This window comes from Pantoea sp. DY-17 (genome assembly GCF_019795975.1).
Classification (GTDB): Bacteria; Pseudomonadota; Gammaproteobacteria; order Enterobacterales; family Enterobacteriaceae; genus Pantoea; species Pantoea leporis.
In genome coordinates this window covers 170122-227792 of the sequence record NZ_JAIMIG010000002.1, presented here as the reverse complement: position 1 = coordinate 227792, position 57671 = coordinate 170122, and the positions used below count along the sequence as shown (strand labels likewise).

Annotated in this window: 53 protein-coding genes (2 of these 53 only partly in view); 20 read left to right on the top strand and 33 right to left on the bottom strand. The window is 55.8% G+C overall.

The features are described 5' to 3' along the window. Positions 1-714: the end of a methyl-accepting chemotaxis protein gene (locus tag K5Y33_RS11530; protein ID WP_222234000.1), read on the top strand. The gene continues 1227 nt to the left of window position 1, outside the view; 714 of the gene's 1941 nt are visible here — the last part of the coding sequence; its start codon lies beyond the left edge, outside the window; the stop codon is at positions 712-714. Positions 715-725: 11 nt separating this feature from the next. Here the strand turns inward: K5Y33_RS11530 and K5Y33_RS11525 are convergent, their stop codons facing one another. Next, positions 726-1943 carry an MFS transporter gene (locus K5Y33_RS11525; protein ID WP_101761412.1) on the bottom strand — a complete coding sequence of 406 codons (1218 nt, stop codon included), beginning with the start codon at positions 1941-1943 and terminating at the stop codon, positions 726-728. A 79-nt stretch (positions 1944-2022) separates the two neighbouring features. Then, a complete protein-coding gene (locus tag K5Y33_RS11520; protein ID WP_255610298.1) occupies positions 2023-3021 on the bottom strand; it encodes a GlxA family transcriptional regulator in 999 nt (332 codons plus the stop codon). Between the two features lie 108 nt (positions 3022-3129). On the opposite strand from K5Y33_RS11520, the gene K5Y33_RS11515 reads away from it, so the two are divergent. After that, entirely contained in the window at positions 3130-3966 is an 837-nt protein-coding gene (locus K5Y33_RS11515; RefSeq protein ID WP_222233999.1) for an alpha/beta fold hydrolase, read from the top strand. An 80-nt stretch (positions 3967-4046) separates the two neighbouring features. Here the strand turns inward: K5Y33_RS11515 and K5Y33_RS11510 are convergent, their stop codons facing one another. Continuing rightward, on the bottom strand, positions 4047-5012 hold the full coding sequence (locus K5Y33_RS11510) for a GlxA family transcriptional regulator (protein ID WP_222233998.1): 966 nt from the start codon (positions 5010-5012) through the stop codon (positions 4047-4049). A gap of 113 nt (positions 5013-5125) precedes the next feature. Here K5Y33_RS11510 and K5Y33_RS11505 point away from each other — a divergent pair, with 113 nt between their 5' ends. Beyond that, positions 5126-5767, top strand: coding sequence for an HD domain-containing protein (locus tag K5Y33_RS11505; protein ID WP_101761416.1), 642 nt, complete (start codon positions 5126-5128; stop codon positions 5765-5767). Here K5Y33_RS11505 and K5Y33_RS11500 read toward each other — a convergent pair. Beyond that, complete coding sequence (locus K5Y33_RS11500) at positions 5739-6962, bottom strand: MFS transporter (protein ID WP_222233997.1); 1224 nt, start codon at positions 6960-6962, stop codon at positions 5739-5741. The genes K5Y33_RS11505 and K5Y33_RS11500 overlap by 29 nt on opposite strands. 137 nt (positions 6963-7099) lie before the next feature. Between K5Y33_RS11500 and K5Y33_RS11495 the strand changes: the two genes are divergently transcribed. Continuing rightward, complete coding sequence (locus K5Y33_RS11495; protein WP_222233996.1) at positions 7100-7723, top strand: TetR/AcrR family transcriptional regulator; 624 nt, start codon at positions 7100-7102, stop codon at positions 7721-7723. A gap of 5 nt (positions 7724-7728) precedes the next feature. Here the strand turns inward: K5Y33_RS11495 and K5Y33_RS11490 are convergent, their stop codons facing one another. After that, the gene (locus K5Y33_RS11490) at positions 7729-8844 is read right to left on the bottom strand and encodes a metallophosphoesterase (protein ID WP_222234331.1); all 1116 of its coding nucleotides are present in this window, start codon (positions 8842-8844) and stop codon (positions 7729-7731) included. Between the two features lie 88 nt (positions 8845-8932). Next, positions 8933-9289, bottom strand: coding sequence for a MerR family transcriptional regulator (locus K5Y33_RS11485; RefSeq protein WP_110866970.1), 357 nt, complete (start codon positions 9287-9289; stop codon positions 8933-8935). Positions 9290-9374: 85 nt separating this feature from the next. Between K5Y33_RS11485 and K5Y33_RS11480 the strand changes: the two genes are divergently transcribed. Continuing rightward, positions 9375-10259 carry an alpha/beta fold hydrolase gene (locus tag K5Y33_RS11480; RefSeq protein ID WP_222233995.1) on the top strand — a complete coding sequence of 295 codons (885 nt, stop codon included), beginning with the start codon at positions 9375-9377 and terminating at the stop codon, positions 10257-10259. Between the two features lie 56 nt (positions 10260-10315). Beyond that, positions 10316-10669: an MmcQ/YjbR family DNA-binding protein gene (locus K5Y33_RS11475; RefSeq protein ID WP_222233994.1), complete on the top strand. Its 354-nt coding sequence runs from the start codon at positions 10316-10318 to the stop codon at positions 10667-10669. Here the strand turns inward: K5Y33_RS11475 and cybB are convergent. Together cybB and K5Y33_RS11465 are read right to left on the bottom strand one after the other, a co-directional pair. Continuing rightward, complete coding sequence (gene cybB, locus K5Y33_RS11470) at positions 10653-11207, bottom strand: cytochrome b561 (protein WP_192234985.1); 555 nt, start codon at positions 11205-11207, stop codon at positions 10653-10655. The two genes, K5Y33_RS11475 and cybB, sit on opposite strands and share 17 nt — an antisense overlap. A 91-nt stretch (positions 11208-11298) precedes the next feature. After that, positions 11299-11793, bottom strand: a complete 495-nt coding sequence (locus K5Y33_RS11465; RefSeq protein WP_101761421.1) for a MarR family winged helix-turn-helix transcriptional regulator — start codon at positions 11791-11793, stop codon at positions 11299-11301. Between the two features lie 204 nt (positions 11794-11997). Here K5Y33_RS11465 and K5Y33_RS11460 point away from each other — a divergent pair, with 204 nt between their 5' ends. Both K5Y33_RS11460 and K5Y33_RS11455 read left to right on the top strand, forming a co-directional pair. After that, positions 11998-13146, top strand: a complete 1149-nt coding sequence (locus tag K5Y33_RS11460) for an MFS transporter (protein ID WP_370634121.1) — start codon at positions 11998-12000, stop codon at positions 13144-13146. A gap of 87 nt (positions 13147-13233) precedes the next feature. Next, positions 13234-13656: an NUDIX hydrolase gene (locus tag K5Y33_RS11455; protein ID WP_217548103.1), complete on the top strand. Its 423-nt coding sequence runs from the start codon at positions 13234-13236 to the stop codon at positions 13654-13656. On the opposite strand, the gene K5Y33_RS11450 is transcribed toward K5Y33_RS11455, so the two are convergent. The 3 genes from K5Y33_RS11450 to K5Y33_RS11440 all read right to left on the bottom strand — a co-directional run bounded on the left by K5Y33_RS11450 (position 13643) and on the right by K5Y33_RS11440 (position 15321). Next, positions 13643-14014, bottom strand: a complete 372-nt coding sequence (locus K5Y33_RS11450) for a RidA family protein (protein WP_110866963.1) — start codon at positions 14012-14014, stop codon at positions 13643-13645. The genes K5Y33_RS11455 and K5Y33_RS11450 overlap by 14 nt on opposite strands. A gap of 10 nt (positions 14015-14024) precedes the next feature. Next, entirely contained in the window at positions 14025-14489 is a 465-nt protein-coding gene (locus K5Y33_RS11445) for a GNAT family N-acetyltransferase (protein WP_222233993.1), read from the bottom strand. A gap of 85 nt (positions 14490-14574) precedes the next feature. Then, positions 14575-15321, bottom strand: coding sequence for an SDR family oxidoreductase (locus K5Y33_RS11440; RefSeq protein ID WP_222233992.1), 747 nt, complete (start codon positions 15319-15321; stop codon positions 14575-14577). Positions 15322-15420: 99 nt separating this feature from the next. Between K5Y33_RS11440 and K5Y33_RS11435 the strand changes: the two genes are divergently transcribed. After that, complete coding sequence (locus tag K5Y33_RS11435) at positions 15421-16323, top strand: AraC family transcriptional regulator (RefSeq protein WP_222233991.1); 903 nt, start codon at positions 15421-15423, stop codon at positions 16321-16323. Here the strand turns inward: K5Y33_RS11435 and K5Y33_RS11430 are convergent. Continuing rightward, positions 16320-16649 (bottom strand): DUF2000 domain-containing protein, encoded by a 330-nt coding sequence (locus K5Y33_RS11430; protein ID WP_101761428.1) that lies wholly within the window; start codon positions 16647-16649, stop codon positions 16320-16322. The two genes, K5Y33_RS11435 and K5Y33_RS11430, sit on opposite strands and share 4 nt — an antisense overlap. A 484-nt stretch (positions 16650-17133) precedes the next feature. Between K5Y33_RS11430 and K5Y33_RS11425 the strand changes: the two genes are divergently transcribed. Further along, positions 17134-23109, top strand: a complete 5976-nt coding sequence (locus tag K5Y33_RS11425) for an autotransporter outer membrane beta-barrel domain-containing protein (protein WP_222233990.1) — start codon at positions 17134-17136, stop codon at positions 23107-23109. A gap of 107 nt (positions 23110-23216) precedes the next feature. Here the strand turns inward: K5Y33_RS11425 and K5Y33_RS11420 are convergent, their stop codons facing one another. Genes K5Y33_RS11420 through K5Y33_RS11405 form a run of 4 tightly spaced genes read right to left on the bottom strand, consistent with a single transcriptional unit; the run spans position 23217 to position 26598 of the window. Further along, entirely contained in the window at positions 23217-24053 is an 837-nt protein-coding gene (locus tag K5Y33_RS11420) for a metal ABC transporter permease (protein WP_222233989.1), read from the bottom strand. Next, positions 24046-24909, bottom strand: coding sequence for an iron/manganese ABC transporter permease subunit SitC (gene sitC / locus K5Y33_RS11415; RefSeq protein WP_101761431.1), 864 nt, complete (start codon positions 24907-24909; stop codon positions 24046-24048). The genes K5Y33_RS11420 and sitC overlap by 8 nt, the downstream gene beginning before the upstream one ends. Next, positions 24893-25699 carry a manganese/iron ABC transporter ATP-binding protein gene (locus K5Y33_RS11410; protein ID WP_222233988.1) on the bottom strand — a complete coding sequence of 269 codons (807 nt, stop codon included), beginning with the start codon at positions 25697-25699 and terminating at the stop codon, positions 24893-24895. Before K5Y33_RS11410 ends, sitC begins: the two co-directional genes overlap by 17 nt. Further along, on the bottom strand, positions 25696-26598 hold the full coding sequence (locus tag K5Y33_RS11405; RefSeq protein ID WP_101761433.1) for a metal ABC transporter substrate-binding protein: 903 nt from the start codon (positions 26596-26598) through the stop codon (positions 25696-25698). Before K5Y33_RS11405 ends, K5Y33_RS11410 begins: the two co-directional genes overlap by 4 nt. 197 nt (positions 26599-26795) lie before the next feature. On the opposite strand from K5Y33_RS11405, the gene K5Y33_RS11400 reads away from it, so the two are divergent. Continuing rightward, complete coding sequence (locus tag K5Y33_RS11400; RefSeq protein ID WP_222233987.1) at positions 26796-28124, top strand: FAD-binding oxidoreductase; 1329 nt, start codon at positions 26796-26798, stop codon at positions 28122-28124. Positions 28125-28162: 38 nt separating this feature from the next. Here K5Y33_RS11400 and K5Y33_RS11395 read toward each other — a convergent pair whose 3' ends face one another. Next, complete coding sequence (locus tag K5Y33_RS11395) at positions 28163-29449, bottom strand: PAS domain-containing methyl-accepting chemotaxis protein (protein ID WP_222183188.1); 1287 nt, start codon at positions 29447-29449, stop codon at positions 28163-28165. Positions 29450-29898: 449 nt separating this feature from the next. On the opposite strand from K5Y33_RS11395, the gene K5Y33_RS11390 reads away from it, so the two are divergent. Both K5Y33_RS11390 and K5Y33_RS11385 read left to right on the top strand, forming a co-directional pair. Further along, on the top strand, positions 29899-31878 hold the full coding sequence (locus K5Y33_RS11390) for an autotransporter outer membrane beta-barrel domain-containing protein (RefSeq protein ID WP_222234329.1): 1980 nt from the start codon (positions 29899-29901) through the stop codon (positions 31876-31878). 320 nt (positions 31879-32198) lie between these two features. Next, entirely contained in the window at positions 32199-34055 is a 1857-nt protein-coding gene (locus K5Y33_RS11385; RefSeq protein ID WP_222233986.1) for a hypothetical protein, read from the top strand. 55 nt (positions 34056-34110) lie between these two features. On the opposite strand, the gene K5Y33_RS11380 is transcribed toward K5Y33_RS11385, so the two are convergent. Genes K5Y33_RS11380 through K5Y33_RS11345 form a run of 8 tightly spaced genes read right to left on the bottom strand, consistent with a single transcriptional unit; the run spans position 34111 to position 41643 of the window. After that, positions 34111-35499, bottom strand: a complete 1389-nt coding sequence (locus K5Y33_RS11380) for an FAD-binding oxidoreductase (protein ID WP_222233985.1) — start codon at positions 35497-35499, stop codon at positions 34111-34113. Between the two features lie 54 nt (positions 35500-35553). After that, positions 35554-36354 (bottom strand): ABC transporter permease, encoded by an 801-nt coding sequence (locus tag K5Y33_RS11375; protein WP_101761439.1) that lies wholly within the window; start codon positions 36352-36354, stop codon positions 35554-35556. Next, positions 36351-37184, bottom strand: a complete 834-nt coding sequence (locus K5Y33_RS11370; RefSeq protein ID WP_192412919.1) for an ABC transporter ATP-binding protein — start codon at positions 37182-37184, stop codon at positions 36351-36353. The genes K5Y33_RS11375 and K5Y33_RS11370 overlap by 4 nt, the downstream gene beginning before the upstream one ends. Then, entirely contained in the window at positions 37181-38152 is a 972-nt protein-coding gene (locus K5Y33_RS11365; RefSeq protein WP_192234952.1) for an ABC transporter substrate-binding protein, read from the bottom strand. Before K5Y33_RS11365 ends, K5Y33_RS11370 begins: the two co-directional genes overlap by 4 nt. Positions 38153-38161: 9 nt before the next feature. Then, positions 38162-39040: a creatininase family protein gene (locus K5Y33_RS11360; RefSeq protein ID WP_222233984.1), complete on the bottom strand. Its 879-nt coding sequence runs from the start codon at positions 39038-39040 to the stop codon at positions 38162-38164. 14 nt (positions 39041-39054) lie between these two features. Next, complete coding sequence (locus K5Y33_RS11355; RefSeq protein WP_192235591.1) at positions 39055-39510, bottom strand: RidA family protein; 456 nt, start codon at positions 39508-39510, stop codon at positions 39055-39057. Further along, positions 39500-40699 (bottom strand): amidohydrolase family protein, encoded by a 1200-nt coding sequence (locus K5Y33_RS11350; RefSeq protein ID WP_222233983.1) that lies wholly within the window; start codon positions 40697-40699, stop codon positions 39500-39502. The genes K5Y33_RS11355 and K5Y33_RS11350 overlap by 11 nt, the downstream gene beginning before the upstream one ends. Further along, entirely contained in the window at positions 40696-41643 is a 948-nt protein-coding gene (locus tag K5Y33_RS11345; protein WP_222233982.1) for a PDR/VanB family oxidoreductase, read from the bottom strand. The genes K5Y33_RS11350 and K5Y33_RS11345 overlap by 4 nt, the downstream gene beginning before the upstream one ends. 143 nt (positions 41644-41786) lie before the next feature. Here K5Y33_RS11345 and K5Y33_RS11340 point away from each other — a divergent pair, with 143 nt between their 5' ends. After that, positions 41787-42707 (top strand): LysR family transcriptional regulator, encoded by a 921-nt coding sequence (locus K5Y33_RS11340; protein ID WP_222233981.1) that lies wholly within the window; start codon positions 41787-41789, stop codon positions 42705-42707. A gap of 161 nt (positions 42708-42868) precedes the next feature. On the opposite strand, the gene K5Y33_RS11335 is transcribed toward K5Y33_RS11340, so the two are convergent. After that, positions 42869-44206, bottom strand: a complete 1338-nt coding sequence (locus K5Y33_RS11335) for a glycoside hydrolase family 10 protein (RefSeq protein WP_370634134.1) — start codon at positions 44204-44206, stop codon at positions 42869-42871. Positions 44207-44382: 176 nt separating this feature from the next. Between K5Y33_RS11335 and K5Y33_RS11330 the strand changes: the two genes are divergently transcribed. After that, a complete protein-coding gene (locus tag K5Y33_RS11330) occupies positions 44383-44709 on the top strand; it encodes a hypothetical protein (protein WP_101761446.1) in 327 nt (108 codons plus the stop codon). Between the two features lie 32 nt (positions 44710-44741). Here K5Y33_RS11330 and gabP read toward each other — a convergent pair whose 3' ends face one another. Then, on the bottom strand, positions 44742-46136 hold the full coding sequence (gabP, locus tag K5Y33_RS11325; RefSeq protein ID WP_222233980.1) for a GABA permease: 1395 nt from the start codon (positions 46134-46136) through the stop codon (positions 44742-44744). Positions 46137-46230: 94 nt separating this feature from the next. Then, positions 46231-47493, bottom strand: a complete 1263-nt coding sequence (gene gabT / locus K5Y33_RS11320) for a 4-aminobutyrate--2-oxoglutarate transaminase (protein WP_222233979.1) — start codon at positions 47491-47493, stop codon at positions 46231-46233. Positions 47494-47602: 109 nt separating this feature from the next. Here gabT and K5Y33_RS11315 point away from each other — a divergent pair, with 109 nt between their 5' ends. Next, positions 47603-49087 carry a PLP-dependent aminotransferase family protein gene (locus K5Y33_RS11315; protein WP_222233978.1) on the top strand — a complete coding sequence of 495 codons (1485 nt, stop codon included), beginning with the start codon at positions 47603-47605 and terminating at the stop codon, positions 49085-49087. A 33-nt stretch (positions 49088-49120) separates the two neighbouring features. Here K5Y33_RS11315 and K5Y33_RS11310 read toward each other — a convergent pair whose 3' ends face one another. After that, positions 49121-49984 carry an aldo/keto reductase family oxidoreductase gene (locus K5Y33_RS11310; RefSeq protein WP_222233977.1) on the bottom strand — a complete coding sequence of 288 codons (864 nt, stop codon included), beginning with the start codon at positions 49982-49984 and terminating at the stop codon, positions 49121-49123. A 97-nt stretch (positions 49985-50081) separates the two neighbouring features. On the opposite strand from K5Y33_RS11310, the gene K5Y33_RS11305 reads away from it, so the two are divergent. Beyond that, the gene (locus K5Y33_RS11305; protein ID WP_222233976.1) at positions 50082-51008 is read left to right on the top strand and encodes a LysR family transcriptional regulator; all 927 of its coding nucleotides are present in this window, start codon (positions 50082-50084) and stop codon (positions 51006-51008) included. A 37-nt stretch (positions 51009-51045) separates the two neighbouring features. Here the strand turns inward: K5Y33_RS11305 and K5Y33_RS11300 are convergent, their stop codons facing one another. The 4 genes from K5Y33_RS11300 to K5Y33_RS11285 all read right to left on the bottom strand — a co-directional run bounded on the left by K5Y33_RS11300 (position 51046) and on the right by K5Y33_RS11285 (position 55175). Further along, the gene (locus K5Y33_RS11300; RefSeq protein ID WP_222233975.1) at positions 51046-52512 is read right to left on the bottom strand and encodes an aspartate aminotransferase family protein; all 1467 of its coding nucleotides are present in this window, start codon (positions 52510-52512) and stop codon (positions 51046-51048) included. A 12-nt stretch (positions 52513-52524) separates the two neighbouring features. Then, positions 52525-53910, bottom strand: a complete 1386-nt coding sequence (locus K5Y33_RS11295; protein ID WP_110866938.1) for a diaminobutyrate--2-oxoglutarate transaminase — start codon at positions 53908-53910, stop codon at positions 52525-52527. 206 nt (positions 53911-54116) lie between these two features. Then, positions 54117-54884, bottom strand: a complete 768-nt coding sequence (locus tag K5Y33_RS11290; protein WP_101761452.1) for an A24 family peptidase — start codon at positions 54882-54884, stop codon at positions 54117-54119. 138 nt (positions 54885-55022) lie between these two features. After that, a complete protein-coding gene (locus K5Y33_RS11285; protein WP_255610297.1) occupies positions 55023-55175 on the bottom strand; it encodes a hypothetical protein in 153 nt (50 codons plus the stop codon). 300 nt (positions 55176-55475) lie between these two features. On the opposite strand from K5Y33_RS11285, the gene arnB reads away from it, so the two are divergent. The 3 genes in view from arnB to arnA are tightly spaced (at most 1 nt apart) and all read left to right on the top strand, a layout consistent with a single transcriptional unit that may run on beyond the window. After that, a complete protein-coding gene (arnB, locus tag K5Y33_RS11280) occupies positions 55476-56612 on the top strand; it encodes a UDP-4-amino-4-deoxy-L-arabinose aminotransferase (protein ID WP_222233974.1) in 1137 nt (378 codons plus the stop codon). Between the two features lies 1 nt (position 56613). Further along, positions 56614-57600 carry an undecaprenyl-phosphate 4-deoxy-4-formamido-L-arabinose transferase gene (gene arnC / locus K5Y33_RS11275; protein WP_217548156.1) on the top strand — a complete coding sequence of 329 codons (987 nt, stop codon included), beginning with the start codon at positions 56614-56616 and terminating at the stop codon, positions 57598-57600. Continuing rightward, on the top strand, positions 57597-57671 hold the 5' end (the start) of the coding sequence (gene arnA / locus K5Y33_RS11270) for a bifunctional UDP-4-amino-4-deoxy-L-arabinose formyltransferase/UDP-glucuronic acid oxidase ArnA (RefSeq protein ID WP_222233973.1). Its footprint extends 1905 nt past the window's final position; only the first 75 of its 1980 coding nucleotides appear in the window; its start codon is at positions 57597-57599; the stop codon falls past the right edge of the window. Before arnC ends, arnA begins: the two co-directional genes overlap by 4 nt.

Below are 57671 nucleotides of genomic sequence, written 5' to 3'. Positions count from 1 at the left end.
GGTGAAATCGCCAGCGGCAACCTCAATCTTGCATCGCGTACCGAGCAGCAAGCTGCCGCGCTAGAGCAAACCGCCGCCAGCATGGAGCAGATCACTGCCACGGTGAAACACAACGCCACCAACGCGCATCAGGCGACAACGCTCACCGACAACGCCACGCACATTGCCAGCCGTGGTGAAACGCTGGTGGGCGAAGTGGTGCAAACCATGGCGCAAATTGACGACAGCGCGAAGAAAATTGGCGACATCACCGCCATCATCAATAGCATCGCCTTCCAGACCAATATTCTGGCGCTGAACGCCGCAGTAGAAGCGGCGCGTGCCGGAGAACAAGGACGCGGCTTTGCCGTGGTGGCGTCGGAAGTCCGTAATCTGGCCCAACGCAGCGCCAATGCGGTGAAAGATATCGGCGCGCTGATTGAAGAATCCACGCAGCGCGTCGGCAGCGGCGTGCAGCTGGTGCAGGATGCGGGCAAGACCATGCAGGAGATGACGCAGGCGGTGAATTCGGTGCGCACCATTATCGGTGAAATTGTGATTGCTTCCGATGAGCAGGCGCGCGGCATTAGCCAGGTGACCATCGCGGTGAACGAGATGGACAGCACCACGCAGCAGAACGCCGCGCTGGTGCAGGAGATGTCTGCCGCCGCCAGTTCGCTGGAAGATCAGGCCTCGCAGCTGGCGAACACCGTTGGGCGTTTCCAGCTGAGTTAATCGAGCCTCAGCTAAGAACGCGCTGAGCGTGGCACGCCGTTTTTCTCTGAATAACGGCTGCCTATCCACCAGGTGATCAGCGCCGCCAGGGCAATTGCGCCTAGCACGGCAAACGCACTGCGATAGGAATAGGCTGCGGCAATGTTTCCCGCCAACGCGGGACTCATTGCCGCGCCGACGCCCTGCATGAGCATGATAAAACCCTGACCCGCATTGGTATGTCCGCTGCCCTCAAGCACCTTCACGATATAACCCGGCACCGCCACGCCCAGCAGACCCGCCGCTACGCCATCCAGAATCTGTACCGGAATCATGAAATAAGCGCCGTCAAAAGCGGAGGCAATCAACGCACGTAACGGCAGCACCAGCAGCGCCGCCGTGATCAGCACGGGATAGCCAAAACGCGGTGCGTGACGTGCAGCATACAGCGCCATGGGAATCATCACACATTGTGAAATAACCACCGTGGCGGCAGCATAAAGTCCGGGGCTGATGGCTGCATTGTGCGCTGCCGCCACCCGCAGGCTCAGCATAGGTAACAGCGCGGCATTGCCAAGATGGAAGAGTAACAGCGTGACTCCCGTGATAATGACGGCAGGATTACGGGCAATCTGATAAAGACGTGGGACGTTGCTGGCCGATTCGCTGCCAGAAAGCCCGCGCGCGGCAAGGTTATCGATGTCGTTATGACGAATAGCCAGCACGGCTGCACCTGCGCACAGCGCCATCGTCGTCATGAGTACAAACACCGCACCCGTGCCCCACAACCACACTGAAGCACCCGCAATAATGGCGGCTGTCATATTTCCGCCGTGGTTGAAGGCTTCATTTCTCCCCATTTGATGGCTAAATCCTTGCGGACCGGCCAGGCCAAGGGTAATACCCGTCAACATCGGCGCGATGAGCGCGGCGGAAAGGCCAGTCACAATCTGCGATAAAACCACGATCCATCCCTGATGGAAATACCACAGCAGCAAGGTGGATAGGGTGATCAGGAGTGAACCGATGAGCAGCAACGATCGTTTATGGCGAGTAGCGTCTGTGGCTAAACCCGCCGGCAGGGTGGCAACCAGCCCTGCAAGGCCACCGGCGGTCATCACCCAGCCAATATCTCCTGCATTCCAGTGGCGTTCTGTCAGAAATATGCCGAGAAAAGGCCCAAGACCATCTCGTACGTCAGCCATAAAAAAGTTAACCAGACACAGAGCCTGAAGCGAACGCAGTGGCATAGGAATCCTTAGCAAGTAATCGGAACGGGACGAACGTAATCATGGCAGGAAAACGGCAATTTTCCTGCTGTGATGGGCGTTAATTATGTTGCCGGGTACCAAACCGCTGCCGATACTGGCCGGGCGTGACGCCGGTGAGTTTGCGGAAAATTTTGCGGAAAGCGGAAGGGTCGCTGTAACCGATCTCCCAGGCGATCTGATCGACCGAACGATTACTCAGCTCCAGCGCGTCGCGCGCTTTCATAATGCGTACCTGCTGCAAATAATCCGTTGGCCGCAGGCCGGTCGCTTTCTGGAAATGGCGCAGAAAAGTACGTGGCGTCATGCTTGCCAGCGCCGACATGCTCTCAATGCTGTGCTGCTCGGCGACATGGGCATGAAGATGATGCTGCGCGCGCAGAATCTGGCTATCACCGTGATCGAAATTGGGGATAAATGCCGAATAGGTGCTTTGCTCGCGTCGCGGCGGGTCGATCAGTAAAAAGCGTGAGGTCGCCAGCATGGTGCCGGTGCCGAGCACTTTTTCGATCAGCGTTAAACCCAAATCGGTCCACGCCAAAATCCCACCGGCGGTAATAATGTCGCCATCGTCAATCACCATATTTTCCACCGCGACGTCTACCGCAGGAAAACGCTCCGACAGCGTCTGCGCAAAGGCCCAGTGCGTGGTGGCGCGACGGTGATCGATCAGTCCGGTTTCGGCCAGCACAAAGGCACCGGCGCACACCGAACAGAGCGTTACGCCTGCGTCATAAAGCTCACTCATCCAGTCGGCGGGCACCTTCATGGGCACCATTTTCGCTGGCACCACCAGACTTGGCGGCGCAATCACGTGGCTCAAGCGATGTGCTGTATCGGGATGGCTATCCCAGACGCAAACCATGTGATCGCTGTGCGCATCGATCTGCCAATGTGAAACACGAATCGTCCGCTTGCGCTCTTCACCCGATATATTCTCGGCCCATTCCGCAGCAATCCTGAACATATCGGTTAAGCCATATATCGCCGCGAGTTGGCAATCGGGATAGATCACCAAGCCAATCTCCACGACAACGCTGTTTTCATCAGTTTTTATCATTTGTCAGTTACGGCCCTTAATGTGTCATATTTGACAATATTAGCCGCTGCCGCTTTCCATAACAATAAGCCCATCGAACGCAGACAATCACATACAGAGGACTTACTCATGAGCAACGGCATCATCACCACTCAAGACGGTACCAAAATCTTTTACAAAGACTGGGGCCCAAAAAACGCCCAACCGGTAGTGTTTCATCACGGCTGGCCGTTAAGCGCCGATGACTGGGACAATCAAATGTTGTTCTTCCTGGCACAAGGTTATCGCGTTATCGCCCACGACCGTCGCGGCCACGGACGTTCCGACCAAACCGCTAGCGGCAATGATATGACCACATACGCCGCTGACGTGGCAGAACTGGCCAAAGCGCTTGACCTGCGCAATGCCATCCATATCGGTCACTCTACCGGTGGCGGCGAAGTGGCGCGTTATGTGGCGCATGCCGAAAAAGGTCGCGTGGCGAAAGCAGTGTTGATGGGCGCCGTGCCACCAATCATGTTGCAAACCGCCGCCAATCCTGAAGGTTTGCCAAAAGAAGTGTTTGACGGTTTCCGCTCGGCGCTAACCGCTAACCGCGCGCAGTTCTTTATCGATGTGCCAGCGGGGCCGTTCTACGGCTTTAACCGTCCGGGTGCGAAAGTGAGCCAGGGTTTGATCGATAACTGGTGGCGTCAGGGCATGGCGGGCGGCGCTAAGGCGCAGTACGACTGTATCGCTGCGTTCTCGGAAACCGATTTTACCGAAGATTTAAAAGCGATCACGGTGCCGGTATTGGTGCTGCACGGGGAAGACGATCAGGTGGTGCCGATTAATGATTCGGCGCATAAGGCGATTAAGCTGCTAAAACAGGGCACGCTGAAAACCTACCCAGGCTTGTCGCACGGTATGTTCGCGACGCATCCTGAGCAGATTAATCCTGATTTGTTGGCGTTTGCGAAAGCGTAAATTACTGAGCGTGCATATCGTAGCGGCGCAATTTATTGCGCGATAAATCGCGCCGCTACGAAATATTCAATATTTTTATTTTATTCGTTATTTTCCGTCATTTTGCGGTAAGCGGCGGGTGTGATGCCGGTGACGCGGCTGAACGCCCGCCGCATCACGTCAGCGCCGGAAAATCCGCACTGTAATGCCAGCGTTTTAGCGGGCAGCGATTTATGTTCCAGCAGCTGTTTTGCTTTCGCCACGCGCTCGCGCTCCAGCCATTGTCCCGGCGTCATCCCCAATTCATTGCGGAACAATCGCGTCAGATGCCTTTCACTGATCGCCATATGTTCGGCCATCATCGCCACGGTTTTAACTTCCGCCAGATGCGAAATCACCCAACGCTGTAACTCCTGCAACGCCGAGCGGCCGCGCAACGATGCGCTGTTGCTGCGCATAAAATGCGCCTGATTGACCGGACGACGGAAAAACATCACCAGATGCGCGGCGACCTCAATCGCGACTTCACGCCCAAGATCCTCTTCCACCAGGCGCAGCGCAAGATCCAGCCCGGACGTAACGCCCGCAGCAGTGCGAACACGCCCATCTGCAACGCACAACGCATCGACATCTACGGTGATCTCCGGATAGCGCGAAGCCAGTAAAGCGGCGCTTTCCCAGTGTGTGGTGACGCGTTTTCCGGCCAGCAATCCGGTGCGCGCCAGCAGCAACGCGCCGCTGCACACCGAGCCAAAACGCTGGCTGCGCTGGCATAAACCGCTCAGCGCATGCAGCAGGTTGTCATCGGCAGCGAAATTTTCTATGCCCGGCGCGCCGGCGATCAGAAAGGTATGCGGCGCATAGTTCAGTGTTTCAGCCAGCTGCAAATCTGCGCTCAGCCGCACGCCGGATGATGCGTGAATTTCTCCGCCCTCAACTGCGATAATGCGGGGCGTGTAGATCTGCCGCTGCAGCAAACGGTTGGCTTCGGCAAACACATCCAGCGGGCCGCAAACGTCGAGTAACTGCACGCCCGGCACCGCCAGAATCGCTATTTCATGACGCATTCAATTCCTCATGTCGCAAAACATCACAATGTCTTTAATCGTCTTTATTGGGCACTTTAAGACTTTTAGCCTGCGCTCTATGGTTGAAAAAGACAACCAACAGGAGAGAAAAAATGAGCGTGAACATTACCGGCATCCGCATCCCGGACAGCAAAATGGCCCGTGAAGCGACAGAGTTTGTGCGCGATACCGAATCAGAGTTGCTCTTTAACCACTCCAGCCGCGTCTTTTACTGGGGCGCGCTAGCGGGGCAGCAGCGTGGAGTTAACGTCGATCGCGAGCTGCTGTATATCGGCTGCATGTTCCATGACATCGGCCTGACGCACGAACACTGCAGCTGCGATAAGCGTTTTGAAGTAGATAGCGCCAATGCCGCGCGGGCATTTTTGCAGGGCTACGGCATCGCCAGCAGCGATATCGACAAAGTGTGGACCGCGATTGCACTGCACACCACGCCGGGAATCCCGGAGTTTATGGCACCAGAAATAGCGCTGGTTACCGCTGGCGTGGAGATGGACGTGCTGGGCATCGGTTATGAAAAGTTCGCGGAAGAGGAGATTGTCGCCGTGACGGCGAACTATCCGCGCCCGGCGGCGTTCAAGGAGGCGATCATTCAGGCCTTTTACGATGGCATCCGGCATAAACCGGATACCACCTTTGGCAATGTAAAAGCTGATGTGATTAAGGATAAAGAGCCGGATTTCTCACCGCTCAATTTCTGTCGCGTTATCCGTCAGTCTCGCTGGCCGGGCTGAGTGAGGTTTTCGCCCGGCTGTTCGCAGCCGGGAAACCCTGCTTAGCACGCAGCGCAATTCCCAACGCGACCAACAGCAATAGCAGAATCGCCCACGGAAAAGATTGGGAGCCGACATGTTCCAGCAACATTCCGCCGGTCAAACCGCCGAGGGCGATAGCGCTGTTCCAGGTGACGACATTCATGGAGAGCGCGACATCGGCATATTCGCCGGCGGCATCTGCCAGAGCCGTTTGCAGCAGCGTCGCGGCACCGCCGAAGGTGAGTCCCCAAACGGCTATGCCCGCATAGATCACGGCGGGTGTTGGCGTACTCAGACCAAAAATCACCGACACCGCAGCAAAGATGGAGAGTGACAGCAGCACCGCTTTGCGCAGATGCGTATCAATGATCTTACCGGTGATGAATATTCCCCCCAATGCCGCCATACCAAAGATCAGCAGCACCACATCCACGCGATCTGCCAGACCGGCTGAAGCAATGAACGGTGCAATGTAGGTGTAGAGAATGTTATGCGCCAGCATCCAGGTCAGCACCACACCCAGCACGGCACCTACGCCGGGGAGGCGTAATACTGCGCCGAGCGGCATTTTTTGCGTGGCAGATTGGCCGGGATAGTTCGGCACGGCCAGCAAAATCCAGCCGATAAGAATGAGAGAGAGACCCGACATGGCGGCAAATGTCAGACGCCATCCCAGCAACGAACCCATCCATGTGCCTGCCGGAACACCGAGTGAAAGAGCGATTGGCGTGCCCACCATAGCGAGCGCCAATGCACGTCCCTGCAGCGATGGAACAACCATTCTTCGCGCATAGCCCGCAATCAGACTCCACGCCAAACCGGCTGACGCACCAGCAAAAAATCGTGCTATTAAGATGATGACAACGTCAGAAGAGACGGCGGTAAGAGTGTTAAACAGCAGAAATCCGCACACGGTGCTCAGCAGCACAACCCGGCGCGACCAGCTTCGGGTAAGCAATGTGAGCGGAATCGCGGCCAGTAGCGAACCGGCTGCATAGGCAGTAACCCATTGACCGGCCAGCGAGGGGGAAATATTAAGGCCCTGACTGATTTGTGGCAGCAATCCGGCGGGTATGGTTTCAGTCAGGATGCAGATAAAACCTGCCATTGCGAGCGCCAAAAGCGCCAGGATTGGCAGCCGTTGGGCTTCTTCGTGCTTAAACGTTGAATTCATTATTTAGCCTGCTCTTGATTTGCAACAGCGCCGCGAAGCGCCATGGATATATGTATCGATCGGTATTTATATTGCGGAGGTGAGCTGTGCGTTGTCAATGAATTCTGTATCGATTAGTATAAATGGCGGAGGATGTGATGATGAGAACAGGCAGACCAAGACAATTTGATCGGGATGAAGCGGTGATCAAAGCGATGCACCTTTTCTGGGAAAACGGCTATGAATCAACCTCACTGGCGCAGCTCAAAGCCTCAATAGGCAAAGGCATCACCGCGCCAAGCTTCTACGCCGCGTTTGGATCGAAAGAGGCACTCTTTGCTGAAGCCGTGAACTGTTATTTGCAAACCCATGCTCAGGTCACGGAAGCTTTGTGGGATACCCGCGTGCCCGCTCGGCAGGCGCTGGAAACCGCGCTGCTCAACTCCGCCAGAATGCAGTACGATCCTGCGCATCCGCGTGGATGCATGGTTGCGCTAAGCGTGATGTCTTCCTGTTCTGAGGAAAATCGCCACGTGCTTAAACCGCTTGAAGCATCGCGCATGCGCACCCGTGAAGGGATCAGGCATTGCGTTGAAAGAGGGATCGGTAGCGGTGAGTTGCGGGATGAGGAGGAGACGCTTTCGCTGGCGGTCAGCTTCAACAGTTTTATGCTGGGGATCTCAACCCTGGCGCGCGATGAAGTTCCTCTCCACGAGGTTGAGCGCGGAATCGCGCAGATGATGAGATTGTGGGATGCCTCGCGGGCAATCCCACAATCTTAAGGGCGTCACGGTTTGCGCTGCAGCGTAATGCGGGTCAACTCTGAGGGGCGGCCCAAACGCACCGCCATGCCAGGCCACAGCGCGGTACCATTGTTGACGTAGAGCTGCATGCCGTCGACCTGATACAAACCCGACACGAAGCCCGCGTTGGGTTTGGCAAACAGGCGATCAAAGCCAATAATTAGCCCGCCGTGCGTGTGGCCGGACAGCTGCAAATCGATGTTTTTCAGTGCGTTTTGCCGGGCGTTGCGCGGCTGGTGGTCGAGCAAGATCACCGGAGCGTCTTCCGGCGCACCGGCCAGCGCCAGTTCCAAATCGGGGCCAACTGCGCCACGTCGTGCTGCTGACGTATCCGGCATGCCGGCGATCACCAGCTCGGCGTTATCGCGCTTAATCACCATATGGCGATTGAGTAACGGCTCCAAACCTAGCGACGCCAGATGTGCGGTCCAGCGCTCCTGCTCAAAGAAATATTCGTGATTGCCGGTGGTGGCGAAAACGCCATCGCGCGCGTGTAATCCGCGCAGCGGTTCGACGTCCGCACGACGGTTCTGCAGCGTACCGTCAATCACATCGCCGGTGACCAGAATCAGGTCGACGTCCAGCGTCATGGCTTTTTGCACTAGCGCGCGCGTCCATTTCTCATTAAAAAGTTTGGTGATGTGCATGTCCGTTAACTGCAACAGTTGATAGCCTTCGAATTCGCGCGGAAGGTTGTCGATTTCGATGGTCACATCTTTGATGGGCGGAACGCGGATAGCCTGATAAACGCCAACCGTGGCCAAAATCAAGGCAAACGCCGCCGCCACATAACGCACCGCGGGTACGATTTCGAACGGATGGCGGAACAACAGTGAAACCAGCGCCACCCCATCAATCACAAACTGCGTCAGCGCGAGGAATAAAACGGCGCTGAAACCCCAGTTGAACAGGATGACGATGGCGCGCGGCATTTCCGGCGAAAACATGCTGCCAGAGGTAAAACGGCTCACCAGCAGATATTGCGAAGCCAGCAACACCAGCAGAGAAAGGATGATTTTTAACAGCAAGGGCATGGCTAACGGGAACAAAAATCGGGCGATCACATACCAGCTGGGTATGCTGAAAATCAGATGGAACATCATTCACTTTCCTGGTCTAAGAGCGCTGATTTAGCGCAAAAATTTATCCGCAAAGAACATTACTGACCGCCCTGTTGATAAAACCGCATCATCGGGTGATGCCTTCAGCCAGCGTGGCCATCAGCAATGCCCGACGAGATTCGAGTTCACTAATTTGGCGTTCAATATCCGCCAGTCGCTTATATTGCACAGCCTGAGTTTCCGGGCAGAATGCTGCCCCTTCGATCATGCGCATGCAATCCGGAAAAGAGCAGATTTCGGCAATGCTGAAACCGGTATTGATGAGCCGTTGAATCTGGCGCACCTGGGTTATCGCCTGTGGTGGGAAAAAACGGTATCCATTGCAGGCACGTGTTGAAGTTAGCAGATGATGGCGATCGTAATGACGAATGGCGCGCACGCTCACGCCTGTCTCTCTTGCCAGCTCTCCAATTGATAACTGCATAAGTGACTCCCCATAAAGCGGCTTGACTCTGACATCAGTGTCAGGGTTCAGGATAGCCGGGAATCATTCATTTAAGGAGATTTTTATGCTGTTACTTTTTAAACGCACACTGTTTATCGTCGTTCTCATGCTCTTTTCTGCCACGCTGTTCGCCGCTGAGAAGCAGTACACCATTACCGCGCCAGATGGCGTGAAGCTGGCAATACAGGAATCAGGTAATCCTGATGGTATACCTATTGTGTTTATTCATGGTTTGCTTGGTAGCCACTTAAACTGGGAAAAACAGATCAGTGATGCGCAGTTACAGCAACGCTATCGGCTGATTACATTCGATATGCGTGGTCACGGTTTATCCGACAAGCCTGAACAAGAATCAGCTTACCGCGATGGGAAACGCTGGGCCGACGATCTCCGCGCAGTAATTAATCAAAGCCATGCCAATAAGCCGTTATTAGTCGGATGGTCATTGGGCGGGGCGGTGATCACCAACTATCTGGCGGCCTATGGTGACGGTAATATCAGTGGCGCTATCTACGTCGACGGCGTGGTAGAGCTCAATCCCACGTTGATTCCGGCGCATGACGTATATGGCGCAATGGCGGCAAGTGATTTGAAAACACATCTGGATGGCGAGCGGGCTTTTCTGCAGCTGTGTTTTTACCAGCAACCTGACCGCACCACCTTTGAACGCCTGCTGGCCAACGCCGCGCTGGCTGCGTGGCCCATGCAACGAGCGGTGCCCACCATGACCATTGCATTAGAAAAAGGAGTAAAAAATGTGCGTGTGCCACTGCTATTCATCTACGGTGAGCATGATGCATTGGTGAATCCTGCTGCATCTCTCGCCAGAGTAAAGCGTATCAATTCGCGCATTCAGACACAGATGTTTGCCGATTCTGGCCATGCGCCATTTATCGAAGAACCTGCGCGTTTTAATCGAACACTGGCAACTTTTGCTTCAGCTTTATAAAGTCTCAGGGCCGCCATCTTCGGCGGCCCTTATCCCGCGTTCACCACGGAGGATGCATGCAACGCCAGCAGCTGTTCGACTACATCAATCAGCACTATCAGGTAGAACCCGATTATCCGTGGAAAAAGCACAGTGAGTATGCAGTGCTGCGTCATCCGCGGCACCGCAAATGGTTTGCGCTGGTGTTCCCGCTGGAGAGTCACAAACTCGGTTTACCGGATGGGCCGGTATTTGACGTGATGAACATTAAAGCACGACCTGAACTGATTGGGTCGCTGCGCCTGTTGCCCGGCGTTTATCCGGCTTACCACATGAACAAAGAGCATTGGCTGAGCATCACGCTGAAGAACGGCTTGCCGGATAGCGAGATTCTGGCGTTGCTGGATGACAGCTTCAGTCTGACGTTTTAGAACGCGAGCGGCGCGCAGGCATCATGCGCACTAACGTATTGTCTTTGAACAGATAATGGTGCGCCAGCGCGGCCACGGCATGAATGCCGATCAGCCAGTATCCGTAAGGCGCGAGGGTTTCATGCCAGTCCGCAATCATGTCGGCGAAATCCGGATCCGGATCGCCACTCACCGGCATCGGAATGCCAAAAATCCACCAGGTGCGGCCCATATAGAAGCGCGACAAAATGCCCAGCGTGGGCAAGACAATGAAAAACACGTAGATCGCCAGATGCATCAGATGCGCCAGACCGGTTTGCCAGTGCGGCGGCTTGGGCAAAATCGCCGGGCTGCGATGGCGGAAACGCAGCAGGATGCGTGACAGCATAATCACCAGCACACAACTTCCTGCGCTGAAGTGACCAATAATCATGGCAAAGCCTTGCCACGAACCGCGCGTCGCCAGTCCACGAAATTCCATGGTGCAATACGCAGTGACGACCAACAGGAAGGTCAACCAGTGAAGAAAAATCTGCGATGGGGCGTATTTATTGCTCATTTTTAATCCGTAAAAAGGCCTGGCGGGACGGTTACTTTAATGGAAAATGCGCTGAATGAATTCATTATTTGACACATCAGCAACAGCGTTTTTACCTTTCCGCTTCTGTTGCCACCAACAATTGACTCAGCAAGGTTTTCAGCTGCGCTTGCTGCGCTGCATCCAGCGTTTCCAGCAGGCTATTTTGCGTTTGCGTGTGTACCAGCAGGGCTTGCTCGATCTTCGCTAATCCTTCTTCAGTCAGCGCCACCAGCATGCTGCGCTTATCGTCGGGATCGGCAACGCGCACAATCGACCCCACTTCTTCCAGCCGATTGAGGCGATTGGTCATCGCGCCCGATGTCACCAGCAATGATTTATACAGCTGGGTCGGCGATAAGCGATAGGGCGCACCCGCGCGCCGCAGCGTCGCCAGCACATCAAATTCGCCATCGCGAAATCCAAACGGTGCCAGCGCTTCAGCGCGCGTTTTCGCCAGATGTTTCATGATACGCAGCATGCGACCAAATACCGCCATCGACGATGCATCCAGCTCCGGCATCGCGCTGGCCCACTGTTCAACTACAAAATCGACGTGATCGGTCAAATTGATTTCTCCAGATGCTGTTGTTGCCTGTTTGCACAATCCGTAGCGGCGCGATTCATCGCGCAATAAATTGCGCCGCTACGGATTGTGCGGTGATTAATATTCGCCATCTCATCCCCATGTGTTGCTTTGTGCGCATGGGCTGTTGCTGCTGCGAAAAGTATCTTAACGTTAAGATACTTTTAATGAGCATGGAGATGCAAAGTGAATCGTACTTTACCTGCGGTTGGGATGTTTGCCTTACTGGTTTTTGTTATCGCACTGAATTTGCGGCCGATTATGGCGGCGATGGGACCGCTCTTTCCACTCCTGCAGCGCGACGCGCAGCTCAGCGCCACGCAGCTTAGCCTGCTGACCACGTTGCCGGTCATCATGATGGGATTGGCGGCGCTGGCCGGGCCGCTGCTGTTGCGCCGGCTTGGCGAAGTGCGCGGTATCGCTGCCGGATTGCTGTTGCTGGCGCTGGCGAGCGTCGCGCGTGGGTTCGACCAATCTGCCACAGCGTTGATTACCAGCGCGCTGGTGGCGGGTTGCGGAATCGGATTGATTCAGGCCTTAATGCCAGCGCAGATCAAACGTCACTTTGGTGCGAAAGCAGGCACGCTGATGGCGCTGTTCACCACCGGGATTATGGCGGGCGCAGCGATTGCTGCCGCCAGCGCCGCACCATTGGCGAAATCGCAAGGTTTAGCGTTAACGCTGGCAATTCCTGTTGTTCCCGCAGTCATCGCGCTGTTGCTGTGGTTGACGTTTTCACGCGGCGTAACGCCAATGCAAAGCAGCCAGGCTCCACGCACTGCTCGCTCACCGCGTGCCTGGCTGTTGATGATTTTCTTTGGAATTGGCACCGGCGCGTACACGTTGGTGCTGGCGTGGCTGCCGCCATTTTACATGCAGCACGGCTGGCAACCTGAACAAAGCGGCTATGTGCTGGGTGCGCTCACGCTGACGGAAGTTGCCGCGGGTTTTGTGCTGTCGGCGTTGATTCATCGCTTCCGCGATCGTCGCTGTCCGTTGCTGGTGGTGTTAACTTTGATTCTGCTGGGCTTGATCAGTCTGCTGTGGCTTGGCGGGGCGCAGGCGTGGTTGCCTACATTGCTGCTCGGATTAGGCATTGGCGCGCTGTTCCCGCTCTCGCTGATCGTCACGCTCGATCACGCGCACACGCCGGAAGAAGCGGGCGCATTGCTATCCTTCGTGCAGGGCGGCGGTTATTTGCTGGCGGCGTTGATGCCGCTGATCGCTGGCATCGTGCGTGACCGCGCCGCCTCGCTCGATAGTGCGTGGATAATCATGAGCGTGGGCATTGTGTTGCTGATGGTGATGGCGCTGCGGTTTAAAACGCAGCGATAAACGCACGGCACAGAATGTGATAAAACGTGGGGCAATTTTTAACGCAGGGTCGTCATTTATGACGGCCTGGCAAACCAAGGAGCAACCATGTCGCCACAAGTGGGAATCGGCGTTTTAGTTTTCCGCGATGGAAAACTGTTATTAGGGCAACGCAAAGGCAGCCACGGCGCGGGCGACTGGTCTGCGCCGGGCGGGCATCTGGAGTTTGGCGAATCGCCGGAAGCCTGCGCGCGTCGCGAAGTGCTGGAAGAAACCGGCTTACAGCTTGGTAAACTGCAAAACGGCGCGTTCGTTAGCGATGTGTTTCCCGAGGTCAACAAGCACTACATTACGCTACTGATGGTGGCGCAGGACGCAATCGGTGAACCACAACTGATGGAGCCTGAAAAGTGCCACGGCTGGCAATGGTTCGCACCAGAAAATCTGCCGCAACCGCTGTTTGCGCCGCTGCGCACATGGATGGCACGCGATGGATTGGCGGCGCTGCAGGCGTTGGCTACAGGGCGATAATCGCCTCGATCTCAATCTTTAAATCCGGCGAGAAAAGTTGACTAATTTGTACCAGCGAACTCGCCGGCAGATGTTCGCCATAATGTTTAAACAGCACGCCGCGTAAGACGTTGATCTCATCAAATGAGGTGATAAAAATCGTCACCTTGATTAGCTTTTCCAGCGAACTCTTTTCTTCAGCCGCGATGGTATGCAACTGCTGGAATATAGTTTCTGCTTGTGTAGCGATATCAGCTTGCTGCGCTGGCGTACCGAAAGCGGTCAAGCCAGAGACATATAAAGTTTCATTGTGCCTTACCGCGTGCACATAAGGCGCTTTGACTTCACCCAATTGCGGATAGTTTTTACGCATCAGCATCTGCTTCTCCTTAAACAATGTTTAGAACCATCACCGTAACATCTTCATCAGCAATCTCGCGCTGCTCCACATCCTGCCAGCCGAAGCGGCGATACAGCGATTGTTGATCCGGCGTATACAGCCACAACGCGGTGATCTCACGCTGACGCGCTTCAGTAATTAAGCGCGTTACCAAGTTACTCGCCAACCCTTTTCCACGGTGTGTTGCGGCAGTAATAACTTCGCCGAGCCAAAACTCGCGCTCGGCGATATCGTGCAGTTCGTAATGGATGATGCTGGCAGTCGCCATCAATTCGCCATCGCTTGTGGTGGCCACCAGCGTCAGCGTTTTGGCCTCGGCGGCATTGCGCGCCTGTAAACGCTGCTGAATCATCGCTGCATCGCGCCAGTTGGGGAAATCCGACCATTCGCGGTACAGCATTTGGGTCACTGCATCCAAAAACTGTGGTTGTTGTGCCAGCAGACTGATGTGCATTCCGATTCCTCAAAGGTGGCGGGCGAGAGTGACAACATAGCGATGTTGGCGTTGCCAGGCAAACTAAGCTGCCTGGCAAAGTATATCAGCCCACTTCGTTCGCCAGCGCCACCGCATCTTCACCGGCGGGAATGCGCATCGGAGCATGCGGATCGGTCGCTGCACGCCACACCGCTTCGGCCACATCCAGCGCTTTGGTGGTCGGTTGCGGCTGCTGCATTGCGCTGAACACGCCATCTAACAGCGGCTGATACGGCTCAAGCTGCGTGTTCTCCATGCGCGGCGTGGCGTTTTTGCCGAAATCGGTGGTGGGCGCCAAACCCGGCAGCACCAGACGCACGTTGATGTTGAACGGCTGCAACTCCAAAGCCAGCGATTCGGTAAAGGCGTTCACCGCCGCTTTACTTGCGGTGTAAACCGCCAGCAGCGGCAGAGATTTCAGCGTCACCGTCGAGGTCACGTTGATCACCGTTCCGCCTTGTTTCGCGCGAAACTGCGGCAGCACAGCCTGCGTCAGTGCTATGGTGCCGAGCGTGTTAGTCTCAAACACGTCGCGCACTGTCGATATTGGCGTGCCTTCCAGTGATGCCAGCACGCCAATACCGGCGTTATTCACCAGCACATCAATGTCGCCCGCTGCGGCGATGGCATTTTTGATGCTGGCGGCATCGCTGACGTCCAATGGCAGCAGACGCAGATTGTCCGAGGCCGGGAATAAGTCGGCGCGCGGAGTGCGCATGGTGGCGATCACTTTCCAGCCACGTTCCAGAAAATAGAGCGCGGTGGCGTGACCAAAGCCGGAAGAACAGCCGGTGATTAAAATCGTTTTCATCTTTCACTCCTGCATTGCAATGGGGTAGACGATCACTATAGAGTCAACCGACTGGACTCACTACAATGCAACGTCCAGCTTTCATTCGCAGGAGTCCAAATGATCGATCCCTTAGCGGAGATGGTGTCACTGCTGCAGCCGCAAGCGGCGTTTTCTAAACGTGCGCGCGCTAATGGGCGCTGGCGTGTGCAGCGCAGTGAAACCGGTCAGCCGTTCTATTGTCTGGTGCTGGAAGGTCGCAGCCAGCTGAAGATGAAAGGGCATCCGCCCATCACGCTGGAGCAGGGCGATTTTGTGCTGATCCCGGCGGCATGGGAATTTTGCATGACCAGCGCCGAACCGCCCGCCGATGACGCGTCGGAAACCGTGCCACAGATGCTCGCACCCGGCGAGTTCTTGATTGGCGATCAGCAGCAGCCCGCCGACGTGCAAACCCTGATTGGCTATTGCCAGTTCGGCGCGCCCGATGCCGGATTGATTGTCTCGCTGCTGCCGCAGTTTATTCAGGTGCGCGGCGAATCGCGCCTGACCACGCTGGTGCAGTTGGTGATGGATGAGTGCCGCGCACAGCGTCCGGCGCGTCATGTGGTACTGGAACGCTTGCTGGAGCTGCTATTAATCGAAGCGCTGCGTTCGATGCCAATCTGCAATGCGTGTCCGGGCGTGATGAGCGGGTTAGCCGACGAACGGTTGGCGGCGGCAATCCGCGCCATCCATGCCAACCCTGCGCACAGCTGGACGGTGGCCGAATTGGCGAAAGCCGCCGCGCTGTCACGCTCCTCTTTCTTTGTGCGTTTCCGCGAAGCGGTTGGCGTGGCGCCGATGGTTTACCTGCTGACGTGGCGTATGGCGCTGGCGAAAAATCTGCTGCGTGGCAAAAGCATGGCGGTGGCGGAAGTGGCGGAGCGCGTCGGCTATCGCTCCGCCAGCGCCTTCAGCGTGGCATTCAGTCGCTACGTCGGCCAGCCGCCGGCGTGGTTCGCCGCCGAAGAGGATGTTTAGCGATAAAGCTTAAAATTGCCGGTTAAACGGGTAATTTTTTTCTTAGGACCGATCAAACCGATCGCCACCAACTCAATCTGATCGCTGTGCGCGTCAGCAATACGTTCGCCATACTCTTCGTACGTTTTGCAGGATTGCGCCAGCGGCGCGTAGATGACGCCGGGATAATCAACGCCATCCTGGCTTTGCTGATTCGGCCCCACCAAATTTCCTGGTAATTTGCCAAAACTAATGCCGATAATGCTGGCAGCGTTCATTGCCAATCCGGCGGGCAGTTGCTGATCAATCAAGATGGTGCAGCGATGGGTGTTTGCGTCGAAATCCATGTTGAGTATTTCACCTTGAGTGGGAATGCAAAAGTAAGCGATCGCTGGAGTATAAATTCCGCACATTTTGTAGCGGCGCGATTTATCGCGCAGTTGGAGATGCAGAGTATGTTTGTACTGCAGGAATTAAAGGGATTAGCGGCCTGGCCTTTGGCTGAATAAAAGATTCGAATAAATCACAATGAATTCATGAGAGTTTTATTAAATCCCATATAGTTTACTTGATGTTTCAATATCATCATCTTTACGACTATTAGATCCGGGTAATTATAAAATCACCCTGGCTTAATTCCTAAATCCTTTCTCCCACCTCACAAATCCTTAACTCAAACTGGACGCTTGCCAGCTAAAGCGTAGATACTCATTTCACCCGATTTCAAACATTAAAAAGCTGAAACAAAATAATTCGATTACTTAAACAAACCTAAAGCGCAACGGTAATAATCCGTGCGCGTATTGTCTTTTCTCTGTTGAGGAAAACATTGTGTTTAAATTAAATCCGGTGTTACTAAGCCTTGTGGCTGCGCAAGGCGTGATGTTCCCTGTGTTGCCGACAACGGCGGCGATATTAAAGCCTTATACGCCTGAAATTAATGACAATAAGGTTGGTGCTTACTGTTTATGTAATGGCAGCACGCAAACGCTGAGCGGATTGCCGCAGTTCGTGCCGGGTGAAAACGGTACGGGCAGCGTAACGATTGGTGAGTTGCGCAATATTGGGCGAATTATCAATGACAACGTGATTGGCGCGGCGCGGCTGCAAATCGGTGCGCAGAATTACGCTATTGGCATCCCCAATTACGAAGAAAATACCTACACCACCTATCAGGTATTTAATACTGCAGAACTGGTTGATTTACCTGCAGTAGGTCTGGATACGGTCGTGCCAGATTATTTTGATGTAAACGACAAACAATATATCAACGCGCGTGTCGCTTCCGTCAGTAATGGCACGCTGAATATCGATATTGGCAAGCATAACGCGGCGACGACTTCCTCCAGTAATAGCTGGTCGATGGCGGCGAAGCAAAGCCAGTTATTTACCGCCAGCAAAAAAGGCAATTTGAACTGGAATTCCAATAACCGTATCGCCTTCACCGCCGGCACCACGCCGTACGGTGGCGATCGCCTGGCTTACGATGTCGGCAACGTGGTGGAATACGCGGGTGTGTTTACCGTCAACACGCTGGATGGCGGCACTAACACGTTCAACGTCACTAATCTCAATGAACTGCGCAATTACAACGACTGGCTGATCGATCAGCTTTCCAACGCCAACCTCAGCACCGAAAGTTACAACACAGAATTCAATAAGGCCTACGCGCTGCGCGAAGGGCGCGTGGTGTATCGCATGAGCACCAACAACTTCGATGATGAAGTGGCGCTACCGATATTCGATCAGGTGGTGCTTAGCGCCGATGGTCCGAAGGCAACAGTGAAAATCAATCGCGGCAAAACGCTGGAAGTGGTGAACAGCAACAGCGCGGTGATGCGTGCCAGCAACGGGGCTAAGGCGATAGTCGATGGCAAACTCGCCAGCACCGGTTCTGGCCTCGAGTTGCTTAGCGGCGCGCGCGGCTTTAATAACGGCGTCATCAACGCCGGTTTTCTTAATAACGCCAATGGTAAAGGCGTCGATAGCAGCACGGTTGGCGCGGGCGGCAGCGCGGTCGACGTCAGTTATGAAAGTCGCTTTATCAATCGTGGCGTGATCAACCTGCAACCCGGCGGAGGTTTCAGCACCGGCATCAACGCCTACAACAGCAAAGTGGTTAACCACGGCAACATCAACGTTGGCGTCAGCGATGTCAGCAGCGGCGGCACGGCAGCGGGCGTATTGCTGAGCAGCGATGGCAAAGGCGGTTTCGTTAACGCCAAAGACGGCACCATCTACATCGGGCGCACACCGCAAAATCGCAAAAATGATCCAACCGAAGATGTCGCCGTCAATCTGAGTGGCGGCGCCAGCGGCATCTATCAATTTCTTGATTCAAAAGCCGTGAATAATGGCCACATCGTGATTGGATCCAAAGTGCAAAACGCGGCAGGGATGAAGGTGGAACTCGCGCCTCACGCGGTTACGCTGAACAATGGCGTCATCGACGTTAACGGCAAGGCGCAAATTCAACCCGCCGAAAACGTGGGCATGTTGGTGCTGGATTCCGGCAGCCTCGGTAAGGTTGGCAATACCGGCACCATCAATGTCAACGGCTACAACAGCACTGGCCTAAAAGTCATCGCGCGCGATGGCAATGACTCCGTGGCATTTTCCAGCGGCGCAATCAACGTGCCTGGCGATGGCGATCGGTTTGTTAATTCCTTTAACACGGCGGTATGGGTGAAGGGCGATCCGGGCGGCACGGCTTACGCGAAACTGACCGGACCGATACGGCTCGGCGGAAACTCGAATATTGGTATTCGTGCGGAAGGGCTTGCGGTGGTTGATGTCAGCGCTAATGCGGTGCCGCTATCCGTGCCTGATCCCAACGTGTATACCGCACGGCATATCAGTTTTTATACCCTTGGCCCCAACGCCAGAATCAACTTGCCCGCCAACGGCAGCTACAGCACAACCGTGCCGTACGGCAATATTTTCCGTGTTGCAGATGGGGCAGATTTTAACGGCACCGGCCGCACGCTTTCCATGACCAACTCGTTCGCCACGGGCGTGTACGGCAGCGGTGAGTTCACCGACGTCAACACCAATGGCGCGACCTTCAACGTTGCCGGCAATTACGCGCGTGCTATTGAGATCAGTGATGGCGCGCACGCCACCATTGATGCGGCGACCCGCATCAGGCTGCTCAGCAATGGCGCGACCGGCGCGGTGGCGGATGGCAATCAATTCACCCTGACAGGCGACCCGATCAATCCGCAAACCCAGTTCAATCCCGATACGCTTCTGATCAACCATGCGGCGCTCAGCGGCGTTGCTGATAATCAGCAGGCGCTGGTTGTCACCAATCACGCCCAGTTGATTAATACCGGCGACATCACCTTAGGCGGTCAGAGCACCAACGGTATTTATGCGCAGAATGGTGCCTTTGCCTTCAACCGTGGCGATGTCACCGTGACGCGCAGCAGCACCGGTCTGTATGCGTATGGCAATCCCGAGTACACCGATGGCGTAACGCCGACGGAAGTTATCAATATCGGCTTGCTTAATGTGTACAACGTGGATGCCGAGAGTTTCTCACCCAGCCGAGGATTGATCTCTTATCACGAGCTGGCGCGCTTCTATCAAAACGGCACCATCAATTTGTTTGGCTCAAACGCGCTGGCGGGCGCGGTGTTTGCCGGTGGACTGCTTGATTTAGGTGATGGCAATCGCGTGGTGTATCACGACAGGAACCAATACGGATTTCGCGCGGCGGATCCCGGCACGCGTTTGATCAGCCACGGCGGCAGCGTTGATGTCAGCACTGAAAACTCCAGGCTGTACGAAATCGTTAACGGCGCGTGGCTGTATGCCGAAACGCCAGGCAATGTGACGCTCAGCGGGGAAAACACCACCGGCATTGACGTGAGCGGATACGGCGCGATGGTTTCCCGCACCGACAATTACACCGTGACCGGCAAAAATGCCACCGTGATGCGCGTCAGCGGCAGCGCCGAGGGCGTGATCACCAGCGGCATTGCCCTGAATGGCGAAAACGGCACCGCGGCGGTGGTCGGCGGCGATGAGTCGGAAATCTACGCCGCCTCGCGAATCACCGGTAACGGCAGCAATAGCACCGCTTTTGATGTGAGCGGTGGCGCACGGTTGTTTAATCAGTATCAAGGCGTCGTCGATCTCACCGGACCAAACAGCACAGGCGCGCGCGTGCATGACGGCGGTAACTTCATTAACCGTGGCAGCATGCGTATCGCGTCGGGCATCGGTGTGGACGTCAGCAGCGGCTACGGTCAATACGTACCGGTGGACAGTTCCCTGCGCGTTGATGAGGGCACCGCAGCGTTACGCGTTGGCAACGGCGGCTGGCTGAAAATCTACGGCGACGGGCAGGGCGCGAGCAATATTTATGCGATGGGCAAAGCCGATGGCTTGTTGCTGGATAACGGCGCGCAGGGCTTTGAAGCCAACGACATCATCCTCGGCGCTTACGGCAGCGGCAGCGTAATCAACAACCGCGCGGAAACCACCAATATCTCGCTGGATAACGTGATGCTGGATGTGAGCGGCGGCAACGGCGTGCGTTCGGCGACCTCATTTGATCCTAATGGTCGCGCGTTGATCAACGTCAGCGGTGGTGCTACCGGTTATCGCTTCGAAAATGCAGATGGCTCAACCACCAGCAACGATCTGGTGATCGGCAAGGATTACGCCATTCTGGTTTCCGGCCAGGGTACCGGCGTTCGCGCTAACACCAGCGGCAAAGTGATTTCGCAGGGCTCGATTGGCATTCGCGATTTCAACGGCGGTTCGGCGATTGTCACCAGCACCGCCAGCCAGGTGATCAATCAGGGTTCGATTGCCTCACTCAGCCGCGTCTCTCCGCTGATCGATTTGCGCGGTGGCGATACGGTATTTATCAACCAGGGCAACATCTCCGCGCCGTTCCCGGATCAGGTCGTCGTAGCCGGAGGCGCAGGCAATGATGTGATCGCGCTGCTCGATGGTGCGGTGGTCGGCGATGTGAATACCGGCAGCGGCAGCGATGAACTGGTGGTGGCCGGCGGCACGCTGAACGGCAGCCTGACGATGGGCAATGGTGCGGCGAATCAGGCGACGGTGCAGAGAGTCAGCCTGGCCGATACCCGTCACATCACTACCGAAAACGGCGCTGGCAGCACGCTCAATCTCAGCGAACTGACGGCGCGCGGCGGCTCGTTTGCCAGCGATGATGTCAGCAAAGGCACCAACCTCGGCGCGGGCTGGAGCACGCTCAACTTCTTCGCCACCCAATGGACGCTAACCGACAACATCAAACTGGCGCACAGCACCATCAATATCGACGCCGGCAGTACGCTATTTGCCGGCGATAACGTCAATCCGCTGCTGCAAGGCGCGACCGATGATTCGTTGGTGGTGAATAACGCCGGTACGCTGGATCTCACCAACGGCGGCAACGCGGCGGCGAATGTTTTAACCATTGATGGCGAACTGGCATCGGCGCGCGGCAGTCTGAAACTCAACTCTACCGCCACGCAGAGCGACAACCTGCGCGTAAACGGCAATGTGTCGGGCACCACTTTTATCGACGACACGCTGATCGGCGGCCCGCAGCTGGATAGCAATCGCGACGGCGTGATTGCCGCCAACGAAGGCGTGTCGCTGGCGCAGGTAACCGGCAGCGCCAGCGCAACCAGTTTTGCGCTCAAGAGCGGCTATGTGGCGTCCGGGCCGTGGCAATACGGTTTAGCCAGCTTCGCGCCGGGCAGTTCAACATCCGGTGCGTGGGATTATCGACTCGCTAACACCTTTGTCTGTGAAGACGGTTCGCTGTGCCAGCCACAAGCGGGCAGCAATCAGCGTGCCGCGCGGCTGGCCGTGACGCCGCAGGTGCCGTCTTACATCTCCGCGCCGGTTGGTTTGGCCTATTACTCGCTGGCGGTGACCGACGATCTGCATAAACGTCTTGGCGAACTGCGTCAGCAGCAAACCGCGTCCGATGCCGTGGGCGGCGAGATGTTTATCCGCTATCTTGGCTCCAATCTGAAATATCAAAGCAATCGCGGTTTAGCCGATTACGGCTACGACTTCGATCTGGATTACAGTGCGGTACAGCTGGGTGGCAACGTGCTGCGCGCAGACGGCCCGCAAGACAGCTTGCGCGGCGGCGTGGCCTACACGCGCGGTAATACGCGCATTCGCCCTCACGCCGCCGACGGTTACAGCTCTACCAGTTTCGACAGCGATAGCATTTCGCTGTACGGCACCTGGCTGCGCGACAGCGGATTCTACCTCGATGGTTCGCTGAGTTGGGGTTGGTATCGCGGTGAAACCGACATCGCCCGGCAGAAAGAGGTGGCAACACTGAAAGGCAAAGGCTGGACGGCGTCGGTGGAATCGGGCTATCCGTTCACCTTCGCCAACGGCGTGCGCCTTGAACCGCAGGCGCAAATCACCTGGCTGCAGATGAAGATGGACAGCTTCACCGATCAGGATCGCACGCGCGTGTCGTACAACGATTACGATCAAACCATCGGACGACTCGGCGCGCGCCTCGATCGCACCTGGCTGGACGCCAGCCAGAATGCCTACACGCCGTACCTTCGCGCCAACTACTACAAAGGCTGGGGCGGCACCGCGAAAACTAAAATCGGTGCGGCGGATACTGAAGACAGTCAAATCTTCGAAAGCGGCAAGTTTGGTCAGATGTGGGACGTTGGTTTAGGCGGCAGCGCCACGCTGAATAACGATGTTGCGCTGTATGCCGAAGCCGATTACCGCAAAGAGATCGACGGCAACGGCGCCAAAGGCTGGCGCTATAACGCGGGCGTGAGGTGGTCGTTTTAAAATTCAGCCTGTCCATCGCGCATGCTGGAGTGCGTCAATATAAGTGGTTTTCAACCCCTCAAAGATGAGGGGTTAGAGGTGATTTAATTTCCTGGCGACCAAAATCATTAGCCAGGCACTTGCTGCGTGCGCCGATCCCTCACGGTGACATACAAAAACGCCAGCACAAACAGCGCCGCGTAGATCACCACAATGGTTGGGCCCGGCGCGCTGTCGAGGAAGAACGAGGCGTACACGCCGCTGAAACCTGTCACCACCGCAATGCCAATCGCCAGCAACATCACCTGCACGAAACGACGTGCCAGCAGTAAAGCGATAGCGCCAGGCGCGATCAGCATGGAAATTGACAAAATCACGCCCACCGATTTCAGCGCAGCGACGATAGTTAACGAGATTAAACACAACAAGCCGTAATGCATCAGTTTGCCGTTGATGCCGCAGGCGCGCGCCTGATTGGGATCGAACGCGTGCAGCAGTAAATCTCGCCATTTGATGCCAATCAACAGGCTAACAATCAGCGCGATAGCCGATGTCTGGATAATATCCGCCAGGCTGATGCCCAACATATCGCCGAACAAGATGTGGTCGAGATGCACTTCGGGCTGCAATTTCAGATACAGCACCAAACCGGCGCCAAACATGCCGGAGAAGACGATGCCCATTACCGTATCGGGTTTGATGCGGCTGTTCTCACTGATGTAGCCGGTAGCGATGGCGCACACCATGCCCGCGACAAACGCGCCGATGGCGTACGGCAAACCAATCAGCCAGGCGATCACCACGCCAGGAAATACCGCGTGGCTCATCGCATCACCGAGCAACGACCAACCTTTCAGCACCAGAAACGCCGACAGCATCGCGCACGGCAGCGACAGTACCAAGGTGGTGATTAGCGCCATGTTCATAAATTCGAACTGGAACGGACTCAACAATAATTCAGCCATTTACGCCGTCCTCCATGGTCTGACGCGCACGGCGGCGCGAAGCCAGCACGCCATGTTTTGGCGCGAAAACAAAGGCCACTAAAAATACCAGCGTTTGCGCCACCACAATCACGCCGCCGGTCGCGCCATCGAGGAAGTAGCTGCTCCATGCGCCGAGGAAACTGGTGACGCTGCCGATGGTCACGGCGATCAGCAACAGGCGCGGAAAACGATCGGTCAACAGATAGGCGGTGGCGCCGGGCGTCACCACCAGACAAATCACCATAAAAGCGCCGACGGTTTGCAGCGCGGCGACGGTGGACGCCGAGAGCAGGGCAAAGAACAGGATCTTCAGCCGCAGCGTATTCAAACCGAGCGAGCGCGCGTGGCTCTCGTCGAAGAAGGTCACCATCAGATCTTTCCACTTCAGCAGCAGAATGGTCAGGGTGATAAAGCCAATCGCGCCGAGCTGCCAGATATCAGCAGGCGCGACCGACAAAATATTGCCCAGCACAATGGTTTGAATATTCACCGACGTGGGATTGAGTGAAACCAGAAACAGGCCGATGCCGAAAAACGACGAGAAGATCAGGCCGATAATGGCATCTTCTTTTAAGCGCGTGCGCTGATTGAGAAACAGCATGCTGCCCGCCGCCAGCCCGCCGGAGAGAAACGCGCCGAGGGAAAAGGGCAGTCCGAGCATGTACGCGCCCGCCACGCCGGGCACAATTGAGTGCGACAGCGCATCACCGATCAGTGACCAGCCTTTCAGCATCAGGAAGCAGGAGAGAAAGGCGCAAATCGCGCCGACCAGCGCTGCGATCCACATCGCATTCAGCATGTATTGATAGCCAAACGGTTCAATAATCCACGACATGGTTCGCTCCCCGGTCAGGATTTTTGTCTTTCATCAGCTGCATTAACACCGCGTTACGCTCATGCAGCGCGCCATCAAAGGTCTGCGCCAGATTATCGGCGGTGAAGGTGTCATGCAGCAGGCCGCTCGCCAGCACGGTATTTTTTACCAGCACGCAGCGATCGCAGAAATCAGGGATGGCGTTGAGATCGTGAGTGGAAACCAGCATGGTGCGGCCTTCGTCGCGCAGCTCTTTTAGCAGGGCAATAATCGCGGCTTCGGTTTTAACGTCCACGCCGGTAAACGGCTCATCCAGCAGGATAATCTGACCACTTTGTGCCAGCGCGCGTGCCAGAAAAACGCGTTTTTTCTGCCCCCCCGACAGCTCGCCAATCTGCCGGTGGCGATAAGCGCTCATGCCCACGCGCTCCAGCGCTTGATCAACGCTAAGTTTATCGGCGACACGCGGAATACGCAGCATGCCCATATAGCCGTAACGGCCCATCATCACCACATCTTCCACCAGCACCGGGAAGCTCCAGTCCACTTCCTCGGACTGCGGGACATAGGAAACGATGTTGTGTTTCAGCGCCTTGTTGGCCGGTAAACCCGCTAGCGTTACCGCGCCCGAGGTGAGCGGCACAAATCCCATGATCGCTTTGAACAGTGTGGATTTGCCGGAGCCGTTGACGCCAATCAACGCGGTGATGCTGCCAGCGGGCACGCTAAAAGAGGCTTTACGCAGCGCCGTGTGGCCGTTGCGGTAGGTAACACCCACATTCTCGACGATTAATCCTGCGGCTGGGTTCATTTCTGACTTCCTTCTGTGATGCCTTTCACCACGGTTTCGGTGGTGACGCGCAGCAGATCCAGATAGGTCGGCACCGGGCCATCGCTGTTGCTCAGCGAATCGACGTACAACACGCCACCGTAATGAATGCCGGCTTCACGCGCCACTTGCTGAGCGGGTTTGGCAGAGATGGTGCTTTCACTAAAGATGGCAGGAATTTGATGATCGCGCACCGCATCGATCACCTTACGCACCTGCTGCGGGGTGCCTTGCTGATCGGCGTTAATCGGCCATAAATAGAGCTCTTTCAGACCGAAATCGCGCGCCAGATAAGAGAAGGCACCTTCACTGGTCACCAGCCAGCGTTTATCGGCGGGAAGCTTGTCGACAGCGGCACGCATCGGCGCGATGGTTTGCTGAATCTGTGCTTTGTAACGCTCGGCGTTGGCCTGATAAATTGCGGCATTGGCGGGATCGTATTTCTGCAGCGCGTTGCGGATGTTATCGACGTAGATCAGCGCGTTATCCGGCGACATCCACGCATGCGGATTCGGTTTACCGTTGTACGGACCTTCAGTAATGCCCATCGGCTCAATGCCTTGCGTTACGGTGACCTGCGGCACATCGTTAAGACGCTGGTAAAACCGGCTGAACCACAGTTCCAGATTAAAGCCGTTTACCAAAATCAGATTGGCACCCTGCGCGCGACGAATATCGCCTGGCGTGGGTTGGTATTCGTGGATTTCTGCGCCGGTTTTGGTAATCGACGTCACATCCGCCGCATCGCCCGCGACGTTTTTCGCCATATCGGCGATCACCGTAAAGGTGGTGACCACTTTGAGTTTTTCAGCCGCTGACGCGGTAAATGCGCTGAGTGACAACAGGACGGCAATCGCAGGCAAAAGGCGTTGAGTGAACATGATCATCTCCAGAGTAATATAGCCAATGCTATAATATATAGCTGATGCTATCTATATGAGTCATTTTTGTTCACAACGCCAGTGTAAAGACAAAAATTTACGAAAGGGGCAAGTGTCATAAAGACGGAATTAAACGGCATTTCCCCTAAAACATTAAATATGGTTACATCAACAAAAAGCGGACAGGATTTAAGACGATGCGCATCAAAATCAATGCAGTAGCAGACAGTGAACGCTTTCCCGAATCCGTTGATGTGATTGTGATTGGCGGCGGCATCATTGGCACGTCAGTGAGTTACGAACTGGCAAAGCAGGGCGTTTCCGTGGCGCTGTTTGAGAAGGGCGTGATCGGCGGCGAGCAATCCGGCCGCAACTGGGGCTGGGTTCGCCAGCAAAACCGCGACCTGTACGAATTGCCGATGGCGATGCGCAGTTTGCAGCGCTGGGACGAGTTGAGCAGTGAAATTGGCCTCGATCTCGGCTTCTCGCGGCAGGGCATTACTTACGGCACGCAGAGTGAAAGCGATCTGGCGCGCTGGGAAGCGTGGGGCAAGCAGGCGCAGCAACTGGGTTTCGTCAGCCATTTGATGACCGCAAAAGAGACGCGCGAGCGCATCGGCAACAATGCGCCGTGGATTGGCGGCGTGTGGTCGCCCAGCGATGGTCGCGCAGAGCCGTCGCTGGCAGCGCCGGCGATGGCGACTGGCGCGAAAAATCTCGGCGCATCAATCCAGCAAAACTGCGCGGTGCGCGGCCTCGATGTATCTGGCGGACGCGTCACCGGCGTCTGGACCGAGCGCGGCCTGGTGAAAGCTAACCGTGTAATCTGCTGCGGCGGCGCGTGGAGTTCGCGCTTCTGCAAGCAATATGGCATCGAACTGCCGAGCGCCAATATTCTGGGCACCGCGTTCAAAACCACGGCGGCGCCTGAAGTGATCAAAGGCTGTCTCAGCACCGGCGGGTTGTGTATTCGCCGTCGTCAGGATGGCAGCTACACCGTGGCGCTCGCCGGACGCGGGCAGATTGATCTCGCGCCGCAAAATATCCGTTACGCCACCAGGTTCTATGCGATGTATCGCAGCAAGATCGCTAAGAAGCTCAAGGTGCGCATCAACGGCTCATTCTTCAACGGCCCGGAAGCCGCCGATTCGTGGTCCAATCAAAGCGAGTCGCCGTTCGAAAAGATCCGCACCCTCGATCCGGCAGCGGATAACGGCATTGTGCAGGAAGCGATGCAGGCGCTGGTGCAGCTCTATCCGGAGTTGAACGGCATAAAGGTGGATTACGCGTGGGGCGGGTGGATTGATACCACGCCGGATTTGGTGCCGGTGATTGATGAGATGACGAGCATACCGGGCTTGTTTATCGCCTCCGGCTTCAGCGGCCACGGTTTTGGTATTGGGCCAGGCGCAGGATTGCTGTGCGCGCAGATGGTCAATAACAAACCGCTGTTCACTGATGTGAAGCCGTACAGCCTGGCGCGGTTCGCCAAAGGTCAGGCGATCCGTGAACCGCAGATGATGTGATGGTGGGCCGGTGCGCGTTGTTGCACACCGGCCGAACATTACACATCCAACCGATGAATCACGTTCACAAACTCATGTACGCCGCTGTTAATTTCTCGCAGGCTGCGTGACAACACGCTGATTTTATCCTGCTCGGTCACCACAAACTGCTTGACCTCATTAAGCTGCTGCTCCATCTGCGCAATCAGGCTGGCGTTGTGTTCCACCACTTGCGTGATCTGCTTAGTCGCGCTGGAGGTGGACGCCGCCAAACGTCGTACTTCGCCCGCCACCACGCTGAATCCGCGTCCTGCTTCACCGGCGCGCGCAGACTCAATTGCCGCATTCAGCGCCAGAATATTGGTTTGCGAGGCAATCAGGTTGATGGTCTCGACCACTTCGCTAATGCTTTTCGCCGAGGCGTTGAGCTCGCCCCCGATCGCCGTTGCTGCATTAACCTGCAGCGCCACCAACCCTGAATTGCGGATGGTTTCGTCCAGCACCTCGTTGGCGTTGTCGGTAATTTGTGACGTTTCTTCTGAGGTCGTCAGCGCGATGTCGGCCACGCGCTTGGCGGCTTCCACGCGCGCGGTGATATCTGAGGCGATTTTGATCACCTTGTACACCTTGCCATCGGCGTCATAAACCGGGTTGTAGCTGGCCTCAAGCCAGATGCGTTCGCCGCCGGCGGTTTTGCGTTCGAAGCGGCCGACAAAGTGCTGGCCTTTGGCCATTTTGCGCCAGAAGTCGGGATTTTCACTATAGAAGTTATCGAAGCAGAACATGCGATGATGCTGCCCTACAACCGCAGCCAGCTCATATCCCATGTGCTTAAGGAAGTTATTGTTGGCCGTGAGGATTTGTCCGTCCGGCGTGAACTCAATCACCGCCATGGAGAGATCCAGCGCGGTGATCACCGCTTCTTTATGCTCCAGCTCCTGATGACGTTCAGTGATATCCGATGCCACCTTGATCACTTTGTAAACCTGGCCTTTGTCATCGCTCACCGGGAAATAGGTGGCGCTGAGATAGAAGCGCTGGCCTTGCTTATTGAAGCGCTCAAAAATGCCGGTCACCGATTCGCCAGACGCCAGCGTTTGCCAGAAGGCGAGATAGCGCGAGGATTGGCTGTGTTGCGGGCTGCAGAAGAGACGGTGATGCTTCCCCTGAATCTCATTTAACTGGTAGCCGGTGGTGGCAAGGAAGAGGTGATTGGCGGTGAGAATCTCGCCGTTAGGCGTAAATTCAATCCATGCCACATGCTGTTTGATCGCATTGATATCTTTAGCCACATCGCCACTTTTATAAAACGGCAAAGAAAGACTCGACTTTTTCACACCAAACATGGGAAGCCTCAGGTGATTATTGTGCTGTTGAACGTAATGCGTGCAGTGCAAAATTGGTCACGCTCAACATGCGTCACCTGAGCTGCCCGCAGATTCCCCTTCGCCGTACACTTAAGTGTCTCTGTGCGCCGCAGCGCCGCACGGGGTATGTAATTAACCTACCTGATGTTTTCAAAATGTACCGCTCAGAGCGTACTCGCACTCCGCAACACTAGTTATCGGCGGCCTTATTTAAAGGTTTAATTTAAATGCATGTAAAAGGGCTGTTAATAAACTTGAGTTTATTTGCCGCTGCAAACTGGCATAACGCCCCCTTCCTGACTAAATAGTTAAACGTCCTTGATATTTTCTTAACGCATTCCTGATGCGATGTTGCGGGTTCGCTTGATGCGCGGACCTTACCTTTTGCCGGTCAGACGCTGCATCTCTGGCCCATCACGGAGTTGATGATGAACAACCACAAATCTGCGCTTTCTGCCGTCGCCATCGCCACACTCACTGCGTTGTTGACGCCCGCACCTGCGCTGGCATGGGACAGTCTGACCGTGTTTGGAGATAGCTTGAGTGATAGCGGCAATGTGGGCCGCTTTACCTTCGACGGTGCACAACATCCTTTATATGATGAGATTCTTGCCGCGCATTTGGGGGAGGATTTACAGCGCTCAACGTTAGGCGGCAGCAATTATGCGCAGGGTGGCGCAGTTTCGGTACCCAAGCTCGATCCTGATTTAAACACCCAGGATCAGCTGGCGGGTTATCTCGCTTCAACCGGCGGTCGCGCGGATAGCAACGGTTTGTATATTCATTGGGTCGGTGCCAATGACATCGCCGTTGCCGTCACCAATCCCTTAACCGCCAGTGAAACCATCAGCAACAGCGCCAATCAATCGGTTGCTCAAATCAAAACCTTGCTGGATGCCGGCGCGGGCGCGGTGATTGTGCCCACCGTGCCGCAGCTCGGCTCAACGCCCTATATGATTCAAACCGTGCTGCGCGTGCTGGGAAGTGAAGCCACACCGGCAATGGTGGCAGCGTTTCAGTCACTGGATGGCGTGACCACACCAGATAAAGCCGCGCGACAGCAAGCGGTGCAGGATGCCTTCACGCAAGCGGCAGGCGAAGTTTCGTCAGTTCCAGCGGTGCGTGACGCACTAGCGCAACAGCTTTATAACGCATGGCAGGAGCTGAGCGAGCAGGTCACGGCGCTCTCCGAAGGTTATAACCAGCAGGAAGAAGCGGGGCTGGCGACCTTGAATGGCAATATTGTGCGCGTGGATATCGCCGGGCTGTTCGATGAAGTGATCGCCAATCCAACCCAATATGGCTTAACCAACACCATCGGCATCGCTTGTCCGATTGGCACCTCAGCGGATGAGTGTCAATCCAGCACGCCGGGCTTCTCCACGGCGCAGGATTATCTGTTTGCCGATCGTCTGCACCCGAGCCCAGCGGTGCACGCGATGATTGCCGATTACATCCAGTCGATTCTGGATGCGCCAGCGCAGGTGGCGGCGTTATCACAATCGCCACTGATGATGGCGCGGGATACGCAAAACACGCTGGATGGACATTTGCAGCAGCAGCGTCAACAGCCCGCCAGCGCCGGAAAGTTCACGGTATTTGGCGGCTATGCCGGGCAACATGTCGATTATCAGGGCGACAGCTGGAGCGACGGAAATGCCAACACCACCAACTTAACGCTGGGTATCGGCTATCAGATCACCGACAACTGGCAAACGGGTGTGCTGTTCTCCAACACCAATCAGCGCCAGGAACCTTCGTCGAACTACGACTACAAACTACGCGGCAATCTGGTGGCGCTTTACAGCCAGCTGACGGTGTTCGATCAGGGCTGGATTAACGCCGATCTGCATTATGCCGATCTCGATTTCGACAGCATCGAGCGTGATATCCACATCGGCCCGTCCAAACGTACCGAGCAGGGTAGCACTAGCGGTAAATTGCTCGGCATGCGCGTGCAGACTGGCTGGACGCTGCCGATTACTGAAAATCTCAGCACCGGGCCGGTTGCCAGTTACGCGCTGGATTACGGTCGCGTCGGCGGCTATAGCGAGAACAGCGACAGCAGTACCGCAATGCGCTACTCCGATCAAACCACCCATTCACAGATTGGCTCAGTGGGTTGGCGCATCGACAGCAAACAGTGGGTGGTTAATCCCTGGGCACAGGTGAGCTACAACCATCAGTTTGGCGATACCGATTCCACGGTGCGTGCCGGGTTGAAATCAACGCGTACTTCGTTTGAACGCAGCGTCGAGGCGCGCGATAAAAACTGGCTGGATCTGTCGCTGGGTGCCAACGTGCCGCTCGGCGAAACGGTGAATGCGTTTGCCGGGGTTTCAACCGTCGGTGGAAATAGCGATTACCATCAGGTGACCTGGAATGTCGGTGTGAACGCCACGTTCTAAGCATGCAGGCCAGTAACTGTTAGTTGCTGGCCTGTTAATTTATAACGATCACAAATGCTTTCTCTGCTTAGCAATCAACCTTGTAATTCCGCGTAACCTCTCCTGTTTCGTGCCATGTAAATAAAGAAGTTGTCTGCGATTAATCTGTAAATCGCCTCGCTGCCGCTACGCTTTTTTCCATTAATCATATTGTTGTCAGGCCATGCCAAAATCACATAAGTCAAATGCCCCAGTTAGCGTGGTACGCATCAACACATTAATTTTCAGTTACTTATACTCGATGGTGCAGTTACTTTCTCTTAATAATTAAGGGGTACACCATGGCGAATGCGTCCAGCAATACGAATACCACACCACAAAACACTGTCACGGCGGCGGCACCGGTTATTCAGGTCATAGATATCGAACAGCTTAAAGCCACCGAACCCACCACCGGCGGTGAACTTGCTACGGTGCTGGAATATAAGCGCGGAACGAAAGCTGGCGGCGGCGTATTTGTTTATGACGCAACAGATACCACATCGCCAGACGATGGTGGGTTGGTGATTGTGACTGCGGGAAAGAAACGCTGGAAAAGGGTGATACTGGATTATAACTCGGTCACCGTGCTGGATTTTGGCGCGGTGCCTGACGGGAAAACCGACTGCATCGCAGCGGTAAAACGTATGTTTAACTGGTCGCAGCGCGTGCTGCCATCAGCAGGGATACGTTTTACTGCGGGCGAATTTAGTATGTCGACGTTTGATATCTCAGATAAAGAAATTAACCGTTTTAAGGTGACCGGTGCGGCGGTCAATTTCGGTTATTTTCCAACAACGACGTTGTTTTTCGACTGGGATACCAAACCTCGTGGTCAACATTTCTTTAAAGTGCAGGCACGCTATGCCGAAATTTCTGGGCTGGTTGTGAAAGGCAAGAGTTCGGACAGCGGTGGTGATGGCGGCACGGCGTTCAATAATGTCGGTTTCTATGCCAACACCATTATCGGCGGCCAGTTCTTGCGCGTCAGCAGTATGGAATTCCGCTATTTGGGCGGACGTGCGCTTGATCTTATCGATACGCTGGATTGTAAAATCGACCAGTTCTATTCCCGTGGTTGTCAGGACAGCATTGTTTATGCTCGTTGGTCCGATCGCCAACAAGGCGCGTGGGATCACTCTACGGCAATTGAGCTGTCGAATTTTAACTTACAAGGCAGCACGAAGAAGCCAGTATTGGATCTTCCGCGCTGTACCCAATCCTTTATTCGCAACGGCTGGATTGAACACTCCGAATTTGCCGGTGATCTTTCCAATGGCCAGTGGGTGATTGAGGGATTAGCGATTGAATCCACCGATAACCCATTAAAACTGGGTTATTGCCGCGCCACTATAATTCAAAAAAGTATTCACAACCAAAGTGCCGGATTCGATTACAGTACCGAAGGTATTGAGCCGTGGACGCTAATCGGTGAAGGCGATCGTGGCGTACTGGAGATGTCGGATTGGGGAATCGTTGCGCAAGGTTCATTGAGCTATGACTATATCTCCTCGCAGTATCACATGGATAATCAGGGGAAGGAGGCTGAACAGTGGTTTTATGTCGGGGAATTCGCCTTCTCTAATGCCAACTCGCAAATACATGTGCGCATTATTGGCACCGCACAATTCCTCTCACAAAGTGAAACCCAAACTGACTTTAGTAGCCGTACGCCGGAAGGCGTGGCAAATATCTATCTGCAGGCAAGAAATGGTGCAGATTCTATTGGCAGCTGGTACGGCGAGGGTTCCAGTCCGGTGACCAAAGTGCATATTTCGGGTAATGGTGCCCGAACCAAACTCTATGTGAAAATTGCGGGATTTACCGCCTATTCCATTGCGCTAGTCGATACCAATGGCAAAGACCGATACCAGGCTGGAAATTGCTTTATTTTCCGTAAAAGCTTCACGGCCTGTAGCGCCGAAGAGAGCACCAGACTGAATGCGGAGAAAGTTGTTGCCTTTGAACAGCACTGGATTGGTAATAAACAAGTTGGCTTTGGGTACAACGACAATAAAGAGTTGTTATTGCATGGTCCGGTGTTCGAAAAGAGCGTGCAAAATACCGATGGATCATGGAGAACGCGTCGTTTCTTAAAAGTTCGAGTCAATGGAACGGAGCGCAGTATTGAATTGCATAGTGCTACCGATCCCTATTAATTTTATCGAGCCAGCAATCGAGGTTGCTGGCTCGACAATAATAAAATCTACGTGGTTAATTGACGCCAGGGATATGCACATCCGGCAACGTATCGCGTACTTCCCAGCCGCGCAATTTGCCGGGATTTAATAAATTGTGGGGATCACAGGCGCGTTTCATCGCCACCACATCAGCACGCACCATGCCCTGTTTGCCATCTTCAATATGAATCACATGTGGATTATTAATTTTCACGCCATTCGTGCGGTAAGTAGCCATAATCGCGTTGAGGCGATCTCCGTCCTGATAACGCACCAACGGTAAACCGCTACAGGTAATGCTGCCGTTCATATCGCGTAAGAATTCAATGTGCGACATCACCTCATCGGATAATTGCGCTTCCAGCGTTAACGCTTGCTGCAAATAGTTATCCGTCGCGTAAGCAGTTTGCAGGTAAGTTAGCGTCTTATCGATTTTCAGCGCCTGCAGCGTGGTGTGATTCCAGCAATATTCAATCAGCGAATGCCCGCTATTTTCCCCTGCGGCAAAATGCAGCGCATTGCGGCCCGCATGCTGGCTCAGCAGCGCAGGTAACAGCCCGTCGCTTTCGCTGCCCACCACGGAAATCACCCCATGTTTGCCCGCCACATCGGCATCGGCCAGATCGCTGAAGTAATCAAGCACCGGCGCGGCGAACACGGCGATTTGGCGCTTCACCATGCCCGGCGAACGGGCCAGCGCATCGGCAAAGGCCATAGCCGTAGGGAAGTCGTTGAAAGTGTCGAGACGTTCGATCCAGTCGTGGCGCGGTGCCAGCGCCAGTTCAATCTCCAGCACGATGCCATTGCTGCCGTACGCGTGATGCAGCAGCAGCGCATCCGGCGCTTGCAGGGTGATAATGCGCGGCGTCTCTTCCATGGTCATCAGGCGCACCGACAACACGTTGCCTGGCGCGGCCAGCGGACCGTAATTAATCGAACCTACGCCGCCAAATCCGCCGCCAAACAGGCCGCCGAGCGTCGCCAGTTTCCAGGTGGAGGGCATGCAGCGCAGCTCCCAGCCAAGTGGACGCGTATGCGCTTCGAGGTCGCCAAGGCGAATACCCGCCTGCGCACGCACCGTGCCGTTGCCGACAGCCGTGACGGCGTTGAGGCGCGTCATATCAACCATCACGCCACCGTGCAGCGGAATCAGCTGACCGTAATTACCGGTGCCGCCGCCGCGCAAATTGAGTGGCACGCGCTGTTTGGCGCAGGCTGCCACGATCAGTGCCAGCTCATGCTCATCACGCGGACGTACCGCCAGTTCGGCAAACTTCGCTTCCAACTGCGGTTTCAAGACCGGGCTGAACCAGTGGAAATCGCGCGACAGACGTTTTACCTTCGGCGCTTCTTTGATCCAGTCAAGTTCAGGCAACGCCGCGACCAGCGCCGCCAGTGCAGACTGGCGATCGGAATCAGACATGTGTATTTCCTGTGTGAAAAGGGGTATTGCGCCACTACGGCGCATGCGTGTTTCTTAACTGGGGCTCAATTCACTCTCATGCCATGCCGCCAGCACGCGGCGCGTTAGCCACGACATCAGCGCGAACAGCAGGAAGCCTGCCAGTGAAATCAGCAACAGCGCGGCAAACATCAGCGGGATATTGAGCTGATAACCGGCCTGCAAAATCTGGTACGCCAGCCCGGTATCGGTGCCGCCGGTGCCAGCGACAAACTCTGCCACCACCGCGCCAATCAGCGACAAGCCGCTGGAGATGCGCAGCGCGCCGAAGAAGTACGGCAGCGCCGAAGGAATACGCAGGCGCAGCAGAATCTGCATGCGTGATGCATGATTAAGGCGGAAATAGCTCAGCAATCCTGGCGACACGCTGCGCAGACCTTGCGTGGTATTGGAGATTATTGGAAACACCGCCATCAAGGTGGCGCACACCACCAACGACAGCGTGGTGTCTTTCACCCAGATGATGATCAGCGGCGCGATCGCGACAATCGGCGTCACCTGCAAGAACACGATATAGGGAAAAAGGGCGGTCTCAATAAAACGATTTTGCACCAGCAGAAACGCCACAATCGAACCAATCACAATCGCCACCGCAAAGGAGATAACGGTGATTTTCAGGGTGTAGAGCAATGACATAAACAGCGTCGGGAAGTTCTGCACCAGACTTTGCGCCACCACTAGCGGCGACGGCACCAGAAACACCGGCACCTTGAAGGTGGTGACCAGAAACTGCCACAGCAGCAGCATGGCGACCGCGACGATGGCGGGGAACAGCCACTGCTGAAATTGACGATGGGACGCTAAGGGTTTCATCATTGACTCTCCTTGCTCGCCGCCAGCAGGCCGCGTTGCAACTGTTGCGCATAATGCGTGAAATCCTGGCTGACGCGGAACTCATCGTCGCGCGGCAACGTGGTTTCAATGCGGATGTCATCTACCACGCGTCCGGGGCGCGCCGCCATCATAATCACCCGCTGCGACAGAAACACCGCTTCCTGAATTGAGTGGGTGACAAACACCACCGTCAGCTTCTGCTCTTGCCACAAATCCAGCAGATCGCTGTCCAGCTTGTTGCGGGTGATCTCGTCCAGCGCGCCAAACGGCTCATCCATCAGCAGCACCTTCGGGCGCGTGACCAGGCCGCGCGCTATCGACACGCGCATCTGCATGCCGCCGGAAAGCTCGCGCGGCAATACGTGACCAAACTGGCCGAGGCCTACCAGTTCGAGGATTTCGCGCACGCGGGTGTCCGCTTCGGCACGCGGCACGCCCGCCAAATCGAGCGGCAGACGCACGTTTTTGTGCACGTTGCTCCACGGCATCAGCGTCGCTTCCTGAAACACAAACGACAGCGGCAGATCGCGCTGATTTTCCCGCCGATCGCGGCGAAACAGCATTAACTTGCCATCGGTGGGTTCAATCAGCCCGGCGATCATCTTTAGCAAGGTGCTTTTGCCGCAGCCGGACGGGCCGAGCAGCGAGACAAATTCGCCCTGACGAATAGTGAGATCGACCGGCAGCAGTGCGCGCGTACCGTTGGGATAAATTTTCTCCGCTGACAGCACCTCAATCGCCGGTGGCGCCGCAGAACGCGGCACCGCTTGCGCATCGGGATGCAGCAGCGTCAAATGGCTGGCGCTATTCATGGCAGAACCTTGACGTCTTGGATGAATTTCAGCGTGTAGCTGCCGTCAAACGGTACTTTGGCCGCATCGATCAGCTTCGTATCGACCAGTAGCTGCCAGGTTTGCTTGAGACGCGCTTCGGTCATGATGCCGATGCCGCCGGTTTGCGCATCGCCGCCGGTCAGCATCTGGTATTTCTTCATCTGCGCAATGCCGAAAGCGATCTGTTCATCGCTCATCTGCGGGTTCTCTTTCTTGATCAGCACGTTACCGGCGCTTGGATCTTGCAGATAGTTTTTCCAGCCCTGCATCGACGCTTTCACAAACGCCGCCACCGCAGCCGGCCGTTTCTCGATGGTCGATTTCATGCACACGATGCTGTTGCCGTACGGCGGATAACCCCAATCGCTGATCGGGTAAACATTGGCCTGCGCATTGGCTTTTTGCACTGCAAACGGTTCGGAGGTGATATAGCCTTGCTGCACCAGATTTTTATCGGCAAGGAACGGCTGAATGCTGAAGGTGTAAGGACGCACGCGGGCATTTTTCAGCTTCAGCGCGCTCTGCGCCCACGGCCAATATGAGGTATAGGCTTCCGCCGCCAGCAGGAAGGTTTTGCCCTGCAAATCGGCCTGGTTTTTCACATCCGGATGGGTGAGAAAGGCAATTGCCGAGTGCTGGAAGGTGGTGGCAACCGGCATCGCCTGCACGCCTTGCTGCCAGATTTCCAGCGCCTGCATGTTATCGCTGATGATGCAGTCGGCCTGACCGGCCGCCATCAGCTGCATGGTATGCACCTGCGGACCGCCCATCTTGATGGTGACATCAAGGCCGGCATCGCGATACAGATTCTGCGCCTGCGCCTGATAGAAGCCGCCGTGTTCGGCCTGCGCATACCAGTTGGTCATAAAGGTGAATTTCTCTGCCGCCATGCTCGGGGCCGAGAGTGCCAGCGCAAGCGCGGCAACAGTGCTCAATGTCTTTTTCATCATTATTCCCTAGCGAGGTGTTAAAAAGGCGGCTGCGTCATGGTGATCTAATACTTTGCCTTGCCACTGGCCGGTGCCCCACGCCGGTTCGGCGCGGGTTACCCATGTCATCTGGTGCACTTCGGTAATCACCTGCGCCCAGCTTTCTGCCAGTGAATCGAGAATGGCTGCACCTTGCTCGGGCGTGGAGGGCAAAGGATCGCCAATCACGCCGCTCGGGCCGAAATCGTAGGAGGCCCACGCCGCCATCGGTTTGTTGGTCGAAAGCGTCGGGCAGGGGAATGCCGGCGGATAATTAGCCACCGCTTTCTCCATCTGCACGGTATCGGGCGCCAGCGCCAGCATCAGCGCGGTTTCGGCATGTCCCGCGTGCATCGCCATCTGCCGTTCTTTGTCGTCCATAAAGCTTTCCGCGCAGTTCGGCACTTTAAAGGTGTCTTGCATGATGATGATCATGTCGCCGTGGCGCAGACGCAGTTCGCGCGCCGCCATCTGCAACGGCTGCGGCTGGCCGCCGTGACCGTTAACCATCAGGAACTTGCGGAAACCGGCGCGATAGAGTGATTCGCCAATCTCCAGAATGGTATGCAGCAGGGTTTCGCCGGTCAGCGTTAGCGTGCCGGGAAAATGCAGATGCTCATCCGATTTGCCGTAGGTGATCGGCGGAATGGCGTAGGCCGGGATTTCCGCCGGTAAGCGCGCCAGCGCATGGCCGACCACGCCGGAGGCGATCACGCTATCCACCGCGCACGGCAAATGCGGGCCGTGCTGCTCAATCGCGCCGGTCGGCAAGACGATGACGGTGTTGGCTTTATTTTCCAGCGTGGCGATGTTGGTCCAGCTCAGGTACGGCAAAAAGCGGTTTGCCGGAATATAACCATGCAACATTTCAACTCCTCGTGTTATTGCGGCAACCACGCCGTGGCTTCAACTTCAATTAAGACGTCCGGACTCGGCAGCATTTCGCTTACCTGCACCACAGTAGAAACCGGCGGTGCATCCGGGAAAAATTGCTTACGCACCCGGCTGTAGTGGGGAAAATGGTCGAGGTTGCGGAAGTACTGCACCAGTTTGAAGACATCGCTCATCTGGCCACCGGCGCTTTCGATGGTGGCGCGGATGCTCTCCAGCACGTACCAACTCTGCGCCAGAATCGGCCCCTCTTTAATGTCGGTGGAGAATTCGCCAGTGCGGCCAAGCAGCTGTTGCGCCGCTGCGGGAATGTCGTCGTAGCCGCGCACAATGGTGGCGGTTTGCGGATTCACCGGAATAATGCCGGAGAGAAAGATGAAGTCACCCGCGCGTCGCCACGCGGCATATTTCGCCAGCGGTTTTCCCGCTCCTGCATCAAGCGCCATCTGTTGTTTCTCCATAACGCACACCCCTTTTCAGCCGATAGCGCTGACGTTGACGCAACGGCCAGCTCGCCACATCGGCATGCGGAAAAATCACCAAATCATTGGCCAGCAGCGCGCGGCGTTGGCAGATCAGCGCGGAGGCCTGATCAAAGGCCGCGCCCATTTGCAGGCTCAGCAAACCGCTGAACAGCGTATCGAGCGGGTCGTAACTGCCAAACGGACAGAACGCGTCCTGCACGTTATCTGCGCCGAGCAGCAGCGGAATGCCCAGCGCCTGCGCCTCTTTCACCAGCGTTAAACCGCGCAGACGCGGCGTGCGGCCGGGCACCGCGTCCTGTAACAGCAGGTTGGTGAGCGGCAGCGCAATCAACGTCACATTGTGTTGCGCCAGTAAGGCAAGAATCTGTTGCGCATCGTCCTGCTGCGCCAGCGCACAGCTGTGGCTGCAGGTGATCGCGCCGCTAAATGGATGCTGCTGCAAATAGTGCGCCAGCCAGCGCAATCCCTGCGCCTCAACGTTAAGTTCTTCATCAATATGCAGATCGATATCCAGCTGCCACAATTCGGCGGCTTCCATCAGATGCTGAAACGCCTGCGCATCCCAGTTGCTGCTGTGAATGAAGCCGCCCAACAGCGCGCCGGGACCGCTGGTCGCCACCTGCGCGGCAATATGCTGCGCATCGCTGGCGTCGGCAAAGAAGGTGAGTGGCGCGAGGGCCACGCGCTCAATGCTGCACAGCGGATGGTGCAGATCGCCAATCACTTGCCACGCTAATGGTGCATCAACTGAGAACCAGTCGATGTGGGTGCGCAGCAAACCGACGCCAGCTTCTACCGCCCAGCGCAGCGCCTGCGTAGCGCGCTGCTGCAGATCTGCTGTGTTCCAGTGCACGCGGTCCTGATGCATGGCAGCAATCGCGGCCAGCAAACCGGGCTGTTGCGCCGGGCTGCGTTGAACAGTGAAGGTTTTATCCAGATGCGCGTGCGGTTCGATAAACGCGGGCAGCACCAGCGCGCCGTGAAGCGGCAGATAATCAGCGGGTGCTGCTGCATGGTCGGCTTCGAATTGCAGGCCCGCAGCGTGGAAATGTAAGGTCGCCAGCTGCGGTTGATTGTTGGCTTCAGGCCAGTTTTCTGGCAGCAGCCAGCGGGGTAAACGTGCGCCGGTCGCACCCGGATAGCCGCTCATAGATCCAGTACCAATAAAGGTGAACGCGCACGTGAACAGCACAGCACGATGCAATCGTTGGCCGCACGCTCTTGCTGGCTCAGCACATCATCACGGTGATCCGGCTCGCCCGCCAACACGCCGGTGATGCAGGCGCCGCACATGCCTTGTTCGCAGGAGAGTTCAATCTCAATCCCTGCTTCTTCAAGTACTTCAGCGATGGTTTGTTGCTCGCCCACGGCAAAGCGTGCGCCGGAGGAGGCGAGCTGCACTTCGAAGGCAGCGCCAGCCATCAGCGGAGATGTGGATTGGAAGCGCTCGCTGTGTAGCTGTGCTTCGTCCCAGCCATGTTGCAACGCCAGCTGCTGCAGATGATGCATAAAACCCGCCGGGCCGCAGAACACCAGCGCAGCGTTGTCTGGCTGGGTGAGATCTTCGGGAACGCGCTGGCGCAGGCTGTCGCCTTCGCTGCTGTAGTGGATGACCACGCACGCGCCGAGATTGCGCAGACGTTGGCTGAAAGCCAGTTGGTCGGCGTGTTTCAGGTAAAGGTGCAGGGTGAAATTCGCCTGACGCGCCGCCAGTGCTTCGGCCATCACCAACAGCGGCGTCAGGCCGATGCCGGCGGCAAACAGTAGCGTGCGCGACGCGTGCGGCAGCGGAAAGTGGTTACGTGGCGCGGATATCTCTAGCTTATCGCCGGTGGTTAACTGCTGATGCAGCCAACGCGATCCGCCGATTGAATAATCATCCAAACGAACACAGATTTCATAATACTCGGCTGGCGCAGAGCAGAGCGAATACTGGCGTTTACCGCAGCCGGGAATAATGACATCGATGTGCGCGCCGGGCGTGAAAGCAGGCAGCGGCTGCCCGCTGCGATTCGCCAGCGTCAGTAACACATTGCCTGCACCGTTGAACTGCTTTGCGATGACGGTGACGGCGAGAGGATTGGATTTCATCATCTATCTGCCTGAGCAGGGATGTCGTCGGCTGGAAGGCCGCGCAAACCCTTGTTTTAATCATGGCAGCGATTATTATTTTGCCCATGTGTAAGCGTCCATCTGTTTAATTCGCATGATGCGTTGCAAAAAAGAGAGTACCTCTTATGTTCGCCTTCTCCCGATTTCTGCTCTATTTCACTGAGGTGGCCCGCCAGGGTTCGCTGCGCAAGGCTTCTGAGGTGCTGCACGTCTCGGCATCCTCAATCGATCGGCAGATCCTGCGCGTTGAGGAACAGCTGGATATGCCGCTATTTGAGCGCCATCCATCAGGATTACGTATGACCGCAGCGGGTGAGATCCTGCTGAATGCGGCGAAAAACTGGCAGCGGGATTTTGGCCGCGTCTGCACGCAGCTGGATGATTTGCGCGGATTACGTCACGGCCATGTGCATATCGCCACCATTGATGCGATTAATCGCGGCTTTTTTTCATCGATTTTGCAGCGCATTCGCAGTGACTATCCCGGCATCTCCTTCACGCTGACCACCATGAGCAACATCCACATCGCCAATGCGCTGACCTCGGGCGATGCGGATTTCGGCATCATGCTTAATCCGCAAAGTTCGCGCGAGTTGCTGGTGAAGTCGTTTGCCGATTTACGTTTGGGAATTGTGGTGAGCAGTCAACATCCGCTGGCCAATCTGGAGTCGATCCGTTTCAGCCACTGCGAATCCTGGCCATTTATCGTGCCCGCCGCGCCGCTGATGCTGGCCGATCCGCTGGAGGCGCTGATCAACAGCTCGGGCATCAAGATCAACGAAGTGGCGCGCACCAATAACATTCATATGCTGCGTTCACTGGTGCGTGATGATGTGGGGATAAGCCTGATGTGCTGGCTGGATATCGTTGATGAGTATCGGCGCGGTGAACTGAAGTTTATTCCGCTGATCGATACGGTGCTGAAGCCATTTACCTTGTCGCTGTGTGTTGCACCGCAGCGCCAGCTTTCGATTGCCGCTTCGATGGTGCTGCGCGAGCTGGAGTCGTTTTTTGCACTGATGCAGAGTGAGGAGTTGCTGGCGTAATGCTCGTTAGTTAAGGCTTGAAAACCCCTCATTATCGAATGCTCACATTGTAGCGGCGCAATTCATTGCGCGATAAATCGCGCCGCTACAGAAGGTGCGGTTATATGATACGGCGCTTAACTGATCGGCATTACGCCATTAATGGCGACCTTACGATAATGTTAATCGCCCCAACGGCTGCGCAAATAATTCACCGCATCCTGGGTTTGTGGCTGATTAAGGTAATTTTCGCGGAACAAAATCGTGCCGTTAATTTGCGGTAGCGACTCGTTGAGATCGAGTTGCTTTTTCAACTCCGGCACGCCGCCATTCATCGTCCAGTCAGGTTCGCTTTTCGACGCTTCGCCGATTTTGTACAGCGCTACACCGATATAGAGTCGCGTATGCGTTGGCTTCACCACGTCCGCCCACCAGTGGGCTAACACGTCGTAACGGGCGGCCTGGCGCGCAAACGGCCAGTAAAGCTGCGGCGCGATGTAATCCAGCAGTCCCATTTGCACCCAGCGACGCGTATCGGCGTAGGCTTCGTCGTAGGCGGCCGCGCCGCGCGTGTCGGAGCCCGCCGCATCATGCGACAGATTGCGCCACACGCCTGCCGGGCTGACGCCAAATTCTACGTTCGGGTTCAGTTGCTTGATGGTGCGCGACACCTGCTCAATTAATAGCAGCGTGTTGTTGCGCCGCCAGTCAGCTTTCGATGCAAAACCCTGACCATACTGGCGGAACGTGGCGCTGTCGTTGAGGGTTGAACCGGGCGTTTCAGTATAGAAATAGTCATCGAACTGCACGCCGTCGATCGGATAGTGCGACACCACTTCCGCAACGATGCTGGTGATCCAGTCGCGCGCGGCGGGGATGCCGGGATCGAGCACGAAGCGGTCGCTGGCGGTGCGGATCCAGTCGCGATGCAGCACAAATACGCTGGCCGGTTGCAGCGCAAGCGTATTATTCAGCGCGTTAACCGTGGAAGGTTTGACGTTGGTCGAGACGCGATATGGGTTGAACCACGCGTGCACCTCCATGCCGCGTTTGTGCGCCTCATCCAGCATAAATTTCAGCGGATCGTAGCCGGGATCTTCACCAATCCTGCCGGTGAGCATATCTGACCACGGCAAGATGCTGGAGCGCCACAGCGCGGTGCCATCCGGCTTTACCTGGAAAAATACCGTATTGATGCCGAGGCTTTTCAGTTTATCTAGCTTATCGGTCAACGCCTGTTGCTGCTGGTGGATGCGGTTGGTCGGGCTGGCATTCACGGAATTGATTGGCGGCCAGTCGAGGCGTGAAACGGTGGTGAGCCACACGCCGCGTACCGGTTCTTTGCTCAGTGCTGGTTTAGTGGGCATTGGCGGTTTGGTGACCGTCGGCAACGGCGTGACCAGTGATTTCGGTGGTGGCGAGGAGCAACTGGCCAGTGAGAGGGCGACAGCAATGGCGACCAGCGCAGCGGATTTTTTATAGGTGTTAACCCAGGGAAAACGATGTGAACAGGCTATGATAAACTCCCTTTTTTGCAACTTTCTGTTCGAAGAGCCTCATTCTCTTATCATGCGAACTAAAGTCAATAATGGTGTCATGGTTTGCACGATGAATCGCGCCGCTACGGATAAGTACGGGATTTTGTAGCGTCGCAATGAGTTGCACGCAGTAAATTTATTTGAGGAACCCAAAACCTATGCAATACGAAGACCTTTATCGCCGTATCGGCCAGATCATCTTTAGCTGTGGCCCGCAAGGTGCGCGGGAATTGATCGTTCAGGCTGAACTGTTTGCGGACGATGATGGCGGGCAGTTTCAGTTCGATTACATCGATGAAAACGGTGAACCGGATTGGTTTGAACCCGATGCGCGCGCGATAGGCGATCTCTCGGAGGCGCTGAAAGATTTTCAGCAGTACTTCGTGGATAACAATATGACCAACGGTCTGCCGGTGTGGCGTAAATGCGCGATAAACCTCAACGTGCAGGAAGAAGCCATCAGCATCGACGTGCAGTACGACTAAGTTCCGCGGCATCCTTGCCTGGAAGTCATGCGTTACGAACGTAACGCCACCATCTCCTCGTTTTTCCGCGCCACGCGTTTGCGATGCACAATACGGCTGGCGGCGACGACACCCAGCGTCAACAGGCCGGTGGCGATAATCTCTGGACGGTGTTGTTGGTTGAAAAGCATGGCAACCAACACGCCAACGATGAACACCATCGTCGCCCACGTCAGGCCAGGGAACAGCCACATGCGATAGCTGAGGATTTCACCGCGCGCTTCGCGCTTTTTACGCAGCACCAGATGAGACGCGGCGATCACCAGATACACCAGCAACGCGATGGCGCCGGAACTGGCGAGCAGGAACTCAAATACTGCGCTCGGCGCCAGATAGTTAGCGATCACCGCGAGGAAGGCCGCCGCCGTGGAGAGCAACACCGCTACCCACGGCGTGCCGCTGCGTGTAGTGCGCGACGCGACGGCAGGCGCATCTTCACGACGTGAAAGCGAATAGATCATGCGCGATGCGGTATACAGCGCAGAGTTGAGACAGCTACACACCGCAATCAACACCACCACATCAACGATCTGCTTAGCGTAAGGCACGTTCATCATCTGCATCGCTGTCTGATAAGAACCGGCTTTCATCAGCGACGGAGTATTCCACGGCACCAGCGCTACCACGATGAAGATCGACAGCAGATAGAACAGCGCGATGCGCCAGATCACCGAGTTGGTGGCGTGGGTGATTTGTTTCTTCGGCTCGCGCGATTCGGCGGCGGCAATAGTGACAATCTCGGTGCCCATAAAAGAGAACATGGTCGTGAGGATCGCCGCCAGCACCGCGCCGATGCCGTTAGGCATAAAGCCTTGCGTGTCATACAGATGTGAGATCCCCTGCGTGCTGCTGCCCGGCATCAAACCAAACACCGCTAAGCTACCCGCGCAGAGAAATGCGACAATCGCCACCACTTTCAGCAGGGCGAACCAGAATTCAAACTCGCCATAGTTTTTGACGCTGAATAGGTTGCTGATGGTCAGGAACGTGGTGATCGCCAGCGTGTATTCCCATACCGGAACTTGTGGAAACCACGAATGCAGGATGGTGCCAGCGGCGTTGGCTTCCAGCGGGATCACTAACACCCAGAACCACCAGTACAGCCAGCCGATGGTGAAACCGGCCCAGCGGCCCAGCGATTTGTCGGCGTAGGTGGAGAAAGAGCCGGAATCCGGTGATGCCACCGCCATTTCGGCCAGCATGCGCATAATCAGCACCACCAACGCGCCCGCGGCGATGTAGGCCAGCAGTACCGCCGGGCCGGCTTCGGCGATCGCATGGCCAGAGCCAACAAATAATCCGGCACCAATCACGCCACCAATTGATAACATCCGCACATGACGCGGCTTCAGGCCTTGCGCCAGTACATCGGCATTCTGTGAACTCATCAATATTTCTCCAAAGCGTCTCTCGGGCCGCGCGACGCGCAGCCGGGTTACAACAGGTGAGAAGCCCAGCCCGCCGCGCGAGCTGGGTAGATTGTTACGAATCGGCGTGTTGACTCAGCACGCTGCTGAGGATCTCCAGCGCCTGGCGGAACTGCGCATCAGGAATGGTGAGCGGATAGAGGAAGCGGATGACATTGCCCTGCGGGCCACAAGTAAGCAGCAGCAGCCCACGCGCCATCGCGTGTTGCTGGATGGTTTGCGCGGTTTGCGCGCTGGCGAACTCCACCGCAATCATCGAGCCAAGGCCGCGAATGTCGGTGATGGAGGAACACTGGCTGCGTGCGCTGTGCAGGAAATCGGTTAACTGCGCACCGAGTTGTTGAGAACGTTCGCACAGCTTCTCGTCGGCGATCACGTCCAGCACCGCATGCGCCGCGGCAATTGCCAGCGGATTGCCAGCGTAGGTGCCACCCAAGCCGCCTGGACCCGGCGCATCCATAATCTCGGCCCGGCCGCTGACCGCCGATAACGGCATGCCGCCCGCGAGGCTTTTTGCCATGGTGATGAGATCCGGTTTCACCGCATAGTGATCCATTGCGAACAGCTTGCCAGTACGGGCAAAGCCGGTTTGTACTTCATCGGCAATCAGCAGAATGCCGTGCTCATCGGCCAGCGACCGCAGGCGGTTGAAGAATTCAGGCGGCGCGACGTGGAAGCCGCCTTCGCCCTGAATTGGCTCCAGCACGATAGCCGCAACATCCTGTGGCGCGATGTCCTGCGCGAAAATATCCTGCAAGCTGGCCAGCGCATCATCAACGCTGATGCCGGTGACGCTGTTGGGATAGCGCGCGTGCCACACCGACGCGGGCATCGGACCGAAGTCGCGTTTGTAAGGGGCCACTTTGCCGGTCATCGCCATGGTCATAAAAGTACGACCGTGGAAGGCGTTGCCGAAGGTGATGATGCCGTGACGACGCGTCGCTGCACGCGCCACTTTTATCGCGTTTTCTACCGCTTCAGCGCCGGTGGAGAAGAACGCAGTTTTGGCTTTACCGGCAATCGGCACCACGCGATTGAGGCGTTCCGCCAGCGCCACATAGCTCTCATACGGCGTCACCTGGAATGCGGTATGGGTAAATTTCTCTAACTGATCGGCAATCGCCTGCACGATGCGCGGATGGCGATGCCCGGTGTTCAGCACCGCGATGCCGCCAGCGAAGTCGATCCAGCTGTTGCCTTCACCATCGCGCAGCGTGGCGTTCTCCGCGTGCTCTACATACCACTGACAAAGATTGCCGGTGCCGCGTGGCAGGGCATCATCTTTACGTTGCTGCAACTGGCTGTTTTTACCTTCCATAACCTTTCCTTAGCGATAAGCGTCTTTACAAATCACGACAAACACGCTTATTTATGCCTGCGCTGAGTTATCTTGCCAGAGCCACTTTCAGTGAAAAGAGGGGAGCCAATTGCGAAGTTTGTACGCCGATCATGTATTAGAGCGCATGCAGTTTATGCCGGAAGGGACGTTGCAGCAGCGTTTGCTGAGTTGTATGCAAGCCGCTATTGCAGAAGGCATTTTTCCGCGCGCCACGCGCTTGCCCGCCACGCGCGATTTGGCGCGCGAGCTGTCGGTGTCGCGCAACACGGTGTTGAACGTGTATGAGAATTTGATGGCACAAGGCTACGTCACTGCGCGTACCGGCAGCGGAACATGGATTGCAGAAAATTTGCCGGAGGGATCGCTGAACACGCCGCGCAACATGGCGCCGATCGAAACGTTAACCGCGAAACCGGCGGCGATTTCCAAACGCGGCGCTTCGCTGCTCGGCCATGCCAATGCCTCGCCATATCAGTGGGGCGCTTTTGTGCCTGGCGCGCCGGATGTCACGCAGTTCCCGCATAAACTCTTCAGCCAGATTCAGGCGCGTCTGAACCGTGAACCGGATATCGAACGGCTGATCTACAGCAGCAACGGCGGCTGTGCACAGCTGCGTGCTGCTCTGGCGGAGTACCTGAGTGTGGCGCGTTCGGTACGCGCCGATGCCGATCAAATCATCATCACTGAAGGAATTCATCAGGCGGTGGATTTGGTTTCACGCGTGTTGTGCGATCCCGGCGATCAGGTGTGGATCGAAGAGCCTGGTTATTGGGGGACGCGCAATCTGCTACGCATCAACGGACTGAAAATCAATGCCATTGCGGTGGATGAGCAGGGATTGAGCCCCGATTTGCCGCCGCGCAGTCGCGCACCGAAGATGATTTTCGTGACACCGTCACATCAATATCCGCTGGGCGTGCATCTCAGCCTGGAGCGGCGCAAGCAGCTGCTCGATCTGGCGCGCAAACACAAAACCTGGCTGGTGGAAGATGATTACGACAGCGAGTTTCGTTTCTCCGGCCAGCCGTTCCCGTCGTTGCAAGGCTTTGAGCCGGATGCGCCGGTGATTTATATGGGCACTTTTAGCAAGACGCTCTATCCGGCGCTGCGTCTCGGTTATCTGGTGGTGCCAAAAGCGCTGGCGCAGCCGCTGCGTGTGGCGGCGGCGGAGCTGTATCGCGGCGGACATCTGCTGGTGCAGCGTGCGCTGGCGGAGTTCATTCAGAAAGGGCATTACATGTCGCACATTCGACGCATGCGCAAGCTCTACAGCCAGCGGCGGCGCTTTATGGTGAGCCTGATTGAGCGTTATTTAGGAGCCGATTTTTTGCCGGTGGTGAATCACGAAGCGGGATTGCATCTGGTGATGAATCTACCAACCGGCTGCGACGATGTAGCGGTCGCCGCACTGGCGCTGCGGCGCGGTGTGAAGGTACGGCCGTTGTCGCAATATTATATGCATCCGCAGGAACGGCGCGGCTTGCTGCTGGGTTTTGCCTGCGTCAATGAACGGCAGTGCCAGGATGCGTTTGGTACGTTGAAAGGGTGTCTGGCGGAGATGGGGATCATTTGACGGGAGGTCGCCATAAATGGCGACCTGGTCTATTTATGGTTGGGCGATGCTATCTAAACGCTGCACAATTTCAGGCGTAAGTTTCACTTCACTACTCGCCAGGTTCTGCTTCAGATGCTCCGGCGATGACGTCCCCGGAATCAGCAAAATATTTGGCGAACGCTGTAGCAGCCACGCCAGCGCCACCTGCAGCGGCGTAGCGTTAAGTTCATTCGCCACCTCGCTCAGCTGATCCGATTGCAGCGGTGAAAAACCGCCGAGCGGGAAGAACGGCACGTAAGGAATGCCTTGCGCTGCCAGCTGGTCAAGCAGCGCCTCATCCTGACGATTAGCCAGATTGTAGAGGTTCTGCACGCAGGCAATCGGCGTCATTGCCTGCGCATCGGCCACCTGTTTAGCAGTAACGTTGCTCAGCCCAATGTGACGAACCAGCCCGCGCTCTTTCAGCTTGATCATCGCTTCAACCTGCGGCTCCAGCGACCCCTCTTTCGGTCCGTGCACGTCCAACATCGAACGCAGATTAACCACTTCCATCACATCAAGCCCAAGATTGCGCAGGTTATCTTCCACCGCTTGCGTCAGTGCTTCCGGCGTAAATGCCGGTAACCAGCCGCCTTTATCGTCGCGGCGTGCGCCCACTTTGGTGACGATCACCAAATCATCGGCGTAAGGATGTAACGCTTTTTTGATCAGCTGATTGGTAATGTGTGGACCATAAAAGTCGCTGGTATCAATGTGATTCACGCCCGCTGCGACCGCATCACGCAGCACCTGTAAAGCACGCGCTTCATCTTTCGGCGGACCAAACACGCCGGGGCCGGCTAACTGCATGGCACCATAACCGAGTCGTGCAACCTGGCGATCGCCAAGAGTGTAAGTCAATGCTGGATGAGACATGGAAAGCTCCTTCGTCAGTGTGTGGTTAGATTGTAATCGCCACAACGCTGTGCAACTATCCGGACAAATCAGGACACAGTGTACGAGGTGGCGAACAATGGCATTAGATATCGCATTGCTGCATGCGGTGGTGGCGGTGGCAAAAGCGGGCGGGTTTCGTGAGGCGGCGCGCATGACCGGCAGTAATCCGTCGCGCTTGAGTGATGCGGTGCGGCGTGCCGAAGAGCAGCTCGGCGTACGGCTGTTCAATCGCACCACGCGCAGCGTGGCATTAACTGAAGCTGGCAGGGCGCTGATGTCGCGCCTGCTTCCGGCGATGAACGAAGTGGATGCGGCGCTGGATGCGTTGAACACGTTCCGCGATACGCCGGGCGGCACCTTGCGCTTAAACGTGCCGGTGAGCGCCGCGCGCATAGTGTTACCGGCGATTGTGCCGGGATTTCTAAAGCGCTATCCCGATATCCAGCTGGAAGTGGTGGCGGAAAGTAATGTGCAGGATGTGTTCCGCGATAGTTGTGATGCCGGCATTCGTTATGACGATCATCTGGAGCAAGACATGGTGGCACTGCCAATCGGTCCGCGCACCCAGCGCTTTGCCCTGGCGGCATCACCCGCTTATCTGGCGCAGTTCGGTAAACCACAGCATCCGCGCGACTTAGTGCAGCATCGCTGTTTATACGGACGCTATGCGACTGGCGTGATTGCTGAATGGGAATTTACCTGCGGCGAGGAAACCGTGCGCTTGCAGCCGAAAGGTCCGCTGATTTGCAGTATCGGCGCGGCGATGGACTTGACGGTAGAAGCGGCAATCGCTGGCTGCGGCGTGGTCTACTTATTTGAGGATTGGATTAGACCGGCGCTGAGTGATGGCAGCCTGCAGCCGATTCTGCCGGATTGGTGGCAAAGCTTCTCTGGCCTTTGGCTCTATTACAACGATCGCCGGTTGATTCCGGCGCCGCTACAGGCGTTTCTGGATTATGTGCGCGAACTGAATTCAGGTGCAGAAGCGAAAAAAAGCCGATAACCGTTGCCAGTTATCGGCTTATTCGCATCACAGGTAATTATGCGTTCAGCAGCTGATTCGCGGTTTTCTCAACCAGCGCCAGCAGGAGTTTAACATCTTCCAGCGTCACGGTTGGGTTCAGCAAGGTCAGCTTCAGGCAGGTTACGCCCTGATTCTCGGTCACACCTACGTTGGCGCGACCTGAATCCAGCAGCGCATCGCCAATACGCTGGTTGAACAGCGCAATCTGAGCAGTATCGGTCAGTTGCTCTGGACGATAGCGGAACAGTACGCTCGCCAGCTGAGGCTGCATCACCAGCTCGAGGCGTGGTTCAGAGGTAACAAATTTCGCCACTTCCTGCGCCAGCGTCACACCGTGATCGATGATCGCCGCATACTGTTTCTGACCCAGCGCTTCCAGGCCCATCCACAGTTTCAGTGCATCGAAACGACGCGTGGTCTGCAGGGATTTGGATACCAGGTTCGGCACACCGGCCTCTTCGTCAAACTCAGAGTTCAGGTAAGCCGCCTGATAACGCATCAGCTCGTAATGACGCTCATCTTTCAGCAGGAACGCACCGCAGCTGATGGTCTGGAAATACTGTTTATGGAAGTCCAAAGTGACGGAATCCACCCGCTCCAGGCCATCGAGGTAGTCGCGATACTTCTCGGACAGCAGCAGCGCGCCGCCCCATGCTGCATCAACGTGTACCCAAATGTTGCGCTCGGCAGCAATGCCGGCAATTTCACGCAGCGGATCGATCGCACCGGCATCGGTGGTACCAGCAGTCGCCACGATCGCCAGGATCTGTTCGCCGTTAGCGTCGGCCTGCGCCAGCTTGGCTTTCAGGTCTGACACATCCATACGGGCGAATTGATCAGACTTCACCTGCACTACAGACTGATAGCCGTGGCCAAGCAGCGCCATGTTCTTCTGTACGGAGAAGTGCGCGTTTTCAGAGCACAGCACTTTGATCTTACGTAGATCGCCAGTGATACCGTGCTGCTGCACCGAGTGACCCTGACGCTGATAGAAGGCGTCGCGTGCCAGCATCAGACCCATAAGGTTGCTCTGGGTGCCGCCGCTGGTGAACACACCGGCGTCGCCAGCAGGGTAACCCACTTGCGCACGCAGCCATTCGATCAGTTTGATCTCAATGATGGTGGCAGAAGGGCTCTGATCCCACGAATCCATACTCTGATTGGTCGCGTTAATCAGCACTTCTGCCGCCTGGCTTACCACCAGACTCGGACAGTGCAGATGCGCTACACACTGTGGGTGATGCACTGAAAGACTGTCTTTCAGGAAATATTCAATCGCGCGTTCAATCGCGGCCTGGTTACCCAGGCCGTTTGGATTGAAGTCGAGCGTGATACGCTCGCGCAGTTCGGCAACGCTTTTGCCTTGATACATCTCAGGCTGTTGCAGCCACTGCACAACCGCGGCGCTGCTCTGGGCAATCGCCTGCTGGTACGCCTCAATGCTCTGTGCAGAGGCGGCCAGAATCGGGTTTACTTCAGACATTTACTCTTCCAATCAAACAGGTTTGACGCCAGCGCCAATCAGCGCCTGCTCAAATTTATCCAGGAAAATCGCCAGCTCATCGTTGGTGATCAGCAGTGAAGGCAGCAGACGCAGAACTGCGCCATGACGGCCACCGCGCTCCAGAATCAGACCTGCTTCGAAGCACTTCTTCTGCAGCAGCGCAGAGAGTTCGCCGTCAGCCGGGAAGCTGCCCATGTGATCGGCCGCTTCGTTCGGTTTAACGATCTCAATACCGATCATCATGCCGAGACCACGAACGTGACCAATTACCGGGAAGCGTTTCTGCATCGCGGCCAGCTGCTGTTTCAGCCATTCACCCTGCGCAGCCACTTTGCCTGCAATATCCTGCTCTTTGAGGATTTTCAGCGTGGTCAGGCCGGTAGCCATCGCCAGCTGGTTGCCACGGAAGGTGCCGGTGTGATGACCCGGTGACCAAACGTCGAACTGCTTTTTGATGCCCAGCACAGCCAGTGGCAGACCGCCGCCCACAGCTTTAGACATCACGATGATGTCTGGCTCGATGCCGGCGTGTTCGAAGGCGAAGAATTTGCCGGTACGGGCAAAGCCAGCCTGAACTTCGTCGAGGATCAACAGAATGCCGTGTTCCTGCGTCACTTTACGGATGCGCTGCAACCACTCAGCGGGAGCTGGGTTCACGCCGCCTTCGCCCTGAACGGCTTCGAGGATTACTGCTGCAGGCTTACGCACGCCGCTTTCCACGTCGTTGATCAGGTTGTCGAAATAATAGGTCAGCGCTTTCACGCCAGCTTCACCACCGATACCCAGCGGGCAACGATACTGATGCGGATAAGGCATGAACTGCACTTCTGGCATCATGCCATCAACCGCTTCTTTCGGTGCCAGGTTACCGGTGACGGACAGCGCGCCGTGCGTCATACCGTGATAACCGCCAGAGAAGCTGATCACGCCGCTACGGCCAGTGGCTTTCTTCGCCAGTTTCAGCGCGGCTTCAACTGCATCGGCACCAGAAGGGCCGGTGAACTGCAGGCAATAATCTTTACCCTGGCCTGGCAGCAGCGAGAGCAGAGACTCAGAGAACTGATCTTTCAGTGGAGTAGTCAGATCAAGAGTATGTAACGGCAAGCCGCTGGTAATGACATTTTGAATGCTCTGGAGAACATCAGGATGGTTGTGACCCAGTGCCAGCGTCCCTGCGCCAGCCAGACAGTCAAGATATTGTTTATTCTCAACATCTGTGATCCACACGCCATGGGCTTTAGCGATAGCTAAAGGCAGTTTGCGCGGGTAACTCCTAACGTTAGATTCAAACTCAGCCTGACGGGCTAAGAATGCGTCGTTATTTCCGTTGAATGCATTGGCACCAAAACTATCAATACGGACTTTATCCGTCATCATATCTCTCCTTCAACCGGGGCACGTAAGGCTCGCCAATTGACTAATTGAACAAAAAAGTAACAGCTGTGAAAAAACGCGGCCAATATAGAGCCTTTTGACCTACATCACAATGATTAATTTTGTTTAGATTTGTTTACTCTTTCCATATATGAATCAGAGCGTTGGCCAGAAATTGGCCACTTAATTTCGCACCGCAGTTGGGGTGGTTAAAAAATAATCGAATGAATAAAGAGACTTATAGCCGCTAAGGCGATCCACGGACCAAAGGCGATGACGTGATTGAGCTCGCGCTGCCCGCTAACTCTGGAAATCAAAACACATAAAATAGCGCCGCCCGAAGCCAATAAAAGCACCCAGGGTAAAAGCGACCAGCCCAACCAGGCGCCGATTGCCGCCAGCAGTTTTGCATCGCCCATCCCTAATCCCTCAATCCCTCTAATCCATTGATATAAAATTGATAGCGCCCACAACAAGCAATATCCCGCTATGGATCCCCATACCGCTTCTTGTAATGAGCCGGGTAGCCATCCCATCGCTTTAAACAGCAGCGCAATCCACAGCAAGGGCAGCGTAATCACATCCGGTAAAAGCAGATGTTCGAGGTCAATAAAGGCTAATACCGTTAACGCCCAGAACAATATGAGCGCGCCCAGCAATTGCATATTGACTGGCATCAGCCAGATAAGCAGCAGCGTCAGAAGCGCGGTAATTATCTCCACCTGTGGATAACGCCCGCTGATTTTACAATGGCAATAACGGCATTTACCGCGTAACAGTAACCAACTTATGAGCGGAATGTTGTCGCGCCAGCGCAGCGCGGTGGTGCATTGGTGGCAGTGAGAGGGCGGACAACACACATTTAGCGGAGTGTTCGGGTGCACTATTTGCAATGGCAACCGCGAGATCACCACGTTAAGAAAGCTGCCTACGGCCAATCCTAATAGGCCACTAATTAAGCCATATACGTATTCCATTACTCATACCTCGCGCCATCCAGGCTTGTCGTTGCCAGGACTTTACGCCGAAGCGAGGATAGGTGCGAGAGGTAAAAGGGCGTTACAGCGGCATACATCGGGATTGCAGAGCGGGCTCCAGAAATGGAGAGGAGAAGATTAAGCTTGCTGCTTGAACAGCTGAATCGCTTCCTGCACATTGCTGGTATTCAATGACATTACGCGGTCGTTATTAAGGAACACATCGTAGTGGCCGGCGTTATAGCGGAACACATATAGATCGCCGCGATAGCGCAATCCTTTGGTTTTCACCCCAATATGGTGGCGGCGCAGCGCTGCCTAAGAAAGTCTGTCAGTAGCCGTACTCATCGCATTATCCTCCAGACGTTATAAGACATATCCTGACTTAGTATAGGGTCAAAACCTTAATTTAACCTTAAGAAGTGTGCTGGTTCATGATGATAAACCGGCAAATTTGACCCTTCCTCTACCAATCCTCAACGTGTCAGAAAAAGCCGACTTAGTACCCTTCTCATTTAATGTTGCGTTAAGTTAACCCGCGTATTTTGGAATAAATGGCCGTTAAATAGTGCTTAATTCCAAGGTAACATAATGAATTTTCTACCATTCTCACGGCCCTCGTTGGGTGAAGAAGAGTTAGCCGCCGTTAAATCGGTGTTTGAGTCGGGTTGGATCACCACCGGCCCGAAAAATGCCGAACTGGAAGAGGCTTTTTGCCAGCTCACTGGCAATCAGCATGCGATTGCTGTCAGCTCCGCCACGGCGGGGATGCACGTCACGCTGCTGGCGCTGGGCATCCAGCCCGGCGATGAGGTGATCACGCCTTCGCTAACCTGGGTTTCCACCATCAACATCATCACGCTGCTGGGTGCGACGCCGGTGATGATCGATATCGATCGCGACACCTTGATGGTAACGCCGGAGCTGATTGAAGCGGCGATCACGCCGCGTACGCGCGCCATCATTCCGGTGCATTACGCTGGCGCGCCCGCCGATATAGATGCCATTCGCGCTATTGGTGAGCGCCATGGCATTCCGGTGATTGAAGATGCGGCGCACGCCGCAGGCTGTTATTACAAAGAAAAGCACGTTGGCCAGCAGGGCACGGCGATCTTCTCCTACCACGCCATCAAAAACATGACCTGCGCCGAAGGTGGCTTGATTGTCACCGATGATGCGGCGTTGGCCGACCGCATGCGCAGTCTGAAATTCCACGGACTCGGCGTCGATGCGTACGAGCGCCACACGCACGGCCGCAAGCCGCAGGCCGAAGTGATCATGCCGGGTTTCAAATACAACCTCCCAGATATCAGCGCCGCAATTGCTTTGGTTCAGCTGAAAAAGTTGCCCGCCATCAATCAGCGCCGCGCGGCGATTGCGCAGCGCTATCTCACTGAACTGGCGAATACGCCGTTTCTGCCGCTGGCGCAGCCAGAATGGCCACATCAACACGCGTGGCATCTGTTCATTATTCGCGTTGATGAGGCGCAGTGCGGCATCAGCCGTGATGCGCTTATGGAAACCTTGAAAGCGCAGGATATCGGCACCGGGCTGCATTTCCGTGCCGCGCACACCCACAAATATTACCGCGAACGCTATCCGCAACTCTCGTTGCCGCACACCGAATGGAATAGCGATCGCATCTGCTCAATCCCGTTGTTCCCTGATATGCGCGATGAAGATGTCACGCGCGTGATTAGCGCATTACGTCATATCGCTGGAGTTTGACATGCTGGAAGAAAAAGCCATTCGCAAAGTCTCCGTGGTGATCCCGGTGTACAACGAAGAGGAGAGCCTGCCGGAACTGGTGCGTCGTACTGATGCGGCCTGTGCGGGATTAAATCTGGCGTACGAGATTCTGCTGGTCGATGACGGCAGCAGCGATCGCTCGGGCGAGATGATTGCGGATGCTGCCGATATGCCGGGCAGCCATGTGGTTGGCGTATTGCTGAACCGTAATTACGGCCAGCACTCAGCGATCATGGCGGGCTTTAGCCACGTCAGCGGCGATTTAATCATCACGCTGGATGCCGACCTGCAAAACCCGCCGGAAGAGATCCCGAACCTGGTGAAAGCGGCTAAGCAGGGCTATGACGTGGTGGGCACCGTGCGTCAAAACCGCCAGGACAGCTGGTTTCGCCGTCGCGCCTCACGCACCATCAATCATCTGATTCAGCGCGTCACTGGCAAAGCGATGGGCGATTACGGCTGCATGCTGCGCGCTTATCGCCGCCATATCGTCGATGCGATGCTGAACTGCCACGAACGCAGCACCTTTATTCCCATCCTCGCCAACACCTTTGCGCGCCGCACCATTGAGCTGCCGGTGGCGCACGCCGAGCGCGAATTTGGCGATTCAAAGTACAGCTTTATGCGGCTGATTAACCTGATGTATGACCTGGTCACTTGCCTGACCACCACGCCGCTGCGCTTGCTGAGCATCGTCGGCAGTTTGATTGCGCTGGCCGGTTTTGCCTTCTCGCTGATTCTGATTGTGCTGCGTCTGTTCCTCGGCGCGGCATGGGCCGGTGATGGCGTGTTCCTGCTGTTCGCGGTGCTGTTTATTTTTATCGGCGCGCAGTTCATCGGTATGGGATTACTCGGCGAATACATCGGCCGCATTTACAACGACGTACGCGCCCGTCCGCGCTACTTCATCCAACGTGTGATTCACCCACAGCAAAACGCCTCATCTGTACAGGAAATTGAGCAATGAAAACTGTCGTCTTCGCCTACGCCGAAATGGGCTGTGCGGGTATTTCTGCACTTCTGAACGCTGGCTATGAA

What these genes read in the sequence shown, in the direction of transcription:
- K5Y33_RS11295 (WP_110866938.1), bottom strand. Translation starts at nt 53,910, where the DNA reads ATGATGACGGATAAAGTCCGTATTGATAGTTTTGGTGCCAATGCATTC.
- cybB (WP_192234985.1), bottom strand. Translation starts at nt 11,207, where the DNA reads ATGAGCAATAAATACGCCCCATCGCAGATTTTTCTTCACTGGTTGACC.
- K5Y33_RS11385 (WP_222233986.1), top strand. Translation starts at nt 32,199, where the DNA reads ATGGCGAATGCGTCCAGCAATACGAATACCACACCACAAAACACTGTC.
- K5Y33_RS11380 (WP_222233985.1), bottom strand. Translation starts at nt 35,499, where the DNA reads ATGTCTGATTCCGATCGCCAGTCTGCACTGGCGGCGCTGGTCGCGGCG.
- K5Y33_RS11310 (WP_222233977.1), bottom strand. Translation starts at nt 49,984, where the DNA reads ATGTCTCATCCAGCATTGACTTACACTCTTGGCGATCGCCAGGTTGCA.
- K5Y33_RS11305 (WP_222233976.1), top strand. Translation starts at nt 50,082, where the DNA reads ATGGCATTAGATATCGCATTGCTGCATGCGGTGGTGGCGGTGGCAAAA.
- K5Y33_RS11330 (WP_101761446.1), top strand. Translation starts at nt 44,383, where the DNA reads ATGCAATACGAAGACCTTTATCGCCGTATCGGCCAGATCATCTTTAGC.
- K5Y33_RS11450 (WP_110866963.1), bottom strand. Translation starts at nt 14,014, where the DNA reads ATGCTGATGCGTAAAAACTATCCGCAATTGGGTGAAGTCAAAGCGCCT.
- K5Y33_RS11475 (WP_222233994.1), top strand. Translation starts at nt 10,316, where the DNA reads ATGCAACGCCAGCAGCTGTTCGACTACATCAATCAGCACTATCAGGTA.
- gabP (WP_222233980.1), bottom strand. Translation starts at nt 46,136, where the DNA reads ATGAGTTCACAGAATGCCGATGTACTGGCGCAAGGCCTGAAGCCGCGT.
- K5Y33_RS11500 (WP_222233997.1), bottom strand. Translation starts at nt 6,962, where the DNA reads ATGAATTCAACGTTTAAGCACGAAGAAGCCCAACGGCTGCCAATCCTG.
- K5Y33_RS11515 (WP_222233999.1), top strand. Translation starts at nt 3,130, where the DNA reads ATGAGCAACGGCATCATCACCACTCAAGACGGTACCAAAATCTTTTAC.
- K5Y33_RS11365 (WP_192234952.1), bottom strand. Translation starts at nt 38,152, where the DNA reads ATGAAAAAGACATTGAGCACTGTTGCCGCGCTTGCGCTGGCACTCTCG.
- K5Y33_RS11455 (WP_217548103.1), top strand. Translation starts at nt 13,234, where the DNA reads ATGTCGCCACAAGTGGGAATCGGCGTTTTAGTTTTCCGCGATGGAAAA.
- K5Y33_RS11375 (WP_101761439.1), bottom strand. Translation starts at nt 36,354, where the DNA reads ATGATGAAACCCTTAGCGTCCCATCGTCAATTTCAGCAGTGGCTGTTC.
- K5Y33_RS11485 (WP_110866970.1), bottom strand. Translation starts at nt 9,289, where the DNA reads ATGCAGTTATCAATTGGAGAGCTGGCAAGAGAGACAGGCGTGAGCGTG.
- K5Y33_RS11520 (WP_255610298.1), bottom strand. Translation starts at nt 3,021, where the DNA reads ATGATAAAAACTGATGAAAACAGCGTTGTCGTGGAGATTGGCTTGGTG.
- arnC (WP_217548156.1), top strand. Translation starts at nt 56,614, where the DNA reads ATGCTGGAAGAAAAAGCCATTCGCAAAGTCTCCGTGGTGATCCCGGTG.
- K5Y33_RS11345 (WP_222233982.1), bottom strand. Translation starts at nt 41,643, where the DNA reads ATGATGAAATCCAATCCTCTCGCCGTCACCGTCATCGCAAAGCAGTTC.
- K5Y33_RS11300 (WP_222233975.1), bottom strand. Translation starts at nt 52,512, where the DNA reads ATGTCTGAAGTAAACCCGATTCTGGCCGCCTCTGCACAGAGCATTGAG.
- K5Y33_RS11490 (WP_222234331.1), bottom strand. Translation starts at nt 8,844, where the DNA reads ATGTTCCATCTGATTTTCAGCATACCCAGCTGGTATGTGATCGCCCGA.
- K5Y33_RS11290 (WP_101761452.1), bottom strand. Translation starts at nt 54,884, where the DNA reads ATGGAATACGTATATGGCTTAATTAGTGGCCTATTAGGATTGGCCGTA.
- K5Y33_RS11435 (WP_222233991.1), top strand. Translation starts at nt 15,421, where the DNA reads ATGATCGATCCCTTAGCGGAGATGGTGTCACTGCTGCAGCCGCAAGCG.
- arnB (WP_222233974.1), top strand. Translation starts at nt 55,476, where the DNA reads ATGAATTTTCTACCATTCTCACGGCCCTCGTTGGGTGAAGAAGAGTTA.
- K5Y33_RS11525 (WP_101761412.1), bottom strand. Translation starts at nt 1,943, where the DNA reads ATGCCACTGCGTTCGCTTCAGGCTCTGTGTCTGGTTAACTTTTTTATG.
- K5Y33_RS11350 (WP_222233983.1), bottom strand. Translation starts at nt 40,699, where the DNA reads ATGAGCGGCTATCCGGGTGCGACCGGCGCACGTTTACCCCGCTGGCTG.
- K5Y33_RS11405 (WP_101761433.1), bottom strand. Translation starts at nt 26,598, where the DNA reads ATGTTCACTCAACGCCTTTTGCCTGCGATTGCCGTCCTGTTGTCACTC.
- K5Y33_RS11360 (WP_222233984.1), bottom strand. Translation starts at nt 39,040, where the DNA reads ATGTTGCATGGTTATATTCCGGCAAACCGCTTTTTGCCGTACCTGAGC.
- K5Y33_RS11420 (WP_222233989.1), bottom strand. Translation starts at nt 24,053, where the DNA reads ATGGCTGAATTATTGTTGAGTCCGTTCCAGTTCGAATTTATGAACATG.
- K5Y33_RS11400 (WP_222233987.1), top strand. Translation starts at nt 26,796, where the DNA reads ATGCGCATCAAAATCAATGCAGTAGCAGACAGTGAACGCTTTCCCGAA.
- K5Y33_RS11480 (WP_222233995.1), top strand. Translation starts at nt 9,375, where the DNA reads ATGCTGTTACTTTTTAAACGCACACTGTTTATCGTCGTTCTCATGCTC.
- K5Y33_RS11410 (WP_222233988.1), bottom strand. Translation starts at nt 25,699, where the DNA reads ATGAACCCAGCCGCAGGATTAATCGTCGAGAATGTGGGTGTTACCTAC.
- K5Y33_RS11445 (WP_222233993.1), bottom strand. Translation starts at nt 14,489, where the DNA reads ATGCACATCAGTCTGCTGGCACAACAACCACAGTTTTTGGATGCAGTG.
- K5Y33_RS11340 (WP_222233981.1), top strand. Translation starts at nt 41,787, where the DNA reads ATGTTCGCCTTCTCCCGATTTCTGCTCTATTTCACTGAGGTGGCCCGC.
- K5Y33_RS11505 (WP_101761416.1), top strand. Translation starts at nt 5,126, where the DNA reads ATGAGCGTGAACATTACCGGCATCCGCATCCCGGACAGCAAAATGGCC.
- gabT (WP_222233979.1), bottom strand. Translation starts at nt 47,493, where the DNA reads ATGGAAGGTAAAAACAGCCAGTTGCAGCAACGTAAAGATGATGCCCTG.
- K5Y33_RS11510 (WP_222233998.1), bottom strand. Translation starts at nt 5,012, where the DNA reads ATGCGTCATGAAATAGCGATTCTGGCGGTGCCGGGCGTGCAGTTACTC.
- K5Y33_RS11440 (WP_222233992.1), bottom strand. Translation starts at nt 15,321, where the DNA reads ATGAAAACGATTTTAATCACCGGCTGTTCTTCCGGCTTTGGTCACGCC.
- K5Y33_RS11390 (WP_222234329.1), top strand. Translation starts at nt 29,899, where the DNA reads ATGAACAACCACAAATCTGCGCTTTCTGCCGTCGCCATCGCCACACTC.
- K5Y33_RS11430 (WP_101761428.1), bottom strand. Translation starts at nt 16,649, where the DNA reads ATGGATTTCGACGCAAACACCCATCGCTGCACCATCTTGATTGATCAG.
- K5Y33_RS11355 (WP_192235591.1), bottom strand. Translation starts at nt 39,510, where the DNA reads ATGGCGCTTGATGCAGGAGCGGGAAAACCGCTGGCGAAATATGCCGCG.
- sitC (WP_101761431.1), bottom strand. Translation starts at nt 24,909, where the DNA reads ATGTCGTGGATTATTGAACCGTTTGGCTATCAATACATGCTGAATGCG.
- K5Y33_RS11495 (WP_222233996.1), top strand. Translation starts at nt 7,100, where the DNA reads ATGATGAGAACAGGCAGACCAAGACAATTTGATCGGGATGAAGCGGTG.
- K5Y33_RS11395 (WP_222183188.1), bottom strand. Translation starts at nt 29,449, where the DNA reads ATGTTTGGTGTGAAAAAGTCGAGTCTTTCTTTGCCGTTTTATAAAAGT.
- K5Y33_RS11370 (WP_192412919.1), bottom strand. Translation starts at nt 37,184, where the DNA reads ATGAATAGCGCCAGCCATTTGACGCTGCTGCATCCCGATGCGCAAGCG.